Source organism: Streptomyces sp. NPDC001135, from assembly GCF_053598395.1.
Genome location: NZ_JBSFKD010000040.1, coordinates 1 through 54704, shown reverse-complemented (window position 1 = coordinate 54704; position 54704 = coordinate 1). Strand labels below are relative to the sequence as shown.

At 71.0% G+C, this 54704-nt stretch carries 55 protein-coding genes, 1 tRNA gene and 4 pseudogenes (1 of these 60 running past the window's edge); 30 read left to right on the top strand and 30 right to left on the bottom strand.

Going from position 1 to position 54704, the window contains the following annotated elements; translation table 11 throughout:
• From ACWC94_RS35660 to ACWC94_RS35650, 3 genes are all read left to right on the top strand, one after another.
• Positions 1-680: the 3' portion of an NADP-dependent oxidoreductase gene (locus tag ACWC94_RS35660; protein ID WP_450801425.1), read on the top strand. 313 nt of this gene lie to the left of the window's left edge; the window shows 680 of its 993 coding nt (coding positions 314-993); the start codon falls outside the window, past its left edge; the stop codon is at positions 678-680.
• A 162-nt stretch (positions 681-842) separates the two neighbouring features.
• Positions 843-1850, top strand: a complete 1008-nt coding sequence (locus tag ACWC94_RS35655) for a DUF6615 family protein (protein WP_450801424.1) — start codon at positions 843-845, stop codon at positions 1848-1850.
• A gap of 379 nt (positions 1851-2229) precedes the next feature.
• Complete coding sequence (locus tag ACWC94_RS35650; RefSeq protein WP_450801423.1) at positions 2230-3324, top strand: S1 family peptidase; 1095 nt, start codon at positions 2230-2232, stop codon at positions 3322-3324.
• Between the two features lie 121 nt (positions 3325-3445).
• On the opposite strand, the gene ACWC94_RS35645 is transcribed toward ACWC94_RS35650, so the two are convergent.
• The 3 genes from ACWC94_RS35645 to ACWC94_RS35635 form a co-directional block, all read right to left on the bottom strand.
• Entirely contained in the window at positions 3446-4540 is a 1095-nt protein-coding gene (locus tag ACWC94_RS35645; protein ID WP_450801422.1) for an MASE1 domain-containing protein, read from the bottom strand.
• 87 nt (positions 4541-4627) lie between these two features.
• The gene (locus ACWC94_RS35640; protein ID WP_450801421.1) at positions 4628-5968 is read right to left on the bottom strand and encodes a PP2C family protein-serine/threonine phosphatase; all 1341 of its coding nucleotides are present in this window, start codon (positions 5966-5968) and stop codon (positions 4628-4630) included.
• Between the two features lie 172 nt (positions 5969-6140).
• Complete coding sequence (locus tag ACWC94_RS35635; protein WP_450801420.1) at positions 6141-6395, bottom strand: hypothetical protein; 255 nt, start codon at positions 6393-6395, stop codon at positions 6141-6143.
• A 35-nt stretch (positions 6396-6430) separates the two neighbouring features.
• On the opposite strand from ACWC94_RS35635, the gene ACWC94_RS35630 reads away from it, so the two are divergent.
• Positions 6431-6802, top strand: a complete 372-nt coding sequence (locus ACWC94_RS35630) for a hypothetical protein (RefSeq protein ID WP_450801419.1) — start codon at positions 6431-6433, stop codon at positions 6800-6802.
• Here the strand turns inward: ACWC94_RS35630 and ACWC94_RS35625 are convergent.
• From ACWC94_RS35625 to ACWC94_RS35615, 3 genes are read right to left on the bottom strand one after another with little or no spacing between them, the layout of a single operon-like run.
• The gene (locus ACWC94_RS35625) at positions 6777-7664 is read right to left on the bottom strand and encodes a carbohydrate ABC transporter permease (protein ID WP_450801418.1); all 888 of its coding nucleotides are present in this window, start codon (positions 7662-7664) and stop codon (positions 6777-6779) included. The genes ACWC94_RS35630 and ACWC94_RS35625 overlap by 26 nt on opposite strands.
• Positions 7661-8641: a carbohydrate ABC transporter permease gene (locus tag ACWC94_RS35620; RefSeq protein ID WP_450801417.1), complete on the bottom strand. Its 981-nt coding sequence runs from the start codon at positions 8639-8641 to the stop codon at positions 7661-7663. Before ACWC94_RS35620 ends, ACWC94_RS35625 begins: the two co-directional genes overlap by 4 nt.
• A gap of 8 nt (positions 8642-8649) precedes the next feature.
• Positions 8650-9963: an ABC transporter substrate-binding protein gene (locus ACWC94_RS35615; RefSeq protein WP_450801416.1), complete on the bottom strand. Its 1314-nt coding sequence runs from the start codon at positions 9961-9963 to the stop codon at positions 8650-8652.
• Between the two features lie 418 nt (positions 9964-10381).
• Here ACWC94_RS35615 and ACWC94_RS35610 point away from each other — a divergent pair, with 418 nt between their 5' ends.
• The 5 genes from ACWC94_RS35610 (at position 10382) to ACWC94_RS35590 (ending at position 14642) form a co-directional block, all read left to right on the top strand.
• Complete coding sequence (locus tag ACWC94_RS35610) at positions 10382-11401, top strand: substrate-binding domain-containing protein (protein WP_450801415.1); 1020 nt, start codon at positions 10382-10384, stop codon at positions 11399-11401.
• Entirely contained in the window at positions 11401-12477 is a 1077-nt protein-coding gene (locus ACWC94_RS35605) for an ABC transporter permease (protein ID WP_450801414.1), read from the top strand. Before ACWC94_RS35610 ends, ACWC94_RS35605 begins: the two co-directional genes overlap by 1 nt.
• Positions 12478-12481: 4 nt before the next feature.
• Positions 12482-13387, top strand: a complete 906-nt coding sequence (locus ACWC94_RS35600; RefSeq protein WP_450801413.1) for an ATP-binding cassette domain-containing protein — start codon at positions 12482-12484, stop codon at positions 13385-13387.
• An 8-nt stretch (positions 13388-13395) separates the two neighbouring features.
• On the top strand, positions 13396-14298 hold the full coding sequence (locus tag ACWC94_RS35595; protein WP_450801456.1) for a sugar phosphate isomerase/epimerase family protein: 903 nt from the start codon (positions 13396-13398) through the stop codon (positions 14296-14298).
• 149 nt (positions 14299-14447) lie between these two features.
• Positions 14448-14642 carry a hypothetical protein gene (locus ACWC94_RS35590; RefSeq protein WP_450801412.1) on the top strand — a complete coding sequence of 65 codons (195 nt, stop codon included), beginning with the start codon at positions 14448-14450 and terminating at the stop codon, positions 14640-14642.
• Positions 14643-14689: 47 nt separating this feature from the next.
• Here ACWC94_RS35590 and ACWC94_RS35585 read toward each other — a convergent pair whose 3' ends face one another.
• The 3 genes from ACWC94_RS35585 to ACWC94_RS35575 are packed head-to-tail and all read right to left on the bottom strand — an operon-like array spanning position 14690 to position 17718.
• Positions 14690-15694: a Gfo/Idh/MocA family protein gene (locus tag ACWC94_RS35585; protein WP_450801411.1), complete on the bottom strand. Its 1005-nt coding sequence runs from the start codon at positions 15692-15694 to the stop codon at positions 14690-14692.
• A gap of 49 nt (positions 15695-15743) precedes the next feature.
• Positions 15744-16532: an SDR family oxidoreductase gene (locus ACWC94_RS35580; RefSeq protein WP_450801410.1), complete on the bottom strand. Its 789-nt coding sequence runs from the start codon at positions 16530-16532 to the stop codon at positions 15744-15746.
• 19 nt (positions 16533-16551) lie between these two features.
• Positions 16552-17718 (bottom strand): phytanoyl-CoA dioxygenase family protein, encoded by a 1167-nt coding sequence (locus ACWC94_RS35575; RefSeq protein ID WP_450801409.1) that lies wholly within the window; start codon positions 17716-17718, stop codon positions 16552-16554.
• A gap of 110 nt (positions 17719-17828) precedes the next feature.
• Between ACWC94_RS35575 and ACWC94_RS35570 the strand changes: the two genes are divergently transcribed.
• Both ACWC94_RS35570 and ACWC94_RS35565 read left to right on the top strand, forming a co-directional pair.
• On the top strand, positions 17829-18860 hold the full coding sequence (locus tag ACWC94_RS35570) for a LacI family DNA-binding transcriptional regulator (RefSeq protein WP_450801408.1): 1032 nt from the start codon (positions 17829-17831) through the stop codon (positions 18858-18860).
• A 9-nt stretch (positions 18861-18869) separates the two neighbouring features.
• Positions 18870-19514, top strand: a complete 645-nt coding sequence (locus ACWC94_RS35565; RefSeq protein ID WP_450801407.1) for a poly-gamma-glutamate hydrolase family protein — start codon at positions 18870-18872, stop codon at positions 19512-19514.
• A 30-nt stretch (positions 19515-19544) separates the two neighbouring features.
• Here ACWC94_RS35565 and ACWC94_RS35560 read toward each other — a convergent pair whose 3' ends face one another.
• Positions 19545-20705 carry a Gfo/Idh/MocA family protein gene (locus tag ACWC94_RS35560; protein ID WP_450801406.1) on the bottom strand — a complete coding sequence of 387 codons (1161 nt, stop codon included), beginning with the start codon at positions 20703-20705 and terminating at the stop codon, positions 19545-19547.
• 120 nt (positions 20706-20825) lie between these two features.
• Here ACWC94_RS35560 and ACWC94_RS35555 point away from each other — a divergent pair, with 120 nt between their 5' ends.
• Entirely contained in the window at positions 20826-21833 is a 1008-nt protein-coding gene (locus ACWC94_RS35555) for a LacI family DNA-binding transcriptional regulator (RefSeq protein ID WP_450801405.1), read from the top strand.
• On the opposite strand, the gene ACWC94_RS35550 is transcribed toward ACWC94_RS35555, so the two are convergent.
• Positions 21823-22167: a cupin domain-containing protein gene (locus ACWC94_RS35550; RefSeq protein ID WP_450801404.1), complete on the bottom strand. Its 345-nt coding sequence runs from the start codon at positions 22165-22167 to the stop codon at positions 21823-21825. The genes ACWC94_RS35555 and ACWC94_RS35550 overlap by 11 nt on opposite strands.
• Positions 22168-22297: 130 nt before the next feature.
• On the opposite strand from ACWC94_RS35550, the gene ACWC94_RS35545 reads away from it, so the two are divergent.
• The 3 genes and pseudogenes from ACWC94_RS35545 to ACWC94_RS35535 form a co-directional block, all read left to right on the top strand.
• Positions 22298-22813, top strand: coding sequence for a hypothetical protein (locus ACWC94_RS35545; protein ID WP_450801403.1), 516 nt, complete (start codon positions 22298-22300; stop codon positions 22811-22813).
• A gap of 211 nt (positions 22814-23024) precedes the next feature.
• A tRNA-Pro gene (locus ACWC94_RS35540) sits at positions 23025-23098 on the top strand.
• A gap of 93 nt (positions 23099-23191) precedes the next feature.
• Positions 23192-23329, top strand: a pseudogene (locus ACWC94_RS35535) (helix-turn-helix domain-containing protein); the annotation flags it as partial.
• A 79-nt stretch (positions 23330-23408) separates the two neighbouring features.
• On the opposite strand, the pseudogene ACWC94_RS35530 reads toward ACWC94_RS35535, so the two are convergent.
• From ACWC94_RS35530 to ACWC94_RS35520, 3 genes and pseudogenes are all read right to left on the bottom strand, one after another.
• Positions 23409-23585 (bottom strand): annotated as a pseudogene (locus tag ACWC94_RS35530) (HTH domain-containing protein); the annotation flags it as partial.
• Complete coding sequence (locus ACWC94_RS35525; RefSeq protein WP_450801402.1) at positions 23585-23749, bottom strand: hypothetical protein; 165 nt, start codon at positions 23747-23749, stop codon at positions 23585-23587. The pseudogene ACWC94_RS35530 and the gene ACWC94_RS35525, both read right to left, overlap by 1 nt.
• Positions 23750-23766: 17 nt before the next feature.
• Positions 23767-24456 (bottom strand): annotated as a pseudogene (locus tag ACWC94_RS35520) (aldo/keto reductase); the annotation flags it as partial.
• Positions 24457-24739: 283 nt separating this feature from the next.
• On the opposite strand from ACWC94_RS35520, the pseudogene ACWC94_RS35515 reads away from it, so the two are divergent.
• From ACWC94_RS35515 to ACWC94_RS35505, 3 genes and pseudogenes are all read left to right on the top strand, one after another.
• A pseudogene (locus tag ACWC94_RS35515) lies at positions 24740-24875 on the top strand (dihydrofolate reductase family protein); the annotation flags it as partial.
• Between the two features lie 577 nt (positions 24876-25452).
• Positions 25453-26991, top strand: a complete 1539-nt coding sequence (locus ACWC94_RS35510) for a serine/threonine-protein kinase (RefSeq protein ID WP_450801401.1) — start codon at positions 25453-25455, stop codon at positions 26989-26991.
• A 183-nt stretch (positions 26992-27174) separates the two neighbouring features.
• Positions 27175-28359 (top strand): ROK family transcriptional regulator, encoded by a 1185-nt coding sequence (locus tag ACWC94_RS35505; RefSeq protein ID WP_450801400.1) that lies wholly within the window; start codon positions 27175-27177, stop codon positions 28357-28359.
• 52 nt (positions 28360-28411) lie between these two features.
• On the opposite strand, the gene ACWC94_RS35500 is transcribed toward ACWC94_RS35505, so the two are convergent.
• The 3 genes from ACWC94_RS35500 to ACWC94_RS35490 are packed head-to-tail and all read right to left on the bottom strand — an operon-like array spanning position 28412 to position 30476.
• Positions 28412-28846 carry a septal ring lytic transglycosylase RlpA family protein gene (locus tag ACWC94_RS35500; protein ID WP_355154909.1) on the bottom strand — a complete coding sequence of 145 codons (435 nt, stop codon included), beginning with the start codon at positions 28844-28846 and terminating at the stop codon, positions 28412-28414.
• A 45-nt stretch (positions 28847-28891) separates the two neighbouring features.
• Complete coding sequence (locus tag ACWC94_RS35495) at positions 28892-29746, bottom strand: glycoside hydrolase family protein (protein ID WP_142219188.1); 855 nt, start codon at positions 29744-29746, stop codon at positions 28892-28894.
• A gap of 10 nt (positions 29747-29756) precedes the next feature.
• Positions 29757-30476 carry a chitinase gene (locus ACWC94_RS35490; RefSeq protein ID WP_450801399.1) on the bottom strand — a complete coding sequence of 240 codons (720 nt, stop codon included), beginning with the start codon at positions 30474-30476 and terminating at the stop codon, positions 29757-29759.
• Positions 30477-30696: 220 nt separating this feature from the next.
• Between ACWC94_RS35490 and ACWC94_RS35485 the strand changes: the two genes are divergently transcribed.
• Positions 30697-31149, top strand: coding sequence for a DUF6924 domain-containing protein (locus ACWC94_RS35485; RefSeq protein ID WP_450801398.1), 453 nt, complete (start codon positions 30697-30699; stop codon positions 31147-31149).
• A 117-nt stretch (positions 31150-31266) separates the two neighbouring features.
• Here the strand turns inward: ACWC94_RS35485 and ACWC94_RS35480 are convergent, their stop codons facing one another.
• Entirely contained in the window at positions 31267-31398 is a 132-nt protein-coding gene (locus ACWC94_RS35480) for a hypothetical protein (protein WP_450801397.1), read from the bottom strand.
• 138 nt (positions 31399-31536) lie between these two features.
• Between ACWC94_RS35480 and ACWC94_RS35475 the strand changes: the two genes are divergently transcribed.
• Positions 31537-31767, top strand: a complete 231-nt coding sequence (locus ACWC94_RS35475) for a CAP domain-containing protein (protein WP_450801396.1) — start codon at positions 31537-31539, stop codon at positions 31765-31767.
• A 122-nt stretch (positions 31768-31889) separates the two neighbouring features.
• Here ACWC94_RS35475 and ACWC94_RS35470 read toward each other — a convergent pair whose 3' ends face one another.
• From ACWC94_RS35470 to ACWC94_RS35460, 3 genes are all read right to left on the bottom strand, one after another.
• A complete protein-coding gene (locus tag ACWC94_RS35470; RefSeq protein ID WP_450801395.1) occupies positions 31890-32711 on the bottom strand; it encodes a thaumatin family protein in 822 nt (273 codons plus the stop codon).
• Positions 32712-32757: 46 nt separating this feature from the next.
• Positions 32758-33960: a beta-1,3-glucanase family protein gene (locus ACWC94_RS35465; RefSeq protein ID WP_450801394.1), complete on the bottom strand. Its 1203-nt coding sequence runs from the start codon at positions 33958-33960 to the stop codon at positions 32758-32760.
• 125 nt (positions 33961-34085) lie between these two features.
• Entirely contained in the window at positions 34086-35525 is a 1440-nt protein-coding gene (locus tag ACWC94_RS35460) for a sulfatase family protein (protein WP_450801393.1), read from the bottom strand.
• Between the two features lie 492 nt (positions 35526-36017).
• On the opposite strand from ACWC94_RS35460, the gene ACWC94_RS35455 reads away from it, so the two are divergent.
• The 4 genes from ACWC94_RS35455 (at position 36018) to ACWC94_RS35440 (ending at position 40309) form a co-directional block, all read left to right on the top strand.
• On the top strand, positions 36018-36656 hold the full coding sequence (locus ACWC94_RS35455; RefSeq protein ID WP_450801392.1) for a helix-turn-helix domain-containing protein: 639 nt from the start codon (positions 36018-36020) through the stop codon (positions 36654-36656).
• Positions 36657-36705: 49 nt separating this feature from the next.
• Positions 36706-37422, top strand: coding sequence for a response regulator transcription factor (locus tag ACWC94_RS35450; protein ID WP_450801391.1), 717 nt, complete (start codon positions 36706-36708; stop codon positions 37420-37422).
• Positions 37419-38918, top strand: a complete 1500-nt coding sequence (locus ACWC94_RS35445; RefSeq protein ID WP_450801390.1) for a sensor histidine kinase — start codon at positions 37419-37421, stop codon at positions 38916-38918. Before ACWC94_RS35450 ends, ACWC94_RS35445 begins: the two co-directional genes overlap by 4 nt.
• A gap of 200 nt (positions 38919-39118) precedes the next feature.
• Positions 39119-40309 (top strand): acyl-CoA dehydrogenase family protein, encoded by a 1191-nt coding sequence (locus ACWC94_RS35440; RefSeq protein WP_450801389.1) that lies wholly within the window; start codon positions 39119-39121, stop codon positions 40307-40309.
• A gap of 374 nt (positions 40310-40683) precedes the next feature.
• Here the strand turns inward: ACWC94_RS35440 and ACWC94_RS35435 are convergent, their stop codons facing one another.
• The 9 genes from ACWC94_RS35435 to ACWC94_RS35395 all read right to left on the bottom strand — a co-directional run bounded on the left by ACWC94_RS35435 (position 40684) and on the right by ACWC94_RS35395 (position 49150).
• Complete coding sequence (locus ACWC94_RS35435) at positions 40684-40821, bottom strand: hypothetical protein (protein ID WP_450801388.1); 138 nt, start codon at positions 40819-40821, stop codon at positions 40684-40686.
• A 138-nt stretch (positions 40822-40959) separates the two neighbouring features.
• On the bottom strand, positions 40960-41637 hold the full coding sequence (locus tag ACWC94_RS35430; RefSeq protein ID WP_450801387.1) for a hypothetical protein: 678 nt from the start codon (positions 41635-41637) through the stop codon (positions 40960-40962).
• A gap of 325 nt (positions 41638-41962) precedes the next feature.
• Positions 41963-43387: an amino acid permease gene (locus tag ACWC94_RS35425; RefSeq protein ID WP_450801386.1), complete on the bottom strand. Its 1425-nt coding sequence runs from the start codon at positions 43385-43387 to the stop codon at positions 41963-41965.
• A 184-nt stretch (positions 43388-43571) separates the two neighbouring features.
• Entirely contained in the window at positions 43572-44258 is a 687-nt protein-coding gene (locus ACWC94_RS35420) for a GntR family transcriptional regulator (protein ID WP_450801385.1), read from the bottom strand.
• A gap of 34 nt (positions 44259-44292) precedes the next feature.
• A complete protein-coding gene (locus tag ACWC94_RS35415; RefSeq protein ID WP_450801384.1) occupies positions 44293-45294 on the bottom strand; it encodes a proline racemase family protein in 1002 nt (333 codons plus the stop codon).
• Positions 45295-45315: 21 nt separating this feature from the next.
• On the bottom strand, positions 45316-46212 hold the full coding sequence (locus ACWC94_RS35410; RefSeq protein WP_450801383.1) for a dihydrodipicolinate synthase family protein: 897 nt from the start codon (positions 46210-46212) through the stop codon (positions 45316-45318).
• An 85-nt stretch (positions 46213-46297) separates the two neighbouring features.
• Complete coding sequence (locus tag ACWC94_RS35405; protein ID WP_450801382.1) at positions 46298-47689, bottom strand: FAD-dependent oxidoreductase; 1392 nt, start codon at positions 47687-47689, stop codon at positions 46298-46300.
• Positions 47682-47984, bottom strand: a complete 303-nt coding sequence (locus tag ACWC94_RS35400) for a (2Fe-2S)-binding protein (protein WP_450801381.1) — start codon at positions 47982-47984, stop codon at positions 47682-47684. Before ACWC94_RS35400 ends, ACWC94_RS35405 begins: the two co-directional genes overlap by 8 nt.
• Positions 47981-49150 (bottom strand): NAD(P)/FAD-dependent oxidoreductase, encoded by a 1170-nt coding sequence (locus tag ACWC94_RS35395; RefSeq protein ID WP_450801380.1) that lies wholly within the window; start codon positions 49148-49150, stop codon positions 47981-47983. Before ACWC94_RS35395 ends, ACWC94_RS35400 begins: the two co-directional genes overlap by 4 nt.
• 132 nt (positions 49151-49282) lie before the next feature.
• Between ACWC94_RS35395 and ACWC94_RS35390 the strand changes: the two genes are divergently transcribed.
• The 6 genes from ACWC94_RS35390 to ACWC94_RS35365 all read left to right on the top strand — a co-directional run bounded on the left by ACWC94_RS35390 (position 49283) and on the right by ACWC94_RS35365 (position 54571).
• Complete coding sequence (locus ACWC94_RS35390) at positions 49283-49405, top strand: putative leader peptide (protein WP_450801379.1); 123 nt, start codon at positions 49283-49285, stop codon at positions 49403-49405.
• 77 nt (positions 49406-49482) lie between these two features.
• Entirely contained in the window at positions 49483-50370 is an 888-nt protein-coding gene (locus ACWC94_RS35385) for a glutathione S-transferase C-terminal domain-containing protein (RefSeq protein ID WP_450801378.1), read from the top strand.
• A 358-nt stretch (positions 50371-50728) separates the two neighbouring features.
• The gene (locus ACWC94_RS35380) at positions 50729-51391 is read left to right on the top strand and encodes a putative leader peptide (RefSeq protein ID WP_450801377.1); all 663 of its coding nucleotides are present in this window, start codon (positions 50729-50731) and stop codon (positions 51389-51391) included.
• Between the two features lie 108 nt (positions 51392-51499).
• Positions 51500-52720: an LLM class flavin-dependent oxidoreductase gene (locus ACWC94_RS35375; RefSeq protein WP_450801376.1), complete on the top strand. Its 1221-nt coding sequence runs from the start codon at positions 51500-51502 to the stop codon at positions 52718-52720.
• A 26-nt stretch (positions 52721-52746) separates the two neighbouring features.
• On the top strand, positions 52747-54120 hold the full coding sequence (locus ACWC94_RS35370) for an NtaA/DmoA family FMN-dependent monooxygenase (RefSeq protein WP_450801375.1): 1374 nt from the start codon (positions 52747-52749) through the stop codon (positions 54118-54120).
• 250 nt (positions 54121-54370) lie between these two features.
• Positions 54371-54571 carry a DUF1918 domain-containing protein gene (locus ACWC94_RS35365; RefSeq protein WP_450801374.1) on the top strand — a complete coding sequence of 67 codons (201 nt, stop codon included), beginning with the start codon at positions 54371-54373 and terminating at the stop codon, positions 54569-54571.
• The last annotated feature ends 133 nt before the right edge of the window (positions 54572-54704 follow it).

The following is a 54704-nucleotide window of genomic DNA, read 5'->3' as shown; positions in this document are numbered from 1 at the left end:
ACGTGAATCTGGTCTCCCGTCCGGCGGGACTGGACTGGGAGGTGGCCGGGGCGCTGTACGTGGCCGGTACGACCGCCTACGCCACCGTGTTCGCGGTGGACCCCGGCCCGGACGACACGGTCGTCGTCTCCGGTGCGGCGGGCGGCGTCGGGTCGCTTGCCGTGCAGCTCGCGCGGCGGCGCGGCGCCACGGTGATCGGGCTGGCGAGCGAGCGGAACCACGCTTGGCTGAAGGACCGCGGTGTTCTCCCGGTCGAGTACGGGCCAGGTGTGGCCGAGCGGATCCGTCAGGCGTCCGGCGGCAGGGTCGACGCGTTCATCGACACCTTCGGCGACGGCTACGTGGCACTGGCAGTGGAGCTGGGGGTGCGGCCGGAGCGGATCAACACGATCCGCGACTGGCAGGCCGCGGCCGAGGTCGGCGCGCGGACCTACGGAGAAGGGGCGGCGGCATGTGCGGTCGTGCTCGGCGAGCTGGCCCGGCTTGCCGCGCGCGGGCAGCTGGAGGTGCCGATCGCCCGGACCTACCCGCTGGAACAGGTGCGAGACGCCTTCCGCGAGCTGGAACAGCAGCACACCCACGGCAAGATCGTGCTCCGGCCCCAGCCGCGGCTGCCCGAGGCGACCATCGAGCAGGCGTCCCCGAACATCGAAGCGGTGTCACTGCCGGCGGCCAGGTGACTTCCCATCAGGCGGCCGTCGGCGGGGAATCGCCGCTGACCCCCGACAGCCCGGAACACCCCCCCGCGACCTGGTCCCTGCCTTCGCCCCCCGCTCGCTTCACCCGTCCCGGTCTGGCGCCGCACCATTGTCAGAGCGATCTGATTGGCTGAAGGCGTGATCATGTCTCTCTCCTCCGCTGTCGGCGGCGCTCAGTCCGTCTGGCCCGGCCGCCGCCCGTCGTTGTGCAGCCTGTTGATGTGGATGGCCTCGGACACGTTCGACTGGCTCCACGACGGCTGGCGGCACCATGCGCCGCCGCCGGGGGAGGAGACACTGACCGACGTGCACATACGGCACCTGCGGCAGGCAATGGGCCACCGCGTCAAGGTCATCCAGTTCGACTGGACTCGAGAGAGCCGCAACGGGGCCGACTTTGAACTGTGGGTGCATAACCGGACGCACGGAATCGGCTTGCGCGTGCAGGCCAAGCGCGAGAACTCGACCGGGCAGTACGACTTCGCCCACTGGCTGGCAAGGCAGAACGCCGCACAGTGCGATCTGCTGATCGAACATGCGTCACGCACGCAGTGCGTGCCCGTCTATCTCCTCTACAACCACGACCACTGGGCAGTCGACCGGAACATCGCCAAGTGGTTGTGCAACCACGCCGCTTCGGACCGGTCCCACCATGGCTGCTCGTTGGTATCGGCCCATCTGGTGCAGGATCAGCTGTCCCGGCCGAGGATCTCGCACAAGGGGCTCAGGAACTCGTCCCTGCCGTGGAATCAGGTCCTGTGCGACCGGAGGGGTGCCGCCCCGGCCGCCGATCCGCAGGGATTCGGCACGCTGCACTCCCTTCGCGGTGCGGTGGGCGCGCTCGATCAGCTCGGGCGAGGGGCGATGACGTGTTCAGATCCCGTCGGCCCGGACGGGGCGGACGGCGCCCGGGGCGGTATGCCGGGACTCCCTGACGGCGATGTCTTCCCCCGAGGGGAACGGAACGCCGGCGCGGACACCGGTCCGGTGCTCCTGCCTCTGCCGGATCATGTGTTCGCGCTCATGGACAACCACACCGGACGGGCAGCGCGGTACCCGGCTGCCACCCGCTGTGTCGTCCTGTACGACGTCACGGACCCGCCGGAGCCGGAGAGCGACGGGTTCGGCCAGGGGTGCGTGCGGGTGCGTTGACGCCGCGCACACGCCGGTGCCCGGGGCCGTCGACAGGTGACCTCGGAGCTTGCGCCGCCGGCGTACGCGCCGCTGCCTCTCGTACGACGCTGAAATCGGCCTCCGTGTCCGTGCGGGCAGCGTCTTCCGCAGGCGCTGTCGGTCACCTCACCCGTCCTTGCCCGCCGGAGAAGGCGAGTGGGCGGGGTGTGCTCCTGGTCCCGGGAGGGCGGCGTGGCCGCCGGGCGGCTTGAAACCTTCCTTGTTGCGGCGGGGGAGGGTCGTCATACTCATCGACGCTTGGCATGGGCACGTCGTATCGGCGTTGTGGCGTCCCGTGCCCCGATCCCTCCGGCCCCGCCCGCACACCGGGCGGGGCAACCCCCACTGGAGGCTCCACATGAGACAACGTCGTACGGCCCTCGCCCCCTGCGCCGTCACCGGTCTGAGCGTGCTGGCCCTGACCGCGGGCGCGCTGGTGCTCCCCGGCGCCGGAGCGGCCACCGCGGCCACCCCCGCCGCTCCCTCCGCCACCCCCGCCGCTCCCTCCGCCGCCCGCGCCGAGGCCGCCGCCGCCCTCGCCGCCCGGCTCGGCGACCGGGCCGCCGGCTCCTACTACGACACCGCGGCCCACCGCTTCGTCGTCAACCTCACCGACCCGTCCGCCGCGGCCCGGGTACGCGGTGCCGGGGCGGTCCCCAGAACGGTGCGCTACTCCACCGCCCAGCTCCGCTCGGCCCTGGCCACCTTGACCCGCCGGGCCCGGATCGCGGGCACCGCCTGGGCTATCGACCCCCGCCAGGACAAGGTCGTCGTGACCGTCGACCCGACGGTCACCGGAGCCGGCCGCACCCGGCTCGACGCCGTGACGGGCGCGCTGGGCGACAAGGTCGCCGTACGCCGGGCGGCCTCCGCGTTCAAGCCGCTGATCGCGGGCGGCGACGCCATCTGGGGCAGCGGCGTCCGCTGCTCCCTGGGCTTCAACGTGACCGTGGACGGCTCCCCCTACTTCCTCACCGCCGGACACTGCGGCAACGCCTCCGCCGTCTGGTCCGACGCGCGGGGCGGCGCTGAGATCGGCCAGACCGTCGACTCCCGGTTCCCCGGCACCGACTACGCCCTGGTCCAGTACGACGACCCGGGCGGCGACGCACCGGGCGCCGTCGACCTCTACGACGGCGGCACCCAGGAGATCACCCACGCCGCCGACGCCTATGTGGGCGAACAGGTCCAGCGCAGCGGCAGCACCACCGGCGTCCACGGCGGAACGGTCACCGGCCTGGACGCGACCGTGAACTACGAGGAGGGCTCGGTCTTTGGACTCGTCGACACCGATGTGTGCGCCGAACCCGGTGACAGCGGCGGCGCCCTGTTCGACGGGGACGCGGCGATCGGACTGACCTCCGGCGGCAGCGGCGACTGCTCGTCCGGCGGCGAGACCTTCTTCCAGCCGGTGCCGGCCGCGCTGAGCGCGGAGAGCGCCACCATTCCCTGACCGACCGGGACCCACCCGGCCCGAAGCGGCCCCGCGCCACGATCCGGAGCCGCGGCGCCGGTGCGGGGCAACCCGCGGGCCGGGCGTCACACCGGGCATCCGACGACCGGCCTCCGCACGCTCACACGCTGCCGTCCCGGCCGGTTCCGTTGCCGGTCGCAGGCCGTCTCCTCGCGGATGGTGCGGACGAGGAGGCGGCCTTCGCCGATGTCCGCGGATCTCCGCGGCCGTCCTCCTTCTCGGCGTCGCCGTAGGGGAACATCGGGGTGAAGTGGCCGGTCGCCATCTTGGCCGCCATCGCGGCGAGCTGCCTGCAGGCGTGCGCGATCTCGCGCTGGGTCTGGTTCCGCTCGCCGATGACCGCGGAGAGCAGCAGGGCGGTCAGCGCGGCGGAACCGTTGAACGCCTGCAGGGTGATCATGACGGTGAGCAGGTGGTGACCGGCGAACGGGCCCGATCTCTCGGCGGCGGCGACGATCGCGAAGGTCGACACGGCCAGCGCGCAGGGTGCGGCCCCGGCCAGCCGGAAGCGGAAGGCCGCCCAGATCAGCAGGGGGAAGCCGAGGAACAGCAGCGGCGTGCGGCTGGTCTCGAGGAAACCGACGCCGATCGTGGCGGCGAGAAGCAGCAGTCCCTCCGCCCACCGGGACGGCGGCGCGTCCCTCGGCAGACGCGCCGAGCGAAGGACGAGCAGGACCGGTGTGACCACCAGGACGCCCATCGCGTCGCCGGTCCACCAGACCGACCACGTCGGCCAGAAGTCCGCTTTGCTCAGCGCACCGGCGAGGACCAGGGTGCCGCTGCCCGTCGTCGCGCTGACCAGCATCCCGGTGAACGCACCGAGGAAGATCAGCGCGAGCGTGTCCCGCAGCCGGTCCAGCTCGTTGCGGAACCCCGCGCTGCGCAGCAGTGCCCAGGAGCAGACGGGCGCGAGGGTGTTCCCCGTCACGATCGCGAGGACGGCCGGGAGCGACGGTCCCAGCGAGACGTTGACCAGGAACGCGCCCAGGGCGATCCCGGGCCACACCCGCGGCCCGCGCAGCAGCAGGCCGGCCACCGCGATGCCGCTCGGCGGCCACAGCGGGGTGACCTGGCCGCGCACCAGCTGCTGGAGAAGGCCCAGCTTGGCCGAACCGAAGTACAGCGCCGCGGTGGCACAGATCTCCACGGCGGCCACACCACTGCGCCGAAGCCGTTCACGCCCCGCGACAGACATCGGGCGACCTCCGTGTCGACATCGCCCCGCAGCCATCATCCGTCCGATCCGCCGGATCCTCCACGGCAGGCCCGCGCAGCCCCGGGATCAGGCGGGCGGGGTGCGCAGGGCGAGGATGGCCATGTCGTCGTGACCGTCGCTGGGGTGGTGATCGGCGAGGGCCTGCACGAACTCGGGCAGGGGCAGGCCGGCGTGTGCCACGGCGAGCCGGGCGAGTTCGCCCAGGCTCTGGTCGATGGGGTGGCCGGGATGTTCGATCAGCCCGTCGGTGAAGAAGACCACGGTGGCGTCCGGGGGCAGGAAGCGGGAGTGGTCCGGGCGGGGCTGCCCGGCGTCGACACCGAGCGGCAGCCCGGGCTCGGCCAGCAGGTAGGCCGCGCTGCGCTCAGGGGTGAGCAGGAGGGGCGGGACGTGGCCCGCGGTGCTCCAGTGGAGCCGCCACCCCGGTGCCTCCGGTTCGATACGGGCCAGCGCGGTGGTCGTGACGGGATTGTTCGTGATGGCCTCCAGCGCCCGGTCGAGCTGGGCGAGGATCGCACCGGGCGGATCGCTCTGGGCGAGCACCAGAGCGCGCAGCATGTTGCGGGTGGCGGCCATGGCGGCGGCGGCGTGCAGATCGTGGCCGACCACGTCGCCGATGACGACCGCCACCATGTGGTCGGGCAGCGGGATGACGTCGTACCAGTCCCCGCCGAGTTGACTGGGCTCGGCGGCGGGCCGGTAGATGGCGGCGGCCGTGAAAGGCCGTACATCGGGCAGCGTCGGCAGCAGAAGCCGCTGGAACTGCTCGGCTCCGACGCGCACCCGTTCGAAGAGGCGTACGTTTTCGATCGCGATGCCGGCGGCGCCGGCCAGGGCGACGACGACGTTCTCGTCGTGGACGTCGAAGGGCCGCCCGTCGCGCCGCTCGGAGAGATAGAGGTCGCCGTAGATCTTGCCGCGTACGCTGATGGCGACCCCGAGCAGGGTGCGCAGGCGCGGATGGCCGGGCGGGAACCCGGCGGAGGACGGATGGGCCGGGATGTCGTCGATCCGCAGGGGCTCGGGGTAGCGGATCAGATGGCCGAGGACACCCAGACCCCGGGGCAGACCGGTCGTGGCCAGAGCCTCGCGTTCCTGCTCGGACAGGCCGGCCGGGATGAACTGCTCCAGGCGCTCGCCGGACTCGTTGAGCACGCCCAGTGCTCCGTAACGGGCGCCGACCAGGTCCATCGCCGTGGTCACGATGCGGTGCAGCACCGCGGGCAGCTCCACCTCCCGGCTGATGGCCACCACCGCATCCAGCAGGCCCTGCAGCCGGTCCATGGAGGACATCAGGGCGCGCAGCTGCTCGTCGATCCGGGCCAGCTCGGACCGCAGACGCAGACGCAGATGCAGGTCGGGCAGGCGGTCCGCCCTGGCTCGTCGCCCTTCCTTGCCGGCCGCCATCACCAGCGCCTGGTGGCTCGGTGCACCGGGTGCGGCCGAACCGGCCTGCCCGTCAGCCCCTCACTCGAGCGGTACATTCCGACCTCCGGGTGTCTCGCCTCCGATTGTGGCATCGACGCCGCACGGCGACCGATCGACCGGAAGGCGACAGTGATCGAGCTGCCGGAAGCGTTCACGCGGGCCGCCGACGGTGCACGTGCCGGACGTGTTCGCGGTACGGCGCGGCCGGAGCGCCGCCCTGCTCCACGCCCCCGACGACGAACGGTTCGCGACGCTGCTGGAGCGCGCCCACCCCACGGCCCCGGCACGGGCCGCGGACGGCGGCGAACCCGTCGCGGTCGCCGGCCGTACCCACCGCCGCCTCGCCGTACCGGCCCCACCCGGCCTGCCCCGGCTGCGGAACCGGGCCGACGCCTGGGCGGAACAACTGCGCCCCGGCGAGGGGGCACCGCCGCGGCGACCGTGCGCGAGGCGGCCCGCGTCCAGCCGGACCTGCTTTCGTCCACGGCGGCCCGCACGCCCGCACCATCCCGCGCCGGCCGCGCACCATGGCTCGCGGCCGACCCGGAGGGGCACACGGGCGACTCGGCGTACGACGGCGGCACACTCCTGAAGACGTACGCGCCGGACCGGGCCACGGCCGGCGGTCTGCCGAAGGCCGGGGACCGCGCCCTCGGCGTCTTCGCCGAGACGGCCGGACCCGAGCGTGAACGCGTCCGTGGCCGGGCCCGACTGCACGCGGTCCAGGCGGCGTTCTCGGGCCGCCGCCAGGGATTCCGCCGGGCCCGTCACGGTGCGCAGCGGCGTCTCAGCCCTTGCTGGAGCCCAGGGTGAGGCCGCTGACGAACTGGCGCTGGAGTGCGAAGTAGACCACCAGGGTGGGGATCGCGGTCAGCAGGGATCCTGCGGCGACCAGGTTGGGGTCGGTGAAGTACTGACCGGAGAGGTTGTTCAGCGCCGAGGTGATCGGCATGTTCCGGCCGGTCGAGATCAGCACCAGCGCCCAGAAGAAGTCGTTGTAGATCCAGATCGACAGCAGGGTCGCCAGGGCCGCCATGGCCGGCTTGCACAGCGGCAGTGTGATCTGCCAGTACAGCCGCCACACCGAGGCACCGTCGACCAGCGCGGCCTCCGTCAGCTCGTGCGGCAGCGAGCGCATGTAGTTGCTCAGCACGAACGCGCAGAACCCCGACTGGAACGCCACATGGATGAGGACCAGACCGAGCGCGGAGTCGTACAGCTTGCCGCTCTGCGTGATGCCCGGCAGGTTCGTCAGCAGGTACAGCCGGTACAGCGGGGTGATGACGACCTGCTGCGGGAGCAGGTTGCCGGCCGTGAAGACCAGCAGGAGGGCCAGGTTCAGGCGGAAGTCGAAGCGGCTGACGTAGAACGCGACGCACGAGGACAGGAACAGGGTCAGCAGCACGGCCGGCACCGCGATGACCAGTGTGGTGCCGAAGTAGTGCAGCATGTCCGACTGCGCGAACGCGTTCGTGAAGTTGTCGAGGTTCAGCGTGTGCGGCCAGGACACATAACCCCGGGTGCTGGTCTCGCCGTACGGCCGCAGCGCCGAGAAGACCGCCCACAGCAGCGGCGCCAGCCACGCCAGTGCCGTACCGGCGAGGAAGACGTGCAGCAGGACGCGGGCGGGCCGGATCGGGGCGCGCCGCTTCAGCGGCACAGTGGTGCTGCTCATGCCCGCCGCTCCTTCCGGAAGGTGGCGATCAGGTAGGGGATGATCACCGCCAGGGAGATCACCAGCAGGACGACGGCGATGGCGGAGCCGTAGCCGATGCGGCTGGACTCACCGATGATGTTGTTGGTGACCAGGATCGACAGCAACTCCGTGCCCTGGGCACCCTTGTTGAAGACGAAGACCAGGTCGAAGGCGCGCAGCGCCTCGATGATGGTGACGACGAGGACGACCGTGTTGGTCGGGCGCAGGGTGGGGAAGATGACGCTCCTGAACGTCTGCCACTCGCCCGCGCCGTCCAGCGCCGAGGCCTCCCTGAGCGACGGGTCGACGCTCTTCAGGCCGGCCAGGTACAGGATCATCATGTAGCCGGTGTGCCGCCAGGACGCGGCGATGAGGACCGCCCACAGGTTGAGGTGCGGGTCGCCGATCCAGTCGATGTAGTGGCCGGGCTTGTTGGCCCCGAGGATGCTGTTGATCAGCCCGGTGTCCGGGTTGTACACCAGCTGCCAGACGAAGCCGATACAGGCCATCGAGATGACGACCGGCAGGAAGAACGCGGTCTGGTAGACCCGGCTGAAGCGGATCCTCTTGTCCAGCTGCACGGCCAGGAACAGTCCGAACGGCGTCGGGATCAGGATCAGTACGACGAACCAGATGACGTTGTGCTGGACGGCCGGCCAGAACTGCGGGTTGTCGCTGAAGAGTTGACGGAAGTTGTCCAGGCCCACCCACTTGATCGAGTCGAACCCGATGCCGTCCCAGGTGGTGAAGGCGAGGAAGATCGAGGCGATGGCGGTGACCCAGACCAGGGTCACGTGCAGGATCGTCGGCACGCCCGCCATCAGGGCGAGCGTGAAGCGGTCACGGCGGGTCAGCAGGCGCCGGTGACCCCGCGCGACCCGCTTCTTCCCGGGCGTGGGCCCCGCGGGCGGCACGGCGGCCGCCGGCGGGGTCTTCGTCGTCGCGTCGGTCGTCATCGGGCCGCTCACCGGGACGCGAAGATCTGCTTCTTCTGGCGCTCGACGGACGACAGCAGGCTGTCCACGCCCTTGGGGTTCTGCAGGAACTTCTGCAGACCCGGCTGCATCACGGTGGAGGTGAAGTCGGGCCGGGAGTCGCGGTCCATGAACTGGGTGAGGTTCTTGGCGCCGCCGATCATCTCGAACGCCTTCTTCTGCAGCGCCGAGTACGACGACGTGCTGGCCTTGTCGGAGGCGGCCACCACGCTCGGGTCGCCCTTGAGGTACAGCTCCTCGGCCGCCGGGGAGCCCAGGTACTCCAGCAGCTTCACGACACCCGCGTGGTTCTTCGGGGACCTGCTGACCATGAAGCCGTCGGTCGGTGCCTCGACCGTCTCCTGGCCGTACGCGGAGTTGATCTCCGGGAAGGGGAAGAAGTCCAGGTCGTCCAGGTCGGCCTTGTTGGTGAACTGCTGGGCCACGAAGGAGCCGAGGAGGTACATGCCGGCCTTCTTCGCGACCAGCGTCTGCGCGGCGTCCTGCCAGGTGCGGCCCATGAAACCGTCCTGGTGGTAGGGGAGGATCTCCGCCCAGTGGTCGAAGACGGCCTTCACCCTGGCGTCGGTCCAGGACGCCTTGCCCGCCATGAGCCGGACGTGGAAGTCGTAGCCGTTGAGCCGGAAGTTGATCTGGTCGAAGGTGCCCATCGCCGGCCAGGCGTCCTTGTCGCCGAAGGCGATCGGGACCAGTCCGTCCTTCTTCATCTGCTTGCACAGGGCGACGAGTTCGTCCCAGGTGGCGGGGACCTTGTAACCGTGCTGCGTGAAGACGCTCCTGCGGTAGAAGACCGCCCAGGGGTACGTCGTCAGCGGCACGAAGTAGTACTTGCCGTCCTGGCCCTTGCTGAGCTTCTTCATCGCGTCCGGGAAATTGTCCCCGATCCTCTGCCACACGTCGTCGACCGGCGAGGCCAGGCCCTTGGCCGCGAAGAACTGCATGCGGTACCCGGCGAACCAGTTGAACACGTCGTCCGGGGTGCCCTGCAGATAGGAGTTGATCTGCTCCTGGAAGGTGTTGTGGTCCTTCGTGTTCACGTCGACCGCGATGCCGGACTGCTTCTTGAAGGCCGCGTAGACGCTTTCGAACGCTGCCTTCGGCACGGCGTCCGAGGCGTTGGAGCCGAGCGTGACGGTCTTCGGGTCGGCGGCGGAACCGCTGCCCGAGCAGGCGGACAGCAGGGGTGTCCCGGCCCCGGCGAGCAGGGCGGCACCGCCTGCTGTGCGCAGGAGTGACCGACGGCTGGGACCCGGGGCGGAAAGACCGGAGGGGCAGAGGCGCATGGCGGCTCCTGAGGGAATACAGGGCTCGGTCAAGGGGATGAGTTGATCAACGAAAGGTCTTCGAAACCGCTCAGAAACCAACTCGACCGAACATCGTGGGCGTAATGACAGCCCCATGTCCGCTCATGAGTCAATAGGCCGGATCGCGCTGGGGTGTCTCTTGCCTGAAACGTGACCCGGTGCCGTTCGGTGCGGGGTGCGGTGTACTGGGCTCACGCCTCCCGGGTGCGGGTGCGGGTGCGGGTGCGGGTGCGGGTGCGGGTCCGGGGATGAGGGTGTGATTTGTACTTACATTCGGACCTGCTCGTGCAATGATGTCTTAACAAAGTATTGACAGCGGGCTCGCCAGGGACTTGGATCGCGTCCCAACGCAACAGCGTCCCTTCCCCCGTCGCACGCACAGTGAGGTGCAGGAAAGATGGACCGCTCTTCTCCCCTCCGCTCCCGGAGACTGGCCCCCGCCGTGGCGGTGGCCGCCGCGGCAGCCCTGACCCTCGCCGGCTGCGCAAGCGCCCATGGCGGCAAGAAGGCCGAGGAGGCGGCGCAGAACGCCTCGGCCGGCCGGGCCGACACCCCGCGCATGACCGTCGCACTGGTCACGCACCAGGCGCCCGGCGACACCTTCTGGGACACCGTCCGCAAGGGCGCCGAGGCGGCCGCCGCCAAGGACAACGTCAAGCTCGTCTACTCCGCCGACCCCAACGCCGGCAACCAGGCGAACCTGGTGCAGAACGCGATCGACCAGCACGTCGACGGCGTCGCGGTCACCCTGGCCAAGCCGGACGCGATGAAGAACGTCATCGGCAAGGCGGAGCAGGCCGGCATACCGGTGGTGGGCCTGAACTCCGGACTGGGCGACTGGAAGAAGCTCGGCATGCTGGAGTTCTTCGGGCAGGACGAGAGCGTGGCGGGCGAGGCGTTCGGCGACAAACTGAACACCACCGGTGCCAAGAAGATCGTCTGTGTGGTCCAGGAGCAGGGCAACGTCGGCCTCACCCAGCGCTGCGACGGCGTGCGGAAGACGTTCAAGGGCACCACTGAGACGCTGTACGTGAACGGCACCGACATGCCGTCCGTGAGGTCGACCATCACGGCCAAGCTGAAGCAGGACGACTCCATCGACACGGTCGTCACCCTCGGAGCCCCCTTCGCCCTGACCGCCGTGCAGGCGGTGGGCGACGCGGGCAGCAAGGCGAAGGTGGCCACCTTCGACCTGAACAAGGACCTGGTGAAGGCCGTCCAGAACGGCTCGATCGAGTTCGCCGTCGACCAGCAGCCCTATCTGCAGGGCTACCTCGCGGTCGACGCGCTGTGGCTCTACAAGAACAACGGCAACTACAGCGGCGGCGGAGTCCAGCCGGTCCTGACCGGCCCGGCCTTCGTCGACAAGTCCAATGTCGACAAGGTCGCCGAGTTCGCCGCGAAGGGGACCCGGTGATGAGCATGGCCCAGCAGGCTGAGCCGGCGGTGACCACGCCGTCGGGATCCGGTCCGAAGCAGACCGACGGCCGTACGGTCCGCCGCCCGCTGGCCCTGCGGCTGCTGGCCCGGCCCGAAGTGGGCGTCTTCCTCGGCGCCGCCGCCGTACTGGTCTTCTTCCTGATCGCCGCGCCCGCGGTCCGCCAGGGCAGCTCCATGGCCACGATCCTCTACCAGTCCTCGACGATCGGGATCATGGCCCTGCCGGTCGCCCTGCTGATGATCGGCGGCGAGTTCGACCTCTCCTCCGGCGTCGCGGTCATCTCCTCGGCGCTGACCGCCAGCATGCTCAGCTACCAGCTGACGCTGAACGTGTGGACCGGCGTGATCGTCGCCCTGGTCGTGTCCCTGGCCATCGGCGCGTTCAACGGCTGGATGGTGGTCAGAACCGGGCTGCCGAGCTTCCTCATCACACTCGGCACCTTCCTGATCCTGCAGGGTGTGAACCTGGCCGTGACGAAATGGGTCACCGGCAACGTCGCCACCGACGACATCAGCGACATGGACGGCTTCACCCAGGCGAAGAAGATCTTCGCCTCGTCCTTCGACGTGGGCGGGGTGCAGGTGAAGATCACGATCGTGTGGTGGCTGGTCTTCGCCGCCCTGGCCACCTGGGTGCTGCTGCGCACCAAGTACGGCAACTGGATCTTCGCGGTCGGCGGGAACAAGGACAGCGCACGGGCCGTCGGCGTGCCGGTGAACTTCACCAAGATCACGCTGTTCATGCTGGTCGGTCTCGGGGCCTGGTTCGTCGGCATGCACAACCTGTTCTCCTTCAACACCGTGCAGTCCGGCGAAGGCGTGAGCAACGAGCTGATCTACATCGCCGCGGCGGTGATCGGCGGCTGTCTGCTCACCGGCGGCTACGGCTCCGCGATCGGCCCGGTCTTCGGAGCGTTCATGTTCGGCATGGTCAACCAGGGCATCGTCTACGCCGGCTGGAACCCCGACTGGTTCAAGGCCTTCCTCGGCGTGATGCTGCTGGGCGCCGTCCTGATCAATCTGTGGGTCCAGCGCACGGCGACCCGGAGGTAAAGCGATGACCGACCACAAGACCCACGGTGCCGTTCTCCAGGACACGCCGCCCGCCGGGGACGGCCCCCTCGTCGAGCTGCGCGGGGCGGGCAAGTCCTACGGCAACGTCCGCGCCCTGCACGGCGTCGACCTCACCGTCCACCCGGGCAAGGTGACCTGCGTCCTCGGTGACAACGGCGCGGGCAAGTCCACCCTCATCAAGATCATCTCCGGGCTGCACCAGCACACCGAGGGCGACTTCCTCGTCGACGGCACCCCGGTGCGCTTCTCCAGCCCGCGCGAGGCCCTCGACAAGGGCATCGCCACCGTCTACCAGGACCTCGCCACCGTGCCGCTGATGCCCGTGTGGCGGAACTTCTTCCTCGGCTCCGAGATGACCAAGGGTCCCTGGCCCGTCCGCCGCCTGGACATCGCCCGCATGAAGGAGACCGCGGACCAGGAACTGCGGAACATGGGCATCGTCCTGGACGACCTGGAACAGCCCATCGGCACCCTCTCCGGCGGCCAGCGCCAGTGCGTCGCCATCGCCCGCGCCGTCTACTTCGGCGCCCGCGTCCTCATCCTGGACGAGCCGACGGCCGCCCTCGGCGTCAAGCAGTCCGGCGTGGTGCTGAAGTACATCGCCGCCGCCCGCGACCGCGGCCTCGGCGTCATCTTCATCACCCACAACCCCCACCACGCCTACATGGTCGGCGACCACTTCAGCGTCCTGCGCCTCGGCACCCTGGAACTCTCCGCCGGCCGCAGCGAAGTCAGCCTGGAAGAACTGACCAACCACATGGCCGGCGGCGCCGAACTCGCCGCCCTCAAACACGAACTCGCCCAGGTGCGCGGCGTCGACACCGAGGAACTCCCCGAAGAGAGCGACCTGACCGCACCCGTCGCGCCCGCCCCGGAAGGAACCCCCTGACCATGGCCATCCCCACCCCGCTGGACCGGATCCGGGTCGGCTCGGCCCCCGACTCCTGGGGCGTCTGGTTCCCCGACGACCCGCGGCAGGTGCCCTGGGAACGCTTCCTCGACGAGGTGTGCGAGGCCGGCTACGACTGGATCGAACTCGGCCCCTACGGCTACCTCCCCACCGACCCGGCGCGCCTGCGGGACGAGGTGGCCCGGCGGAACCTGAAGGTCTCGGCGGGCACCGTCTTCACCGGCCTGCACCGCGGCCCGTCCGTGTGGGAGGACACCTGGGCGCACGTCGGCCAGGTCGCCGCGCTCACCCGGGCGATGGGCGCGCGGCACCTGGTGGTCATCCCGTCCTTCTGGCGGGACGACAAGACCGCCGAGATCCTGGAGCCGCCGGAGCTGACCGCCGAGCAGTGGGCGCACCTCACCAAGGGCATGGAGCGGCTCGGTCACGAGGTCAAGGACACCTACGGCCTGGACATCGTGGTCCACCCGCACGCCGACACCCACATCGACACCGAGGAGCACGTCGAACGCTTCCTGGACTCCACCGACTCCGGGCTCGTCAACCTCTGTCTGGACACCGGGCACTACGCCTACTGCGGCGGGGACAGCGTCAAGCTCATCGAGACCTACGGCGAACGCATCGGCTACCTGCACCTCAAGCAGGTCGACCCGGACGTCCTCGCGGACGTCGTCGCGGGCGGGGTGCCGTTCGGGCCGGCGGTGCAGCGGGGCGTGATGTGCGAACCGCCCTCCGGTGTGCCCGAGCTGGCGCCCGTCCTGGAAGCGGCGCAGAAGCTGGGTGTGGAGCTGTTCGCGATCGTCGAGCAGGACATGTACCCGTGCGAGCCGGACAAGCCCCTCCCGATCGCGGTCCGCACCCGCCGGTTCCTGCGCTCCTGCGGGGCCTGAGCGGACTCCTCGGAGCCGGGTCCCCTCCGCGGGGGCCCGGTTCCTGCGTGAGGGCAACGGATTCGGCCATCGTCCGATCGGGAACCAACCGGGGGCACGCGGGCGTTCAGCAGGACGACGGGGGACGCCCGCGCAGACGGGAGGACGAGATGACACACCGCACGGAACCCCGCAGGACGCCCGGTGACACCACCGACGTGGCAGCTCTGCGCCACGAACGCTTCGGCTCGCTGCCCGAGCGGATACGCCCCGAGGACACGACCGAGACCCAGCCGGCCACCGTGCCGGACCCGGCACGGGACACCTACAACCCCGACGAGTGGCTGATCCGGTACTGCGGCTGAGACACGGATGCGGCGCCGGGCCCCGGCCCGGCGCCGCATCCGTCGGTTCACGCCTGCCGGACCTCCGCGAGCGTCACCGGCCGGTGCTCGCGCAGGGACAGGGTGCAGGCCTCGGCGATCCAGCCCGCCTCCAGGGCGTCCTCGACGGTGCAGGGGGAGGGGCGGGTGCCGGCCACGACCTCGGTGAACGCGCTGAGTTCGGCACGGTAGGCGTCCGCGAAGCGGTCCATGAAGAAGTCGTGCGGGGTGCCGGCCGGGAAGGTCACGCCGGGCTCGACCGAGCGCAGCGGGAGCTTGTCGTCGAGGCCGACCGCGATCGAGTCCGTGAAGCCGTGCAGTTCCATGCGGACGTCATAACCCCGGGGGTTGTGGCGGGAGTTGGAGACCACCGCGAGGGTGCCGTCGTCCAGGGTGAGGACCGCGCCGGTGGTGTCGGCGTCGCCCGCCGCCTTGATGTAGTCGGCGCCACGGTTGCCGCCGACCGCGTACACCTCGGTGACCTCACGGCCCGTCACCCAGCGGATGATGTCGAAGTCGTGCACGGAACAGTCCCGGAAGATACCCCCGGACGCGGCGATGTAGGCGGCGGGGGGCGGCGCCGGGTCCAGGGTCGTGGAGCGGACCGTGTGCAGCCTGCCCAGCTCGCCCGACCGGACGGCGGTCCGCGCGGCGGTGAAGCCGGCGTCGAAGCGCCGGTTGTACCCGATCTGGATCGGCACGCCGCTGTTCCGGACGGCGTTCAGCACCGCCACGCCCTCCGCCATGGTGCGGGCGACCGGCTTCTCGCAGAAGACCGGGACGCCGGCCTCGACCCCCGCCCGGATCAGCGCGGGGTGGGCGTCGGTGGCCGCCGCGACGACCAGGCCGTCCACCCCGGCCGCCAGCAGGGCCTCCGGGGAGTCCGCCACCTCGGCGCCGAACCGCTCGGCGGCGGCCTTGGCGGCGTCCGCGAACGGATCGGCGACGACGAGCGACTCGACGGCGGCCAGTGCGGAGAGGGTCTCGGCGTGGAACGCGCCGATGCGGCCGAGGCCGAGGATTCCGATGCGCATGAGGATGAGGCTCCTTGCAGTTCTTACGGGGACGAGCGGACAGAGAGGTTCAGTCGAGGCCGCCGAGAACGTTCTGGTCCCAGTCGATCACCGACCCGGTGACCACGCCGGACCGGTCGGACAGCAGGAACACCACGAAGTCGGCGATCTCGTCCGGTTGGCCCAGCTTGCCCATCGGCAGCTTCGCCGCGGCCTGCTCCCGCCAGCCGTCGCCGGCACCGTGGAAGGCGCGCTGGGTGGCGTCCTCGCCCTCGGTCGCGGTCCAGCCGATGTTCAGGCCGTTGATCCGGATCCGGTCCCAGCGGTGGGCGTGTGCCGCGTTGCGGGTCAGGCCCATCAGGCCGGCCTTGGCGGCGACGTAGGGCGCCAGGAACGGCTGGCCGCCGTGCGCCGACGAGGTGATGATGTTGACGATCGTGCCGGGCGCCTTGCGGGCCACCATGTCGGCCACCGCCGCCTGCATGGCGAAGAACGGCCCCTTGAGGTTGATCGCGATGTGCGCGTCGAACAGCTCCGGCGTCGTGTCCAGCAGGGTGCCCCGGGAGGTCAGCCCCGCCGAGTTCACCAGACAGTCGATCCGGCCGAAGCCGTCCACCACCTCGGCGACCGCCGCCCCGGCCTGATCGGCGTCCGCCAGATCGGCCCGTACGAACATCGCCTCGCCCCCGGCCCCCGCCAGCTCGGCCACCAGTGCCTCACCCGGCTGCGTACGGCGGCCGGTGACCGCCACGGCGGCGCCCTCCCGTACGGCCGCCCGCGCGATCGCGGCACCCACCCCCTGACTGCCGCCGTTGACCAGCACGATCTTTTCCCGAAGAAGTCCGTCGCGAAGACCCATGACCGGAACCCGACCCTCCTCAGCTCTCTCGCCGTTGCGTACCGGCACGTAGCTCCGCACGGAGCCGCTGCGGGGTCCATTCCTCGCGCACCGCCCGCCGCAGCACGTCCGCCTGCGCCGGCGGGGCCAGACCGTCGACCGGCGGGTCGCTGTCGAGGTTGGTCGGGAACGGGTAGCCGTCGGCGCTCGCCGCGATCAGGTTCTCCAGCCATGGCCGGCCGGCGCCCTCGGCCGCGCGCCGCAGCAGCACCGGGAACACCGCGCCTGCCACGGCCTCACGGTCCACCGTCTCCATCGCGCGCCCGAAGGCGGAGGACACCTGGAGCAGATTGGCCATGCGCCGCACATCCGCCGTGCGGTTGGTGCCGGCGGCGTGGAAGAGCGCCGGGTTGAAGAACGCCGCGTCACCCTTGGCGAGCGGGAGCTGTACGTGGTACGCCTCGAAGTACGCCCGGAACTCCGGCCGCCGCCACGCCAGATAGCCCGGCTCGTACAACTGCGAGTACGGCAGGTAGAGCGTCGGTCCCGACTCCACGGGCATGTCGCAGTGGGCGACCGCGCCCTGCAGCGTGAGCACGGGGGAGAGCCGGTGCACCTGGGCCGGGTAGGCGGCCGCGGCCGCGTCGCTCAGGAAGCCGAGGGGGTAGTCCCGGTGCGGACTCTGTCCGGCGCCGCCCGGGTTCACCACGTTGACCTGCGAGGTCATCTGGTAGCCGGGGCCCAGCCAGGCCGCGGAGACCAGCGCCAGGACGTCGTTCGCGTAGTAGTCGGCGAACGCCTCCGGGTCGTACAGGGCCGTCTTCTCCAGCGCGTTCCACACCCGGTCGTTGGCGCCCGGGCGGGCGAAGTGGTCGCCGGCCGTGGCCCCGCAGGCCCGCTGTTCGGCGATCAGCGCCTCGAACACCGCCGTAACCCGGTCGACGACGCCGGGGTCGGGGAACGCACCCCGGACGACCACGACCCCGGGCCCCTCGGACAGCGCGCGCACCAGCTCCGCCGCCAAGGCCCGCCGGTCCCCGGCCCCGCGCAGCCGCTCACCCTCGTACACCGGAACGTTGTCCGTCACCGCGGCGGCGTGCGGATGGTGCGCGAGATCCGTCGACCGGTCGACGAGGGCGCGGAAGGCCTCGAGGTCGCAGTCCTGCTCGGACAGCCAGACGCGGGTGGATGCGGCGGCGACGGACATCGGTGTCCCTCTTTCGGTCACAGGAGCGGCGCAGCCCTGTCATTCTTGTCAGTACAAAGCCCTCGAACAACCAGCAGGAAGCCATCAAAAACCCCTCAAGGAGCCGGACCATGGGCCATCCGTTCCCCCTCCGGGAGATCGCACGTCAGGCGGGCCTCAGCGAGGCCACCGTGGACCGGGTGCTGAACGGCAGGGGAGGGGTGCGCGAGAGCACCGCGCGGGAGGTGCGCCGGGCCATCGCCGACCTCGACCGGCAGCGCACCCAGGTGCGGCTGGTCGGCCGTACCTTCATGGTCGACATCGTGGTGCAGGCCCCCGAGCGGTTCAGTACCGCCGTACGCGCCGCCCTGGAGGCCGAACTGCCCTCCCTGCACCCGGCGGTGGTCCGCTCCCGCTTCCACTTCCGCGAGACCGGGCCGGTCGCCGAGCAGGTCGCGACGCTGGACCGGATCGCCCGGCGCGGCTCCCAGGGCGTGATCCTCAAGGCCCCGGACGTCCCCGAGGTCACCGCCGCCGTGGGCCGGCTCACCGCGGCCGGGATCCCGGTCGTCACCCTGGTCACCGACCTGCCCGCCAGCGGCCGGCTCGGCTACGTCGGCAGCGACAACCGGGCCGCCGGCGCCACCGCCGCCTATCTGACGGGCCAGTGGCTCGGCGACCGGCCCGGCAACGTCCTCACCAGCCTCAGCAGCGGCTTCTTCCGCAACGAGGAGGAGCGCGAGATGGGCTTCAGGAGCGTCATGCGGGCCCGGCACCCGCAGCGCGCCCTGGTGGAGATCGCCGAGGGCCAGGGCCTGGACGCCACCCAGTACGACCTGGTCCGCGCCGCACTGGAACGGGACCCGGAGATCCGGGCCGTGTACTCCATCGGCGGCGGCAACAACGCGACCCTGCGCGCCTTCGCCGACCTCGGCCGGGAGTGCGCGGTGTTCATCGCCCACGACCTCGACCGCGACAACACCCGGCTGCTGCGCGAGCACCGGCTGTCCGCCGTGCTCCACCACGACCTGCGGCACGATCTGCGCGAGGCCTGTCACGAGGTCATGCGCCACCACGGAGCCCTGCCGCCCGCCGGCCCGCTGCTCCCGTCGGCGATCCAGGTCGTCACGCCCTACAACATGCCCGCGCCGACGGACGGCTGAGGGGGAGCGATGACACGCACCGAAGAGGTGGAGATCGAGGGCGTCCCGATGGTCGCGACCCTCGTACCGGGCCGCGGCGGCATCGGGCTGCTCGCCCTGCACGGCAGCAACGAAGGGGGCACGGCCCAGCTCGCCGGGACGGTGGCCCGTCGCTGCGGCGCCACCAGCCTGGTCTTCACCCAGCCGGGGGTACGGCGTCCCGTGCACGTCCCGTCCCCGCGCATGGCGGCCGGCCGCAGTGCGCTGCTGCGCGAGTTCCTCGAGCGGGTCTGCCTCACGGTCTCCCTGCACGGCCATATGCGCCCCCACGCACCGCACTCCGTCTTCCTCGGCGGACGTCACCGGGACGCGGCCCACGTCCTGGCCGAGGCGCTCACCGCCCATGCCCCGCACTTCCCGGCCGTCACCGACCTGGCGGCGATCCCCTCCGGCCTGCGCGGCATCCACCCCGGGAACCCGGTCAACCTGACCCGTCTGGGGGGAGTCCAGGTGGAACTGCCCCTGCTGGCCCGCACCACCAACGGCACGGACATCCCGCCGGTTCCGGTGGTCGAGGCGCTGGTGGCGGGGGTGAACGAATTGGGCAGGGACGGCGTGCCCCCGAGGGGCGCGGGGAACTGCGCGATCAACCGTGACGGCGCGGCCGACGCATGACGGCACGTCGTGGCGCCCCGAGCCGCGAGCTCACCCCGACCCGACCTCCACCCATGCCCTTTCCTGAGCGGACAGCGCCATCGCGTCCAGCAAGGCCGCGCAGCGAACCGCGTCCGCGAGCGTGGCGCCGTACGGCGTGCCCTCGGCCACGGACCGCACGAACCGACACGCCTCGATCACCTTCAGATCGTCGTACCCCATCGCATTGCCCGCCCCCGGCTGGAACGCCGAGAACTCCCCGGCCCCCGGCCCGACGTACACCGTGCTCACCGGCTGGTCCTGGTACGTCTCCCCCCGGCTCACGGCCAGCTCGTTCATCCGGCGGAAGTCCCAGAACACCGCCCCCTCCGTGCCGTGCACCTCGAAGCCGTAGTTGTTCTGCTCGCCCACCGAGACCCGGCACGCCTCCAGGACCCCGCGCGCGCCGGAGGCGAAGCGGAGCAGGCAGTGGACATAGTCCTCGTTCTCGACCGGCCCGGGTGCGCCGCCCGAGGCGAGGGCGTGGCCGGCGGTGGCACCGGCCGGCCGGGCGCGCTCGGGGAGGAAGATCGCGGTGTCGGCGGTGAGTGAGGCGATGTCGCCGAGCAGGAAGCGGGCCAGGTCGGCGCCGTGCGAGGCCAGGTCGCCGAGCACCCCGCTGCCGCCGCGCGCCCGCTCGTACCGCCAGGTCAGGGCGCCGTCCGGATGGGCCGCGTAGTCGCTGAACAGCCGGATGCGGACGTGGGTGACCTTGCCGATCTCGCCGGAGGCGATGAGATCGCGGGCGGCCTCGACGGCGGGCGCGTTGCGGTAGTTGAAGCCGACCGCTCCCTGCACGCCGGCCCTGGTGACCGCGTCGGCCACCGCGCGGGCGTCGTCGGCACTCAGCCCGACCGGCTTCTCGATCCAGATGTGCTTGCCCGCCTCGGCCATCGCCACCCCGATCTCCCGGTGCAGGAAGTTGGGGGCGGTGATGCTGACGGCCCGCACCCGCGGGTCGGCGGCCACCTCGCGCCAGTCGCGGGTCGAGGTGGCGAACCCGAACCGCTCGGCGGCCTCCTCGGCCCGCCCCGGCACCTCCTCGGCGACCGTGATCAGCCGGGGCCGCAGCGGAAGCCGCGGATAGTGGTGCGGGAGACGGGCGTACGCCTGGGTGTGCACCCGGCCCATCCAGCCGAACCCGACGACGGCGACACCCAGCTCATCCACCATGACAGCCCCTTCACGGGTCGTTTGGACCGGTCCACATCGTTCTCGGGCCACCTTTGTGCGGACATGACCGGGGTGTCAACCCTTTGACAGGGCGGCACGCCGCATGGAACGGTCCATGCCATGAGACCGCCGACGATCCGTGACGTGGCCGAGCGGGCCGGAGTGTCCAAGTCGCTGGTCTCGCTGGTGCTGCGCGGCTCGGGACCGGTGAGCCCCGGGAAGCGGGAGGCCGTGCTGCGCGCGGTGCGCGAGCTGGGTTACCGGCCCAACGCGGCTGCCCGCAGCCTGAGCGAACAGCGCACCCGCACGGTCGGCGTCCTCCTGGACGACCTGCGCAACCCCTGGTTCGTCGACCTCCTCGACGGTCTCAACTCCCCGCTGCACGCCGCCGGTCTGCACATGCTGCTCGCCGACGCCCGGCTGAACCGGCGGATGGGGCACGACCTGGCCGAACCGTTCCTGGACCTCGGCGTGGACGGGCTGGTGATCGTCGGCACGGTCCCCGACGCGGGCGGTCTCGGCGCGCTCGCGCGGCGGATGCCGGTGGTCGCGGCGGGTGCCCGTGAGCCCCGGCCCGAGGGGGTGGACGTCGTCGCCGGGGACGACGAGCGCGGGGCCCGGCTCGCCACCGAGCACCTCCTCGGCCTCGGCCACCGCAGGATCGCCCATCTCGCGGGTCACGGCGCGGTCGGCGCACTGCGCAGGCAGGGCTTCGAGGCGGCGATGCGGGCCCACGGCGCCGAACCGGTCGTCGAGCCGGGCGACCTGACCGAGGAGGGCGGCTACCGGGGGACCGTGCGCCTGCTCAGCCGCCCGGAGCGGCCGACGGCGCTCTTCGCCGTCAACGACATGGCCTCGGTGGGGGCCCTGTCGGCGGCCGGGGAGCTGGGCCTCAGGGTGCCCCGCGACCTCTCCGTGGCCGGCTACGACAACACCAGCATCTCCCGGCTGCGGCACGTCTGGCTGACCACGGTCGACACCGCCCCGTACGAGATCGGGCGGCGTGCCGCCCGCTGCCTGCTCGACCGGTTCGAGCGGCCGGACGGCGAGGGACGCGTCCACCTCGCCGTACCGACGCTGGAGGTCCGGGGGACGACGGCGCCGCCTCCCGGCGCACTCAGAGGGTGATGGCGTACGCCTTGCGCAGCGTCTCGTGCACCGTCCACGTCGTACGGTCGCCCGCGCGCAGCACCGCCATGTCGCCCGCTCCCACCCGTAGCGTCGGCCCGTCCGCGACCTCGATCGTCGCCGAACCGCTGATCACCACGAACAGTTCGTCCGCCTCCGTGTCGGTGACCACGCCCGGTGTGATCTGCCAGATGCCGCGGATCTGCCGGCCGTCCGGCGACTCCCAGACCACCTTCCCGGTGACCTCCGGGTTCCCGGAGACGATCTGCTCCGGGTCGAGGGGCTCGGGTTCGAGCGCGGCGTCGGGGATGTGGAGCGCGAAGCTGTGCGTCATGCGGCGACCCTAACCAGTGCCCGGCGCGCCTCGCGCCCGACAGTGTGTGGGGCATCGGGGCTGGCGGGAGGACACTTCGTCGGTCCGCGCGGACTGGCGGGCCGGCGCGGCACGGGTGATCGTGGAAGACATGGCTGACTCCACGGCGGTCGGCACGGCACCTCCGCGGCAACACGGCACCCGCGAGGCGGTGCTGTTCGGCGGGGTGTACGGCGCCGTCCTCGCCAGCTCGATGGTGGCGGCGCTCACCCAGTACGGACACACGTCCGCCAAGGTCCGCGGCTACGACGCGGCCTGGGTGCTGGTGACCGCGATCGCCTCGGCCCTCGCCCACGGCTACGCCCACTACATCGCCGAGCGCCGCCCGCACAGCCGGTGGGACGCGCTGCGCGCCATGCGGGACGAGTGGCCGCTGGTCACGGCCGTACTGCCCACGGTCCTCCTGCTGGGGGGCGCGCGGCTGGGGTGGTTTCCCGCGAAGGGCATCGAGCACGCGGCGTTCGCCCTCAACACGGCGATCCTGTTCGTGCTCGGCATCCTCACCGCCCGCTGGTCGGCGCGGCGGTGGCCGATGGCCGTGGTCATCGGGCTGGGGGACGCGCTGCTCGGGGTGTTCGTGGTGGTGGCGAACGCGCTGATCAAGTAGGCGGCTCCTGCCGAGGGCGGGATCAGCGGCGGCGTCCCACCCGAGCAGACCGGCGCCGCGACCGGCATGAACGCCGGCATCCGCACCATCGGCGGCTCCATCGGCGCCCCGCTCACCGGCCCTCGCCACGACGGGGACGACACGGGCACCCGCACAGGTGCGGTAGGGTTGACCTGCGTGATCACACGGGACACCCCGGGTGGGAACGCGACGGGACGTGGCGCAGCTTGGTAGCGCACTTGACTGGGGGTCAAGGGGTCGCAGGTTCAAATCCTGTCGTCCCGACTCGTGAGAGTCGCAGGTCAGGGTCGGTTTCGGAGGATTCCGAAACCGACCCTTGATCTTTTTTGGGGACATCTTCACCGCACGGAGGCCTTCGTGTCCCACCGTAATGCCCGGCTGACCGTTCACGGCAGGCGGCTGCTCGTCGAACGTGTCCGCTCCGGCCGTCCCGTCGCCCACGTCGCAGCAGAGATGGGCACCTCCCGTCCCACAGCCCACAAGTGGATCCGGCGCTGACGTACAGCCGCAGGGCATGGTCGGAGTCGATGGTGAGCGGGTCGAGCGCGGTGTCCGCGGCCAGACGGTAGCCACCGGTTTTGCCAGGGGTGGCCTGAACGGGGATGCCGGCGGCGGTGAGGGCGGCCATGTCGCGGTAGACAGTGCGCTCGGTGACGCCGAACCTGGCCGCGATCTCCGGGGCGGGCACATTGGTACGGCTACGGGGCATGTGCACGATGCTCAGCTGGCGGGCGCGGGTGGCGTCGACCATCAGCGCACTGCTCCCAGGGGATGAATCTGGCCGGTGATATACGACCAGTGCGCGGCGGTAGCCAGCTCGATGCAGGCGCCGGCGACCTCGTCCAGTGCCAGGGGCCGGCCCCAGGGCAGCTGGGCGAAGTAGTCCTCGGGGTCGGTGACGCCCTTGAGGCTCATGACGTGCTGGGCAGGAGGCGAGTCGTCGCGGCCTCCTGGCCCTTGCGGTACCGCCCCGTCAGCAGACCGCCGCCGAGGGGCGACCAGACCAGGGTGCCCATGCCGAACTCCTGTGCCGCCGGGAGCACCTCGCGCTCGATGCCCCGGTTCAGGATCGAGTAGACCGGCTGCTCGGTGCGCGGCCTGGCCAGCCCGCGCCGCTCGGCGACCCAGTGCGCCCGGACGATGTCGGAGGCCGGCAGGGCCGACGTGCCGAAGGCGCGGATCTTTCCGGCCCGCTGCAGATCGGTGAGGGCCGCGAGGGTCTCCTCGTTGTCCGTGTCGGGGTCCGGGCGGTGGATCTGGTAGATGTCCACGTAGTCGGTGTCGAGGCGGCGCAGCGAGTCCTCCAGCGCGCGCACCAGCCAGCGCCGCGACGCGCCCTGGTGGTTCGGCTCGTCGCTCATCGGGTTCCGGGCCTTGGTCGCGAGCACGACGTCGGCCCGTCGTCCCTTCAGCGCCCGGCCGACGGTCTCCTCCGACTCGCCGTGCGACTCACTGACGTTCCAGGTTGCACAGTCCGCGACGCCCAGCTCGGACAGCACTGACCGAAGCCGCTCCAGGGCCGCAGCAGGGTCTGAGCCCTCCGCGATTTCAAGGTCCAGATGGCAGCGACCTATGCCGCTGACAGCTGGCCGGCGAGGCCCTGCTCTGGGGCATCGACACAACCGGACGGCTCACATCGGGTCGCCCTGCGCCCCGCATTCCGCGGCCGCGGGCTCAGCGTCGATGTCCTGCACACGCTGTGCGAGTACGGATTCGCCGTAAGAGTCGGGTTCACACGCGAGGGAACACTGCGGCTCTCCGCATGGGTGTACGGCGCATACGCAGACGAAGCCATCCTCGGCCTCCTCGCGAACGAATGGACGCCCCGGAGATGAACAGCAGGAGCCCGACCTCCCGAGAGAGACGCGAACAAAAAGCGCAAGGCTCAACTTTGACGAAGCCCTGAGGGCTTACCCGGTGCTGGTCGGCGGTGGCATCTCGTTCTTTCTTTCCCCGGCGCGAGCGCCGGGTGGATCTCGAACTCGTCGAGACCCGCACGTTCGGATCGAGAGTCGTCCACCTGCGCCACCGCGTGGTGCGCCGGCTGACTCGAGCCGAAGGCATGGAGCCGGGTCGCGGTGATGTTCGGGGCGGAGGTCGGCCCGGTGATCCTCGAATTAATCCGCGCGACAGGGCATTTAATCCTCCCCTTCGGACCTTGCTGCCGCTCTCCTCATGGTTCTAGCGTCTGGCAAAGGCTCACGGCACGGCAAACGAGTGCCGAGTGGGTCGAACCAGTGACCGCAATTCGGGATCGAGCGGCGGGACGCCGGCCGTGTCACACCATCCGCACGTAGCGCTTGGCCCGGACGACCCCAGCAAAGGAAGCTCCCATTCCAGCTAAGACAAGATCGGCATCCTGGGTGAGGACCAGGCCGTTGCGGAGCAACACCCGGGGGGCCGTGGACCGCGTCGGCGTCGTCTCCGGTCCGCGGCCCGCGAGTTCGGGGAGATACAGCGGGCGCCCCACCGGGCAGACCGGCGTCGCAACCGGCAGATCCCAGCATCAACCTCGGCGGACAAGCGCGCGGATTGCTCCGCGGGCGGCTGGAGCGCTCCGGCGGACACCGCTCCCAAAGGGAACGTGAGAGCGCGTGATATCCGGAGATGGTGACCAGGTGACCACGCGTTCGGAACGGCTGATCGCCGGACGGTATCTGCTTCACGACGTCCTCGGCAGAGGCGGCATGGGCACGGTCTGGCGCGCCCACGACCAACTGCTGGACCGGCCGGTCGCCGCCAAGGAACTGCACGTCCTCACCGACGGCGACGAGGACCACCGCGTACGGGTACGGCGTGCCATCCGCGAGGCCCGCGCGGTCGCCCGGGTGCCGCATCCCCATGTGGTGGGAGTCCACGACCTGGTCGAGTCCGAGGACCGGCTGTGGATCGTCATGGAACTCGTCGAAGGGTCCTCACTGGCGAATCGGACGGCCGAGACCGGACCGCTCACACCGCAGCAGACCGCCGCCGTCGGCCTGCAACTGATCGACGCGCTGGACGCCGTCCACGCGGTCGGGACTCTGCACCGGGACATCAAGCCCGCCAACGTGCTGCTGCGCCGTGACGGCAGCGCCGTCCTCACCGACTTCGGGATCGCGGCCCTGGACGACGGCGAGTTCCTGACGAGCACCGGTCAAGTGGTCGGCTCCGTCGAGTTCATGGCGCCGGAGCGCGTGAGGGAAACAGAGGTCGGACCGGCCTCCGACCTGTGGTCACTGGGCGCCACACTCGCCACGGTGTGCTGCGGTGAGTCCCCCTTCCGCAGGCCAGGAGCACCCGCGACGATGCACGCCGTGGCGTACGAGGAACCCAGCCTGTCGGAGCGGCTCGGGCCGCTGCGCCCGGTCGTCGAAGCGCTGCTGCGCAAGTCCCCGGCCGAGCGTCCTTCGACGGCAGCCGTGCGTTCCGCGCTGCGAGGCGTCGTGGCCGGCGAGCCGGACGTCGAGTTCCTGCCGCCGGCGACCGTACTCACGCTCCGGCCTGCGGTCCCGATGGCCGACGCGAACACGATGGCCGCCAACCCGAAATGGCGCGTCCCGGCCGCGGAGACCGTGCCGCCGAGGTGCCACACCACGCCGCTCGGACTCCCGCAGCCGCAGGCGCAGGCATCCCGCTCGGCGTGGCCGAACCGGCAGCGATGGGGGCTGGCCGGAACGGCCGTACTGGCGGCGGGCGTTGCGGGCGGTCTCTTCCTCACCGGAACGCTGCCGCTCAAGGATGATCCGAAAACTCCGAACACTCCGAAAACGGGGACGGCCCGTCAGGTCGTCGAGTCGACGGCCGGTTGGCAGCCGGTCACCGGCGTGTCCGTTCTGCAGGGCGACCGGATTACCGTCCAGTTCGTGTCCGGAGAATGGACGGCCAACTCCCGAAAGCTGCCCATGACCGGGCCGGCCGGTTACGACCCGAAAACCAACCAGCTGCCGGAGGGAACGAAGGCCTGCAAGGTCAAAGTCGGGGCTCCGTTCGGCTCCTTGCTGGCCCGACTCGTGGGTGAGCAGGACTTCCCGATGCACATCGTCGGGCGGAAGCTGACTTTCCGGGCGACCGGCGACGCCCGCCTGCAACTGGGCATGAACGACGCCTCCGGTGCCTGCTCCCAGGACAACAGCGGCACGCTGACCGTGCAGGTGCACGTCACGCCTCAACCCTGACCCGGGCGGCGTCAGCTCCCTCCGGCGCGCGGCAACCCCGCATACGCCCAGGTGTCCTCCCTCTGAGTGGCTCCACAGAATTCCCACAAAGACGCCCTCTAGCTTCTTGCGCCATGGGGGACGGACGACTGATCTCCGTCCCCCCACGCAACAGTTGTGCTCAAAGAGGGGGCGCCTTCCGCCATGCTGACTGAGACGACGACACGGGCCTCCAGCGCGCACGAGGCCCTGGTACTGAGCCTGCTGCGCGAGCACGGTCCGCTCACTCGGGGGGACTTACGGACCCTGAGCGGCCTGTCCCGCACCACGCTCTACGACGCCGTCGGGGCGCTGATGGACAACGGCAGCGTCCTCGCCTCGGTTCCGGAGGCGGCCCGGCGCAAGCGGGGCCGCCCGGCGGAGGTACTGACCGTGAACCCCGGGGCCGGCCGGCTGCTCGGCATCGAGTTCGCGCGACGGGCGGTGCGGGTGGCCGCGATGAACGCGGCGCACGAGATCGTCGGCACCACCGGCGAACCGCACGACCCCGACACCCCGTGGCAGACCCGCATCGACCTTGCGTGGCGACTGGCGGACAAGCTGACGCACGGGACGCTGCGACCGGGCGCCCTGAACGGCATCGGCGTCGGGGTGGTCGGACCGGTCGGCACGCCGGGGCAGGGCCCGCTGTGGGCGCCTCGGCACGACTTCGTGGCGGCACGCGTGCGCGAACGCTTCGGCGCACCGGCACTGATCGACAACAACACCCGGCTGGCCACCCTGGCCGAGACGATCTGGGGTGCCGCCGCGGGTGAACAGAACGTGCTGTACCTGCGGTTGTCGCACGGCGTCGGCGGCGGACTCGTGATGGCCGGCACACTGCACCGCGGCGCTCACGGCCGCTCCGGGATGTTCGGCCACATCACCGTGGACCCGGGCGGCGCGCCCTGCGAGTGCGGTGCGATCGGATGCCTGGACACAGTGGCGTCGATCGGGGCCGTACTCGACGCCTGCCGCACCGCGGGAACCGCGGCAGCGGACCTGCCGGAACTGGTGAGCGCGCTGGAGTCCGGCGACGCGGCCGCGCACGCGGTTCTGGCACGGGTGGGCACGCATGTCGGCAGGGTGCTGGCCGATGTGAGCCATGCCGTCGGACCCGACGTGATCGTCATCGGCGGCGAGCTGGTCGACGCCGGTCGAGCCCTGATGGCTCCGATCGAGCACATGCTCGACACGCATGTCGCGCGCTGCTCGTACGGGGTGCCCCGAGTGATTCCGGCCGGACTCGGCGATACCGGCACCGCCCTCGGCGCCCTCGCTCTGCTCCGGCGGCACCCGGATCACGAAGCACCCGGGCTGCGGGAGGCAACCCGGGCGCTCATACCGTGACACGGAGACGTCAGCCGCTCCGGCCGCCGGTCACCCCGTCTCTCTCAGAGGGTCACTTCAGCACCTTCTGCCGGACGACGATGTGACCGGCGTCGGGGTTGAGGCTCCCGCCGAGCCGCCTGAAGGCGCCGTCGGTCAGGTCCAGGCACTTGGGTTCCGCCTTCGTGTGCTTGAACGTGCCGCGGTCGTTGATGCGCACGACCAGGGACTTGCCGTTCGCCACGTTGGTGACCCGCACCCTCGTGCCGAAGGGCAGCTGGGGGTTGCGCGTGAGCGAAGTCGCCGCGGTGTTCTTGCTGTTGTCGAAGATGTCGCCGTTGGCGGTGGTGCTGCCGGCGGGTATCGGGCCGTAGTGCGTCGCCCAGCACGTCGGCCTCTGAGCCTGCGCGGAGGCGGTCGCGGCGGAACTCGCCGGAGCCAGGGCGACCATCGCGGTCAGTACGGCCGCACCGGCCGCGATGGAGGCGTGCAGGGTCCGCTTGCTCATGTTCTTTCCCTCGTTTCTCGTGATTTCGACTGATTGATCTTGTGTTCAGCCCGCGGAGCGATAGGCGACGCCCACTCGGTTGGCCGTCGCACCGTGGTAAAGGCCGGTGCCGTCGCCGTGGTCGGTGGAGAGGGTGAACCACGCGTAGCGCCGGACGTAGTCCAGGTGCTGGAGCATGGCCGTCGACTTCTTCACGAATGCGGCCTGTTGCGCCTTGGACGGATAGCGCGGGGTGCCGGACGAGAAGTCGATCAGGGCGTATTCGGTGAGCCAGATCGGCTTCTTGTAGCGCTTGTGCACGGCCTCGAGATAGCTGCGCAACTGCCCCGTCGCGCGCTGGGCGTCGAAGTCCGCGCCGTACCAGTGCAAGGGGATGAAGTCGACCTGGTAGTGGCGGGCGGCGGCGCCCTTCATGAACCGGTCCAGCCAGCCGCCGGCGACATCGCCGCCGGTGGCCACGGCGGGGGCGCCGAGCCGCAGACCGGTCGACTGGAGCCGGGGCCACAGATCGAGTGCCTGCTTCACGGTCATGTGGGCCTGATCCGACCTGTCGGGCTCGTTGAAGCCGAGCAGGTTCTTGCCCTGCTTCTTGGCCAGACCGAGCTCCTTGCTCGTCACCGAGCCCGCGTCATGGATCATGGGCACGAACTCGACACCGCGCGGCGGCTTGATTCCTCCCTTGCCCGACGACCAGGTGTAGAACCAGCCGGAGTTCGAGTCGGCGAGCGCCTTGGTGACGCCGTCGAACTTCCAGGCGCTGATGCCCTTCTTCTTCGCCGCGGAGGTGGCGGCAACGGAATGGCCGCCGGCCGCGAACGCAGTGGGCGCGGCGCTCTGGCTGCCGGCCACGAGCACGGCCGAGAGCAGGAACGGCAGGGCGAGGACACGTACCTTCCGCATGACGCCTCCCTCAGCAGCTGAGGTGCGCGCCGGCGCCGACGTGGAGCATCTTGGTGAACTTCTTGTACGTGGCGACCCGGTCCTTCATCTCGGCCGGGTTGCCGCCGTTGCACTCGATGGCGCCGTTGATGCTGCGGATGGTCTCGCCGAAGCCGCCGCTCTTGACCATCGCGTGGTGGGGCGTCATGGTGCCGGGGCCGGACTGGGTCATCCAGTACCAGAGCGCGAGCTTCCAGGTCACGACGGGGTTCGTCGCCGCGAGGTTCGGGTGGTTCAGCAGGTCGATGTGGACCGCGTCGCCGGCCGCCTTGTAGTTGTAGTTCCAGCTGATCTGGAGCGGGCCGCGGCCGTGGTACGCGGACTGGCCGGCCGGGCAGCCGTAGGGCTCTGGCTGGCAGTAGGTCGGCCAGTTGGCCTTGTTCTGCTCGTTGATGTAGATCAGCCCGCTGGTCTCGTGGCTGACGTTCGCGAGGAAGGCCGCGGCCTCACGCTTCTTGGTCTTGGCGTCGCCGGTGTGCGCGAAGGCCGGGAATGCCTTCATCGCCTTGACCAGGCCCTCGTAGGTGTAGAGCTTCTTGTGGTGCGGGAACATCTTGTTGTACTGAGCCTTGCTGACGACGAATCCACCGCTTTGCTCTGCGGCAGACGCCGTGTTGGTGCTCAGATTGACCGCGGACATCGCTATCAATGCGGCGGTGAGTACGGCGTGGACGGCACGTAGCCTTCGCATACGGGAAACTCCTTGGAGTAAAGGCGGGTTGCCCATCGGAACCCGGATACGAAGCTACCTGCCGCCGCCCGGAGAAAGGGCTCAGAAATTGCTTCGGGAACGGCAGTTGTTGCTCGGGGAGTTCGAGCGCGACAACCGCGTGCGGAACAGACGAGCATATGATCCGGAGTAGCTGTCGCCATCTCGCGATCGGGCGCCGGCGTTCTTCTGGAGGGGATTCATGCGACCGGTCATCAACCGTGCAGGACACGACTTCGAGACCGAAGCCCTGGTCATACGCACGGACTACTCGGACGACGAGGCGTGGCGAGCGGTCGTGGCGCTCCTCGATCAGTCCGACGGCGAGTTCGAAGTCCGCCACCATCTGGTGGACGACCGTGCCTATGCGGGAGCGAGCCCGGACGAAATGGCCCTCTCCGCCGTGGCCGCCGACCCGGGACTCGAAGTGGTGTTCCTGGCCGACGCCGCCACGATGACCGGCGACCACAGCCTCCTCGCGGTCTCCACCAGACCCGAGGAACTGGAAGAGGGCGACGAGGAACTCGGCTGCAAGTTCCGACTGTCGCCCACACTGGTCAACGATGTGCATGTGAACCTGGCCATCGGACACCTGGACTTCTGGGAGTTCGCGTACAACGCGGTGCGCGCCGAGGACAAGATCCTGCGCTGGTGACGGAGAGCAATAGCGGCCGGTCTTGAAGCAATTTGGGTGCGCTGTACCAGAACGTCGCCGGATTGCTTGAGTTAGCGCTCTCGATTCCTGCCTTGATTGGGGAGAACTCTTGTCTGTTCACCGGTACCTGGCGACGGCACTTGTGGGCGCGGTCGCGTCCGCCGCGCTGCTGACCGCGCCCGCCTCCGCCGCGCCCGTCTCCACGTCCGCGGCCCCCAGTGCCGCCGCGATGCAGAAGGCAGTGGTCAAGCCGACCAACGCCGAACGCAAGAAGGCCGGTTGCTCGGCACTCCAATTCAGGCCCGCCCTGCACGCGGCCGCGCAGCGCCACACGGCGGACATGGCGCAAGACACTACGTCGGGCGCACTGGCTCCAACGGCAGCACCATGGTGGACCGGGTCGAGGCAGCCGGCTACACCGGCTGGAGCTCACTAGCGGAGAACGTGGCGGCCGGTCAGGCCACCGCCGCCGGCGTGGTCAAGGCGTGGATGAAGTCGCCGGGCCACCGGGCGAACATCCTCAACTGCTCGCTCAAGCACATGGGCGTCGGCTGCGTGAAGGCGTCCGGCTCGGCAGGTGGCCCGTACTGGACGCAGGACTTCGGCGCGAAGTTCTGAACCCATGTCTCTGAACCGACGTGCCTGAGCCGACGCGTCCGAACCGCATATGAGCCGACCGCCCCGCGGGAGTATGCGCGGGGCGGCCGACTCGTGGAGCAGGGGGTCATGGGGTCATGGGATCACCAGAACGTCACGACGAAGCCCTTGCACTTGGCGCACTGCCGCATCGTCCTGTTGCCGGTCTCCTGGTCCTGCTTGGACCAGGCGTAGGCCTTGGGGCAGTGCTTCTTGATGGCATCGCTGTAGGCGGAGGTGGCATCCCGGCTCGGGTTCAGGCACAGCACGGTCTTCCCGGCGGAGTTGTGCTGCCGGTCGGCCTTCGGGCAGTAACGCAGCAGGTTCTTCCGGCAGCCCTGCTGCGAGCACGAGCCGTTCTTGGTGACCTTCTCGGCTCCCTTGGGCGCGATGGTGATGGGGAGTGAGAAGGCGTTGACGTAGCTGACGTCGTACCAGGGCGCCTTCGTGTCCTTCTTGTCGAAGTTGAACTCGGCGAGGCTGACCGGCTGTTCGCCCGTCTCGCAGCGCTGGGCGAATACTCCGCAGTCGCCGATGGCGCAGTGGAACGTGCTTCCCGACTTGCCCGAACATCCCTGGCGGGCGAAGAACTTGCCGCGCCAGTGGTGGGGGGCCTTGTCCTCCGGGATGGTCACGGTCGCCGACTGCCCGGGCTCGAGCACGGGCAGCGACTTCAGGTTCTTCGAATCTCCGTCGGACTCGTCCTTGTTGACGGTGCTGCCGATCCACAGCTTCTTTCCGGACCGGTTGACGAACGTCACCGGGTGGGCGCCGGCGGCCGCACTCGCCTCGGGTGCGGCGACGGTGGTAGCGGCGGGCACGGTGCGGGAATCGTCGGCCACGGCGGCATGCGCGGCTCCGGCGGACGCGACGGCCGGCATGAGACACAGCACGGCCGCGAGAAGCAACTCACGCAATCTCTTCACCTGGTACTCCCTCGGTGGTCACTTGCTGCACGCGAGAGCGGGTGTCTCAGAACGGGGTCAGCGTCAGGTGCATGTGCTGGGGGCTGGGGTCCTCGATGTAGGAGGCCCAGTCCGCGACGTCGTCGAAGGCGAAGCCGTAGGCCTTGCCGTTGCTGGTCGCGGCGTGGATGGCCTTGGCGTAGTGGTTGGTGACGGCGGTGTCGTAGAAGGTGGCCGCGCGGGTGGTGGGCTGCTTGCTGTGGCTCAGCAGCGTCGAGCGGTTGAACGCGGCGCCCAGGGCGGCGGCGACGGGGCCGGTGATCCCGTCGTTGGGGGCGGCGAGCGCCCCGTCGCAGAAGAGCACGTCACGGGTGGAGGGCTTGGCGAAGGAGACCTGCGCGGGGCCGCTGAAGGTGAGCTGCTGGTTCCTGATCCGGCCGGTGAATGTGCCCGCGTTCGTCCTGACGACGAGGTCCTTGTTCTGGTAGGTGTGCCAGACCTTGTCGATGTAGTCGTCGTAGTAGTGCTGGGGGAACCGGCCGGCGTCGAGGCCGTGGCTCGGGGCGATGACGCGCCGGTCGGCTATGACGAGGTGCTTGAAGTCCGGGTGGTTCCTCAGGGCGTTGAAGACCTTCGCTCGGCCGCCGGTGGGCAGCCGGCCGGTGTTGTGGTTCTTCGCTCCGTTCAGCCCGATCATCATCGGAACGCCGAACATGTCCACCATGGTGGTGTTGCAGTGCATGCCGGACGCGTCGTGGGTGAACTCCACGAAGTCGTGCAGCACGGAGAAGTTGGGGTCGGACTCCACCCACCCGGCCGGCTGCTGAAGACCGATCTTGCCGTCGGCGCCCCTGACGGCCTTGAACTTCAGCTTGTGGCCGAGGGCCACGTAGATGCGTCCGGACATCTGCGGCAGTCGCAGCTTGGTCGCGCCGTGGGCGGTCAGCGGGATGGAGTAGTCGGCGAAGCCGCCCGCGTGGTTGTCGGAGAGCTTGACGGGGGCCAGGGTGCCCCGCCGGGTGAGCCGTACCTGCCGGTCTCCCTTGCTGCCCACGACGTACAGGTGAACCTTGCCGTTGGCGAACGTGCCGCTGCTGTTGACGACCGTGAGCGGCAGCCCCTCTCGCGCGGCCTCGGCGGCCGGGTCGGCGCCGTCGGAGTCGGCGAAGGCGCGCGGGGCGGCGGAGACGATCGCGGATCCGGCTAGAGCACCCGCCATCGAGGCGAGCGCTCTGCGGCGGGTGGGGGGGTGGGCGTCGGACGAGAACATGCGGAAATTCCTCTCTCCAGTGCTGTGTGTGACGGAACACGCGTGGGGAAACGGGCGCGCGCGGACGCCCGCCCACGCAGTGCCCTGGCCGCGGCGGGCGGGCAGGGCACTGCGTGGGAGCCCTGCTACGGGTGTCCGGCGCTCCAGCAGCCGTCGCCGTGGCAGTTCTTCAGCCCGGTCAGCGCGTCGTGCAGCTTCGCCAGGCGGGCCTGGCTCAGTTGTCCGGCTATGTTGTGCAGCTCGTCGGGGTCGGTGCTCAGGTCGTAGTACTCCTTCGCGCCGCTGTCGTACTCGACGTAGGTGTAGGAGTTGGTGCGCATGGCGTGGTAGTTCGGCGGGCTGACGCTCTCGGTACCGTGGTTGTCCGGGTCGTCATGAGCCGGCTTGGCGTGGCGGTGCTCGATCAGGTTGGCCGTGCGCCAGCCCGCGTCCGAGCCGCCGTCCAGGAGGGGGAGCATGCTGTGCCCGTCCACCTTGGACGACACCGCGGCGCCGCCGATCTTCTCGAAGGTGGGCGCGAAGTCGATGTTCGACACCTGGGCGTGGCTCGTCCGTCCGGCCGCGACACCGGGTCCTGCGATCACCAGCGGCACGCGGACGTCGGTGTCGAAGGCCGTCTGCTTGCCCGCCTTGAGCCGGTACTCACCGAGGTGGAAGCCGTTGTCGGAGCTGAAGACGACGTAGGTGTTGTCGGCGACGTGGGCGCTGGTCAGGCTCTGGCGCAGCTTGCCGAGCATCTTGTCGACCGCCTGGAGCGACTGTGCGCGCTTGCGGAACTTCTTGTCGATCGCGGTCTTCTCGCTCTGGGTCAACGGCTTCTGCCGGGCCAGCCACGGCGGCGCGTTGGTCGGGAGCTTGTCGAAGGCGGGGCCCTGCGGCGCCTTCAGGCCGGGGAAGTCCTTCTTGTCCCGGCGGGCCGGCGTGGACGGACCGTGCGGTGTGAAGAGGGCGAGCTCTAGCATGAACGGCTTGTTCGCCGCCGCGGACTTCTTGATGAAGGACTGGCCCTTCTGGCTGAGGACGTCGGTCAGATAGTCCTTGTTCTTGTCGCCGTGGGGTTCCATCTTGTGGTTGTGGGCGAGCTTGTAGTTGTACTCCGGGTAGCCGTTGCCGACGACGTCCCACTGGCTCCACCCCTGCGGCACGTACGGCTGCTGGCCGTCGACCGTGGACTGGGGGTCGTAACCGTTGAGGTACTTGCCCATCATCGCGGTGCGGTAGCCCTTGGCCTTCAGGGCGGCGGCGAAGGTGTCCTTCTCCAGGCCGTTGTCGTGGAAGGCCTTGAAGCCGCCGTTGGACCCTGCCGTGTTGCTGAGGACGCCGGTGTTGTGCGGGTACTCACCGGTGAAGACGGACGAACGGGACGGGCAGCAGAGCGAGTTGCTGACCACGAAGTCGCTGAACGACGTGCCCTGTGACTGGAGCTTCTGCACCTCGGGCATGTACGGGAGCAGGTTTGTGGACATGTCGTCGGTGAGTACGAAGACGATGTTCGGTTTGGCCGCTGCCGTGGCCGCGGCCGGCTTCACGGTGGGGGCGGTGGCGTGGGCTGTCGCCGCGCTCATTCCGCTCTGAGCGGCGAACACCATCGCCGCCAAGCCGGCTGTAAGTGTCAGCAATTGACGAGTGCGAATCATGCTGGGAGCGTGGCAGCAGGAATCCGCCCCGGTCAATATCAGATTGCCTCCCGCCGAATTATTCCGTGCTCAGGCCAATTAATCCGGACCAGTCGCCTTGCGGCAGCCTCTGATTCCGCTGCACTCTCTACACGGCACCTGCATCGAGAGCCATGGAACCGGACGAGAGGAAACCGGGCGTTGGAGGTAACCAGCGGGGTGGGGAACACAGCATGGAACTCCCTGCACGTGTGGAAGCAAACGTTCAAGAAGGGCGTCCACACGTTCCATCTGCCGTCGTCTTCAGGAATCAAACTGAATGCCCATCTGAGTGGGCTTCTGGAAATTCGCGAAGGTCATGGTACACGGACAGGGAAAGAGGCGTTCCCACTTCCCGACGACGTGTGCATCATTCCCCCGGGGCTGAGCCGGACGCTGGTCGTGGCACCGACCGGTGACGAGCCCGTGACGATCGCCACCCTCACCCTCCCGGTCGACACGCTGCGCCGGTTCATCACCGAGGAGGACCTGCGGTCACGCGTCCCCTATCTGTGGGATCCGCACCCGGTGACGCGGTTCGACCCGCTCCTCGCGGCCATGGTGAAGGCGGTGGCGGCCGCGAGCGAGGTCGGCGCTGACGACCTGTACGCGCAGTCGGCGGCGCAGTTCATCGCCGCCCACCTGCTCGCGCCGCACTCGTCCGGTTCGGGCAGGACAGCCGGTCTGCTGAGCTCAGGGCAGCTGGAGACGATTCTGTCCTATATGCGGGCCAACCTCGAACAACCGGTCTCGGTCGGCGACCTGGCGTCCCTGGTCTCCTTCAGCCGTTTCCACTTCGTACGCTGCTTCAAGGCCACCACCGGATTCACCCCGTACCGCTATCTCACCGAACTCCGGATCGACCTGGCCCGCAAGTATCTCGAGACCGGCGACGACACCATCGCCCGCATAGGACGGCGCTGCGGATTCTCCGGTTCCGAGCACTTCTCGCGGAGCTTCCGCCGCATCATGGGATGCACGCCGTCGCAGTACCGGACGAGGCGCACCTGCAATGTCGGGCAGAGACTGCCCGTGCTTTGATCGGTCTCCTCCGGGCAAGCTCGTTCGACGCGGTGAAACCGAGGTGTGCATGGCAGGCAAGGCCGGGCAGGTCCTGGTGGTCGACGACGACGCGGCGATACGGCGGTCACTGGCACGGGGGCTGAGGCTGAGCGGATTCACGGTGACGGTCGCGGACGGCGGTCACACCGGTCTGGCGGAGGCCCGCGTCGGCCGCCCCGACATCGTCGTCCTGGACGTCAGCATGCCCGATCTCAGCGGCATCGACGTGTGCCGGGCCCTGCGCGACGACGGCGACGACGTACCCGTGCTGATGCTCTCCGCGCTGGACGAGACGGCCGACCGGGTGGCGGGCCTACAGGCGGGCGGGGACGACTACCTGGTCAAGCCGTTCGCACTCCAGGAGTTGGTCCTGCGGCTGCACGCCCTGCTGCGCCGCCGCCCGCCGGCCGCCACCGCCCCCCTCCGCGTCGGCGGCCTCGTCCTCGACCTAGCCGCCCACCAGGCCGTTCTGGACGACCGGCCACTGCAACTGACCCGGCGCGAGTTCGCGCTGCTGGAGATCCTGGCCCGCAACGCGGGCATCGTGCTCACCCGTGAGCAACTGCTGGACTGGGTCTGGGGATACGACTTCCAGGTCCGCAGTGACGCCGTCGACACCTTCGTCAGCTATCTGCGGCGCAAGCTGGAGGCAGGCGGCCGGCCCCGGATGGTGCACACCGTGCGCGGGGTCGGTTTCGTCCTGCGCGCGGACCGCCAGACCCCGCACATCGAGGGCACGCCGTGAAACTGTCCACCCGTATCGCGCTCGCGGTCGGCGTGAGCGTGCCCGTGCTGGTCCTCGCTTCCGGCTGGCTGCTGCTGCACCTGGTCAGCAGCGACCTGCGCACGCACCAGAACGACCAACTACGCGCCCGCGCGACGGTCGTCGCCCAGAACGCCAAGGCGTATCTGGACGTGGCCGGGACCGACCACCCGCTCCTGAAGCAGGTCCGCCGACGCCGGCTGATCAACTCCGCCCGGGATGTGGGCGTCCGGCTGAAGGGGCCGCAGGACACGATCTCGGCCGGCCCGCAGCCCGAGCCGAACCCCACGCTACCCCGCGACGCCCCGACGCCCGTCACCGTGACCTCCGGCGGCAAGGACTGGCTCGTCCTGTCACTGCGCGTCGGTGCCGCGGCGAAAGAGAGCAACACCCCGAATCTGTGGCTGCTGTCACCGGACACGGCCGAGGACGAACTGGCGCTGGTGCGCCAACGGGTACTGACCGGTGCGCTGGTGGCCGCCGCACTGGCCGGTGCCACCGCCTGGGCCATCGCCGCCCGGGCGGTTCTTCCGCTACGGCGGCTTCAGCGGCGTACCAGTGGACTGGACCCCAGGACCAGCACCGTACGCCTGGAGCACACGCCGACCCGGGTCACCGAGGTGGACGACCTGGCGTACACGGTGCAGACCGTGCTCGCCCGCTACGACGAGCAGGTCGCGCGCACCGGGGAGGCGCTGGCCACCGCCCGCGCGTTCGCCGCGACCGCCTCCCACGAGCTGCGCACCCCGCTGATGAGCATGCGCACCAACCTCGACATCCTCACCGACCACCCCGGCCTCGACCCCGAGGACCGGGCGGAGGTGCTCGGGGACCTCGGGCGCGAACACACCCGGCTGCTCGGGCTGCTGGTGATGCTGAAGGCGCTTGCACAGGGCGACCTGATCGAGGGGGACGCGTTCTCGCCACTGGACCTCGGGGAGCTGGTGGAGGCGTCGGTCTGCGACCTGCGGCGCACCCGCCCTGACGCCGAAGTGTCCGTACGCACCGCCGCGGGGGTGCGTGTCGACGGCTGGGAGCAGGGTCTGCGCTCGGCGGTGGACAACCTGCTGACCAACGCCTGGACCCACGGTCGCGCCGAAGACGGCGTCGCCCGCATCGAGGTGACCCTGCGCCCGCCGCTCGGTGGGCGTGAGGCGACCGCGGTGCTCGTGGTGGATGACCACGGCCGCGGCATCCCTCCCGAAAGCCGCGAGGAGATCTTCCAGCGTTTCCACCGCGGCCCCGACAGCCCCGGCTCCGGCCTGGGCCTCACCCTGGTCGCCCAGCAAGCCGCCCTCCACGGGGGCCACATCACCGTGTCGGACCGCCCTGACGGCCGGCCCGGCACACGCTTCGAGCTCCACCTGCCGGCCACGGGCGTCCAGGACATGGAGTACACCCTGCCGCTGCTGCACCGCGACTGGCTGACCCGAACCCCCGAACAGGCCCCGCCGGGCCTGTTCACCAAGCGCACCTAGGTTTACGTTCCGCTAGGGTCGATATCCGCTTTCCTCCCTGTCGAATTATTCCCCGCCAGTGCCAATTAATCCGGCGGCGGTCGCCTTGCGGCTGTCGCCGGTACGCCCGCATTCTGACCTGGCGTCCCTGTCTCCTTCCGAACTCTGCAGCGGCCTCGCATGCAATTAACTCTCAGCGATGCGGATGCAAAGGATCTGGCATGAGTACTGAATTGCGAGAAACTCCCGCGGTCGCCTGCGACGAGGAGTTGGTGGAGCGGGCCCGCACCGCGGCACGGACGTTGGCGGCGAACGCCGCCCGGACGGAGCATGATCTGCGTCCGGCCGCGGATTCCCTGGCGGTGGTACGGCGGGCCGGGCCGTTCGCGATGGGCGTCCCGCGCGATGCCGGTGGGGCCGGAGCCAGTCTGCGGACCCAGGTGCGGGTGATCACCGAACTGGGGCAGGGGTGTCCGTCGACGGCGTGGATCGCCGCACTGTCCGCGGCCTTGAAGACCGTGTGCTCGTCGGTGTTCCCCGAGGCCGCTCGCGAGGTTCTGTTCGCCGACCCCGACGCGATCATGTGCGGTTCCACCACACCGCTGAGGGCCCTGGGCGAGCGGACCGGTTACGGTTTCAGCGTCTCGGGGCGGTGGCAGGCCGTCGCCGGCTGCGAGGACTCGGCATGGGCGGTCCTCGCGGTACCCGTGCACGCGGAGGGCCAACCCGCCCTGTATTGCCCGGCGTTGATCTCGACCAGGGACCTCTCCGTCGAACGCGACCGGCCCGTCACCGGCATGGCCGGAACGGGCAGTCACACGCTCGTGGCCCAGGACGTGGCGATACCCCCGGCCTACGTGGTGTTCCCCACCGCCGAAGCGGACCGGGCCCCCGGCTTCCCCGCAGCTTCGACGGCACTGCTCGGCATCGCCGTCGTCATGCTCGCCCCGCTGCTCGGAGCCGCACGCGGCGCCCAGCACGCGATGGAGAAAGTGTCGGCGGGCGTCGACGCCCTCACGTCGGCCGTCCATCACCCACCGTCCCGGCCGTGCCTCACCACCGCCTGCCGGCTCCTCGACTCGGCGACAAGCCGCGTTCTGCGCGTAGCGGATGCCCTCGACGACCGGCTCCATCAGCTCCATGCCCCTGCGAACTCCGTGTTCCGCCCCGCGCAGGAACACGCACGCATGCGGGCGGAGATGGCGTCCGCCGCGCAGGAATGCCGGGAGGCCGTGGACTGGCTGCTGGACCCGCACAGCCTGGGCGGCTTCGCCCCGGGCGCCTCGCTGCGGCGCAGCTGGCGCGACCTGGCGGTCCTCATGCGCCACCCGCGGTTCGGCCCCCACACCGTCGCGGAGGACTACGGCCGGGTTCTGTTCGGTCCGGGGACAGCGGCCGTACCGATGCCCTGACGGGTTTCGGCCGCGTGGCTGACGGAGAAGCTGGGGCGCTGGGTGCCATAGCTGCCCCCGCTTCGCCACACTGGCCACCCGGCTTTCCTGGTCGCCAATAGGCGTGCGACTGGCGTGAGTAGCTGATTACGATGTGTGTATATGGCGGAGAGGCGGGAAGGAATGCGGCTAGGCCGGCTGTGCTCCCCGAAGGGGCGACCGGCCCCCGGCTGCCCTTGCTGACTTGACGCTTGATCAGATCATCTGCCGACCGGCCGTGTCCCCGCCCGGGTCGTCGGCAAGTCTGAGGGTGGCCGTGATCCGCTTGCCTACCGGTTCACGGTGAACAACGTTGGTTCGGCAGACGGCCATCACAGTCTCCAGCACCGGCCCGGTCAGGGCGGTCGGGTCATTGCGTTCAGGCGGACGACGACCATGGCGATGTCGTCGGTGGCGCCGCTGACGAGGTCCGGGCCGGCCAGGAGGGTGTCGGCGAGGTGTTCCGTGCCGAACCCGGTGCAGGTGGCGAGCATGTCGGAGGGTGTCGCCCGGGGTGTAGGTCTTGTTGGCCTGGGGGCGGGGGACGCGTTCGGAGAAACCGGCCCTTGATCGTGCGTCGACGATCCTTCGCAGGATGGGGACCCTCCGCATGCCGCCCGGCGGAGGAGTGGTTACGGCGTGTAGACCTGCTCCAGGCTGTGGATGGCGCCGTCGTCGCCGGTCGCGTACTTGAACACCAGGCCGGAGTCGGGGTGCGCCTTGATCCAGTCGATCAGCTCCTGCACGCCGATGTGCTGGTTCTTGCTGCTGGCGACGACGGGGTTGGTGACGGTGACGTACGCGGCCTGGTCGAGGGCCCAGCGGCTGTCCTCGCCGGTGACGACGAACGCCGTCCCGTCGGAGTCCTTGCGGGGGCATCCCCACGCCCCGTGCTGGACGACCAGGTTCACCTTCCCGGTGCCGGCGGGGAGTTCCTCGACCCGGTACACGGCGATCTCGTCGGGGTCGACATGGTCCGGGTCCGGCGCCTTGTCGGCGCAGCCGGTGGCCGGCGCCGTGGTCTTGACCGGGCCGGGGGTCTTGGAGGCCGGCTTCGCCGCAGGCGTTCGGGCACCGGCCGCACCCGGCGGCGTGGTCGCCGTGGCACCCGCGCCCCCCGACGCTCCGGTGCTCCCCGTGGCCCCGCCCTTGCCGCCGGACGTGCCGGGCGTCTGGCTCGCCGTGGCGGCGGCGCTCGGCGAGCCCTCGGCCCCAGCGGCGGAATCGTTCCCCTGACAACCGGTGAGCACCGCGGCCAGCGCTGCGGCGGCGAGCGCGATGGCGGCGGGTCTGAGGCGATGAGCATGCATGTCGGGACGTCCCCCCTGTTCACAGGCGGCCGTGTCGGCCGCGCACCGGACGGGACCGTAGCAATGCCTCAGCTCACGCCGCACCACCACAGCGCCCTGTGTCACGGACTCCGGACAATGCCGTCACGAGGCAAGGATCATGTGACGGGAACGAGCGAGTCCTCGTCCTCACGAGGAGCACGCACGTACACGGAGGGCATGCCGCCCGCGCCGGACCCGCACCGGGTGCGCGACCGGCAGAGCCCCGGATGGTACGGCGCTACGCGATCAGCCACGAGGACCTGCTCGGCGGTGTGCCGCCGTGTCACCTGCCGCCGCCGGTGATCTACCGGACGGTGGGCACCGCTTCGGCCGTTTCCGTGGGCCGGCGCCGCTGCCGGGCCGCCAGCACCGCGTGGACGATGACGCCCGCGAACAGGAACAGCGCGCCCTGGTACACCGCCGCGTAGCCGGCACCGGCCATCAGCCAGAGGGAGAAGGCCGCCGCGATGGCGGTGACCACCGAGTCCCGCACCAGGCGCGCGCGGTCCACCGGCCTGCCGGAGACCAGGTGGAAGATCTGCGCGGCCGCCGCCAGCAGGTACGGCACGGTAGCGGTGAACGTGGTGACGAGGACCAGGACGTCGAAGACCTTCGCCGAACCCGACAGGTAGTTGTACGCGGTCAGCAGGGAGGAGAGGACGACCGTGACGGCGACGCCGACCGTCGGCACGCCCCGCCGGCGGCGGGCGAAGGCGGCCGGGAACAGGCCGTCCTTGGCCGCGGCGTACGGGGTCTGGGCGCTCAGCAGCGTCCAGCCGTTCAGGCATCCGGTCATCGACACCAGTGCCGCCAGCGCCACCGCCGTACCGCCCCAGCTGCCGCCGAACATCGTGTTCACGGCGTCGGAGAAGGGGGCCGTAGAGGTCATCAGGCGGTCGTGCGGGACCGTGCCGAAGACGGACAGCGTGCCCAGCAGATAGACCAGCGCGGCGCCCGCGGTGCCGATGACGGTGGCGCGTCCCACGTTGCGACGGGCGTCGCGGACCTCGCCCGCGCTGACGGCGGCGGACTCCACGCCGAGGTAGGAGAAGAGCAGCAGGGCGGCGGAGGCGGAGACGGCACCGACGGCGCTGTGACCGCTGGCGTTGAACGGCCCGAGCCGGGAGGGGTCGAAGAAGAACAGGCCGCCGACCGCGACGAGCAGCAGCGGCACGAACTTCAGCACCGTCGAGACGAGCTGGACGGCCCCCACGTACCGGGTGCCGGCGAAGTTGGCGAGGGCGGGCAGCCACTGCAGGGCCAGGGCGGCCAGGCACGCGGTCCAGCGGTGGTCGCCCACCGGGATCAGCACGTCCAGGTAGCCGACGGCGGCGACGGCGAGCGCCGCGTTCGACACCCAGGTGGTGATCCAGTACGCCCAGGCGGCGAGGAAGCCCGCGAAGTCACCGAAGGCCTCGCGGGCGTAGACGTACGGGCCGCCGGTGCGGGGGTCGCGCGCGGCGAGCCGGCCGAAGACCAGGGCCAGCGCGATGGCGCCGACGGTCAGGACGGCGAAGGCGACCAGGCTGACCGTGCCGTAGGGGGCGATGGAGGCGGGGAGCAGGAAGATGCCGCCGCCGATGATGTTGCCCATGACCAGCGCGGTCGCGACCGGCAGGCCGAAGCGACGCGCGTGCTTGCTGCTGTCGCCAGGGGTGCCCGCTGCGGGAACCGTGCGGTTCTCCGAGGGGGCCGGAGCCGACGGCGGGACGGTTCCGGTGACGTGCATGGGGGGTGGACCTCTCATCGAACAGATGTCCCGGGATCGCCGGGACGCCTGCCATGGTCGGGGACCCCCCGGGCCGGTGCAAAATCGCCGTTCCTTGTCCTGCGACACCCGTTTGATCATGCAAAAAGTGAGGTCAGGTGGCCTGTGTGCCGTGAGATGTGCGGTGCCGCCCGGACGGCCGCCGTCAGTCCCCGGCCGCCCACAGGCTGCGCACATGCCCCAGGTGCCGGGTCATGATCGCGTGAACGGCCTTCTCGTCCCGCTCCAGCAGCGCGTCGAGCAGTTCCAGGTGCTCCTCGGCGGAGGCGAGCAGCCGGCCGGCCTCCACCAGGGCCGTCAGACCGTAGAGGCGGGAGCGACCGCGCAGGTCGGCCACCACCTCGACCAGGTGGGCGTTGCCGGCCAGGGCCAGCAGGCCGAGGTGGAAGCGGGTGTCGGCCTCGACATAGGCGATGAGGTCGCCCGCCACCGCCGCGGTGACGATCTCCCGGGCCGCCGGGCGCAGCGCCTCCAGCGAGACACGGTCGGCGGTGCGGGCGAGCTCGACCACAGTCGGGATCTCGACGAGGGCACGGATGTGCGTGTACTCGTCCAGCTGCTGGTCCGAGACCGCGGTGACCCGGAAGCCCTTGTTCGGGACGGTGTCGACCAGGCCCTCCTTGGCCAGGTCGAGCATCGCCTCCCGCACCGGCGTCGCCGAGACGCCGAAGCGGGTGGCGAGCGACGGCGCGGAGTAGACCTCGCCCGGCCGCAGCTCGCCCGCGATCAGCGCGGCGCGCAGCGCGTCGGCGACCCGCTCGCGGTAACTGCTGCGCCGGCCGCCCAGCTGGGGGAGCGCGGGCATCTGCGTGCCTCGCGTGTTCTGTGCCATGTCACGCATCACCGGACCGAGTCTAGAGGACGGTCTACAGGACGAAGCCCTCGGGGAAGGGGTCGGTGGGATCGAGGAGGTACTGCGCGGTGCCGGTGATCCACGCGCGGCCGGTGAAGCTGGGCAGGACCGCCGGGCGGCCCGCGACCCGGGTCGTGCCCAGCAGCCGGCCGGTGAAGCGGGTGCCGATGAACGACTCGTTCACGAACTCGGTGTGCAGCGGCAGTTCGCCGCGCGCGTGCAGTTGCGCCATGCGCGCGCTCGTGCCCGTGCCGCACGGGGAGCGGTCGAACCAGCCCGGGTGGATGGCCATCGCGTGGCGTGAGTGCCGTGCGGTGGCGCCGGGTGCGTAGAGATGGACGTGGTGGCAGCCGCGGATGGAGGGGTCCTCGGGGTGCACCGGTTCCGCCTCGGCGTTGATCGCCTCCATCAGCGTCAGACCGGCCGCGAGGATGTCGTCCTTGCGGGCGCGGTCGAAGGGCAGCCCGAAGGCGTCGAGGGGGAGGATCGCGTAGAAGTTGCCGCCGTAGGCGAGGTCGTAGGTGACGGTGCGCCCGTCGGGCAGGGTGATCTTGCGGTCCAGGGCGACGGCGAACGACGGCACGTTGGTCAGGGTCACGTTCCGCGCGGCGCCGTCCTCCACCGCCACCTCGGCGACCACCGGCCCCGCCGGGGTGTCGAGCCGGATGGTGGTCACCGGTTCCACGACCTCCACCATGCCGGTCTCGACCAGCACGGTGGCGACCCCGATGGTGCCGTGCCCGCACATCGGCAGACAGCCGGAGACCTCGATGTAGATGACGCCCCAGTCGCAGTCGGGGCGGGTCGGCGGCTGCAGGATCGCACCGCTCATCGCGGAGTGGCCGCGCGGCTCGTTCATCAGCAACCGCTTGACGGGGTCGCGGTGTTCACGGAAGTACAGCCGCCGCTCGTTCATCGTCGCGCCCGGGACGGTCCCGATCCCCCCGGTGATCACGCGGGTCGGCATGCCCTCGGTGTGCGAGTCGACGGCGTGCAGGACGAGTTTGCTGCGCATGGTCCGACTCCCTTTCCCGGCTTATGCGAGGCCCGCGGCGACGGCCTTCTCGGTGGCCGCCCGGACCGCAGCCTCCTGCTCGGGCGGCAGCGGCGCGCGCGGCGGGCGCACCGGGCCGCCGTACCGGCCGACGACGTCCATGGACAGCTTGATCGCCTGGACGAACTCGACCTTCGAGTCCCAGCGCAGCAGCGGGTGCAGCTGCCGGTACAGGGGCAGGGCGGCGCCGAGGTCCCCGGCCACCGCGGTACGGTACAGCTCCACCGAGGCGCGCGGGAGTGCGTTCGGGTACCCGGCCACCCAGCCCTGGGCGCCCGCCACCGCCAGCTCCAGCAGGACGTCGTCGGCGCCGATCAACAGGTCCAGTTCCGGGGCCAGTTCGGCGATGCGGTAGGCGCGGCGGACGTCACCTGAGAACTCCTTGACGCCGTGGATGTGGCCCTCGCCGTGCAGCCGGGCGAGGAGTTCGGGCACCAGGTCGACCTTGGTGTCGATCGGGTTGTTGTACGCCACCACCGGCAGGCCCGCCCGGGCGACCTCGGCGTAGTGGGCGAGGACGGAGCGCTCGTCGGCGCGGTAGGCGTTGGGCGGCAGCAGCATCACCGACGCGCAGCCGGCCTCGCCCGCCCGCTCGGCCCAGTGCCGGGCCTCGGCCGAGCCGTAGGCGGCGACGCCCGGCATTACCCGCTCGCCGCCGATCGCCGCCACGGCCGTCTCCACCACACGGGCGCGCTCCTCGCCGGTGAGCACCTGGTACTCGCCCAGCGAGCCGTTCGGTACGACGCCGTCGCAGCCGTTCGCGACCAGCCAGGCGCAGTGCTCGGCGTAGCGGTCGTAGTCGACCGAGAGGTCCTCGCGCAGGGGGAGGGCGGTGGCGACGAGGACGCCGCGCCAGGGGTGGTTCGGTGAGCGGGTCATGCGTGATCCCCAATCTGGTGACGTGTGACATAGTACTGAGCGGTGCGGTGCGTGGACGGAGCTGGTTCACAGGCGGTCCCGGTGATCAGCACTCCGGCAGCCCGGCCAGGACGCCGAGCGGCACCGGGCGGGCGAACGGCCGTCGTCCGGCGGTGAGCGGGCATCCGGTCAGGCCGGCCACCGCGGGCGCGCACACACGGCCCTGGCACCAGCCCATCCCGGCGCGCGAGAGCAGCTTCACGGTGCGCAGATCACCCGCGCCGAGCGGGCCGGCCGCCGTACGGACCTCGCCGGCGGTGACCTCCTCGCACCGGCACACCACCGTGTCGTCCGTGATCCGGTCCGCCCAGCCCGCCGCCGGCGCGTACACCGTCTCCAGTGCCGCGAAGAACGCCCGCTGCCGGGATCTGGCCCGGGCCGCCGCCGCCCAGGAGCGCGGGTCGGGGACGGTGCCGTACAGGCGGGCGGCGATCGAACGGCCGGCGATGTGGCCCTCGGCGAGGGCGAGGGCCGCCCCGCCGATACCGGTGCTCTCCCCGGCGGCCCAGACCCCGGGCACGTCGGTGCGCTGCTCGTCGTCGACCCGTACCGCCGTGCCGGTCAGGGTGCAGCCGAGGGTCTCGGCGAGATCGGTGTGCGGCAGCATGCCGTGGCCGACGGCGAGGGTGTCACACGGGACGCGGTGCGCGCTGCCCGGCCGGACGCGCCCGTCCCGCTCCAGTGCGGCGACCGTGACCGCCTCCAACCGGTCGGTGCCGTGGGCCTCCACCACGGTGTGCCGGGGCAGCACGCGCACCCGGTGCCGCAGCAACCGCCCGGCGTACCAGGCGCCTTCGGCGAGCTTGCCGGGCTCGGCGGCGAGGGCCGGAGTGCGGCGCAGTACGGCCCTCGGGTCGGCGGACTCGACCAGCGCGGCCACGCGCGCTCCCGCCGCGGCGAGGCCCGTGGCCACCGGCAGCAGCAGCGGTCCGGTGCCGGCGACCACGGCCGTGCGGCCGGGCAGCACCAGGCCGCCCTTGAGCACGGCCTGCGCGCCGCCCGCCGTGAGGACACCGGGAAGTGTCCAGCCGGGGAAGGGAAGGACCCGCTCGTAGCCACCGGTGGCGAGCAGTACGGCATCGGCGCGGACGGTGACGCCCTCCTCCTGCGCGGGGCCGCGCAACGCGTGCACCGTGAAGGAGCCCCCCGGCTCCCGCTGGACGCACCAGACGTGATGATCCGTCAGGTGCGTGAGGCGGCCGGCGGCCGTGTGCCGGCCGATGCCGTCCCGCAGCCGCTCCCAGGTGCGCCACTGGTGGTGCAGGGCCTCGGGGCGGCGGGCGCCGAGGGCCCGGGCGGGCTGCCGGTAGAACTGGCCGCCCGCCTGCTCGGCCGCGTCGACGAGCGTGACCCGTACGCCCCGTGCCGCCGCCGCCAGCGCCCCGGCGAGCCCCGCCGGACCCGCCCCGACGACGGCGAGATGCGCTCGCTCAGTCATGGTCCCGTCCCGTCCCCTCCTGTGTGCGGATCACATCGCCCGGGTGCACCGGCACCAGGCAGGCCCGCTGGTTCGCCCGGCCGTTGACGGTCACCAGGCAGTCGAAGCACACCCCGATCCCGCAGAAGACCCCGCGGGGCCGGCCGGTCCCGCGGGTGCCGCGCCAGGCCGTCACGCCCGCCGCCCACAGCGCCGCCGCGACCGTCTGCCCGGGCAGGGCGGCGAGGGGGCGGCCGTCGAAGGTGAGGGTGAAGGCCTCGCCCGGCCGGGCCCGGGCCAGCTCCAGGGGGTTCACGGGGTGTCGCCTCCATCGGTGTCGTATCCCTCGAACCGCTCCGGGCGGAACGGTGTGAGATCCAGTTCCGGTGTCCTGCCGGTGAGGGTCTGCGCGATCAACTGCCCGGTGGCGGTGGCCAGTCCGATCCCGGCGCCCTCGTGTCCGCACGCGTGGAAGAGGCCGGGCGCGCGGGGGTCGGGGCCGATCGCCGGCAGGTGGTCCGGCAGGTACGGCCGGAAGCCCGCGTACGTCCGCAGCGCGCGCACCCGGTCCAGGAACGGGAACAGCCCGATCGCCCCGGCCGCGAGCGCCCGCACCGCCGGAAGCGACAGCGAGCGGTCGAAACCGACCCGCTCCCGGCTGGCCCCGATCAGCACTGGTCCGGCTGCCGTGCCCTCTACCACCGGGGAGGTGCGCAGAGCGGCCGAGTCGCTCGCGACGTCCGCCACGTAGTCCGCGGCGTACACCTTGTGCCGGACCATCCGCGGCAGCGGCTCGGTGACCAGGACGAAGCCGCGCCGCGGGAGCACCGGCAACCGGACACCGGCGAGCGCCGCGACGTCACCGCCCCAGGTGCCGGCCGCGTTCACCACCGCCGGTGCGTGCAGGTCGCCCCGGTCGGTGCGCACACCGGCCACCGCGCCGTCGGCCGTGCGCAGCACCCCGGTCACGGTCCAGCCCGTGTGCGGGCGGGCGCCGGAGGCGCGGAGCAGATGGGCGGCGGCGAGAGCGGGCATGACCTGGGCGTCCTGCGGATAGTGCACCCCGCCCGCCAGGCCAGGGGCCAAGTGGGGTTCCACCGTGGCGAGTTGGTCCGCCGGGACCCGGTGGGCCACGACTCCGGCGGCCCGCTGGCCGTCGGCGAACGCGTGCAGCGCGGCGAGGGTCTGCGGGGTGGAGGCGACGACGAGGCCGCCCTTGGGTTCGTACTCGACCGCCGTACCCAGTTCGTCGCCCAGCCGGGCCCACAGCCGGGCCGACAGCAGGGCCAGGTCGAGTTCGGGGCCCGGTTCCTTGTCGGAGACGAGCAGGTTGCCCTCGCCGGCGCCGGTGGTGCCGCCGGCCACCGGGCCACGGTCCACCACACGCACGTCGAGGCCGGCGCGGGCGGCGTACAGGGCGCAGGCCGCGCCCACCATTCCGGCTCCTACGACTACGACGTCGCAGGTCAGTCGTTTCGGCACGGCAGTACTATGTCACATGTCGCTGTTTCTGAGGAGGGGTGCCGGCCCTTTCGGCGGTGGACGCCCCCTTGACGTCGCCTTGAGGCGGATCGACACTCCAGTCAGGGAATCCTAGTGAACTGGTAGGGAACCATGAGGCGCCTCGGAACGGGTACCGGCCGAACGGGCCGTACGCCGTCGCGCGCCCCCCTGCTCACCTCCCGCCGTCACATCGACCTGCAGCGCGTCTGCAGCGCGATCAGCCTCCCGTACTGAGCCGGGGCCCCTCGCGCCCACCGGCCGGCGCCGCCCGGCGGCGCGCACCTTCGCATGTCCACCATCCAGGGAGACGCATGTCCATCACTCCGCTCACCGCCGTCCCGTCCGTCCACCGCGCCGCTCCTGCCTTCCGGGGCCGGCTCGGCCGGGACGCGCGCAGCGGCCACTACGCCGTGCCGCACCGCTACCGGCTCCATCTGTCCACCGCCTGCCCCGCCGGGCTGCGCCTCGCCGTCGGACACGGCCTCCTCGGCCTGGACACCGGCTGTCCGGTCACCTTCCTGCCCGCCGTCCCGGACTGTCCCGGCGGCGGCCACTCCGCGCTGCGCCCGCTGTACGAGGCGAGCGCCCACCACTACACCGGACCGGCCCTCGCGCCCGTGCTCAGCGACGACTGGTCCGGCCGTATCGTCAGCACCCACGCCCCCGGCATCCTGCGCGACCTCGACCGTTTCCCGCACGAGGGGCGCGTCTCCCTGTACCCGTGCGACCTGGAGTCGGTGATAGAGGCCGTCGAGCGGATGTGTGCCGAAGGGATCGAGGAGGCCGCGCAGCGTGCCGGGCGGGCCGGGGCCGGACCGGCCGAGCGGGCCGCCGCCCTCGACGTGCTCCTCGACACCCTGGGCCGGCTGGAGAGCCGGCTGGCCGGCGAGGAGTACCTCGTCGACGGCCGGATCACCGCCGCCGACGTCGAACTGTGGGTGGCCCTGGTCCAGTTGGACACCGTCCACCGCTGCCATCTGGACGCCTCCGCCGTGCACCGCATCGCCGGCCACCGTGCCCTGTGGGCCTACGCGGGCCGCCTGGCCGCCCACCCGGCCTTCGGCCGCCACCTAGACCTCGACGGCATCTCCCGCCGCCACCACGGCCGTTGCCAGGGCCTGGAGGCCGCCGGAGCCGCTGTCCAGATCCTGGACTGGGCAGGTCGTGCCGCGGATACAGAGGACGCTTCCCGCAGGTGAGCACGTCAGGGTGACGTCCGGTGGGCGGACGGCCTGTCGGCGGCGAGGAGCCCGGCGTACGACCGTACGCGGCCCTGAGGGCGGCTCGCGGCCGTCCTGGCTGCGCGTCAACAGCGCACTGTGTACCGCGCCGGGCCGTGCCCGCTGCCGGGGCTGACGCCCGTTCCAGCGCGCGCCCTTCCCGGTCCGCGCCCTTTCCAGCCCCGCGTTCCTGAGCCACACCGCCCCAGGGTGTGCCGTCGCCCGCCCAGCCCCCGGTTCCCGCGCGCCGCCGTGCGCCGCCTCGCGCCGGGGTGCCGTCGCGGCCCGCACCCGCTCGCCCGCCGCCCGGGGAGTCCGACTCAAGCCGGAGTCCGCCATGCGCGAACCCCCAGGCGCCGCCGTCTCCCTCGCCGAGGTACCGGCCGTCGAATTCCCGACCGACGGGCCGCACTGGCCCCGCCCGACGACACGCTCCTCGACAACGCGGTGTGGCCGCCCTCGACGGCCCGCACCCGCACCGTACCGAACGGCTGGGCCGTGCCGCCGGCTCCCAGGACGGCAACCACGCCTTCCCGCGCTCGCCGACCCGGTGGATCCGGCCGCCCTGGAACGACCGGCGTGCCGGCCCCGGGACCACCGCACGGTTCGAGCCGGAGGAAATGCGTGCCGTCGCGCGGGGGATCCGGCAGCGCGGGCCCCCGCATCCGCACGCCGCCACGGACAGCGCACCGGCGATCCGGCCGTACCGGTCGATCGGGTACGCCCCGTGCCGCCGCTCCCGCATCGTGCGGGCCCGCACCGCGGGAACACGCGAACAGTTCCGCAGGGCGGGAACAACCGCGGCCGACCGCGCGTTGAGACTCACGACGAGATCCGCGAGGCGGTCGCTCACCAGGCCCGCCCCGCCCGACGGACGGAGGTGACGGCCGTGCCGCGTGCACTCCCGCTGCCCGTCCCGTGCCCCTACCGCTCCGTCCGGCTGACGTCCCGGCCGCACATAGATCTCCAGCGCGTGTCCGCCGCGCTCTGTCGCCACTGACATTCCCCCCGGCCGCAGGGCCGGGGTCTCCTCCTGCCGTGCTCGCCCTCGCCGACGCCTGCCCTCGCGAGCCGGTGTTCTCGTCCGGACATCAAGGAAGGCACCGACGTGTCCTCAGCCCCCTCCGCAACCCCCTCTTCCCGGCTGCACCTTGCCGTCGCCCTGGACGGCACCGGCTGGCACCCCGCCTCCTGGCGCGAGCCGGTCGCCCGCCCCCGGGAACTGTTCACCGCCGGCTACTGGACCGATCTGGTCGCCGAGGCCGAACGCGGCCTGCTCGACTTCGTCACCATCGAGGACGGCCTGAGCCTGCAGTCCTCGCACCCCCTCCACCCCGACGAGCGCACCGACCAGGTACGCGGCCGGCTCGACGCGGTCCTCATCGCCTCCCGCGTCGCCCCGCTCACCCGGCACATAGGCCTGGTGCCGACCGTGGTGGCCACACACACCGAGCCGTTCCACATCTCCAAGGCGATCGCCACCCTCGACTACGTCAGCGCCGGCCGCGCGGGCCTGCGCGTGCGGATCAGCGGCCGGTCCGACGAGGCCGCCCACTTCGGCCGCCGTACCATCGGCCGGATCGAGGCCTACGACAGCCCTGCGGCGCAGGACGTGGTCACCGACCTCTTCGACGAGGCCGCCGACCATGTGGAAGTGGTCCGCCGGCTCTGGGACAGCTGGGAGGACGACGCCGAGATCCGGGACGCGGCGACGGGCCGCTTCATCGACCGGGACAAGCTGCACTACATCGACTTCGAAGGCCGCTTCTTCAGTGTCAAGGGACCCTCCATCACTCCACGCCCGCCCCAGGGCCAGCCGCTGGTCACCGCCCTCGCCCACCGGACCGTCCCGTACCGGCTGGTGGCCCGCCAGGCCGACGTCGGCTATGTCACCCCGCACGACGCCGAGCAGGCCCGCGCGATCGTCACCGAGATCCGCGCCGAGCAGCAGGCGGCGGGCCGTGCCGCCGAACCCCTGCACATCTTCGGTGACCTGGTGGTCTTCCTCGACGACAGCCGGGCGGAGGCCGGGGCCCGGCGGGACCGGCTGGACGCGCTGGCGGGCGAGCCGTACACCGGCGACGCCCCGGTCTTCACCGGTACGGCGACCCAACTCGCCGACCTGCTGGAGGAGTGGGCGGAGAGCGGGCTGACGGGGTTCCGGCTGCGGCCCGCCGTCGCCGGCCACGACCTGCCCCGCGTCAGCCGCGACCTGGTGCCCGAACTCCAGCGCCGGGGACGCTTCCGGGACGCCTATGAGGCCTCCACCCTGCGCGGCCTGCTGGGCCTCGCCCGCCCCGCCAACCGCTACGCAGCAGCCATCGCCTGAGCAGCCGGAGAGGACGACCGCACCCCATGAGCAAGCCGCTGAAGCAGATCCACCTGGCCGCGCACTTCCCCGGAGTCAACAACACCACCGTGTGGAGCGACCCGGCCGCCGGCAGCCACATCGAGTTCAGTTCCTTCGTGCACTTCGCGCGGACCGCCGAACGCGCCAAGTTCGACTTCCTGTTCCTCGCCGAGGGGCTCAGGCTGCGTGAACAGGGCGGCAAGATATACGACCTGGACGTCGTCGGCCGCCCGGACACCTTCACCGTCCTCACCGCGCTGGCCGCCGTCACCGACCGGCTGGGCCTGACCGGCACCATCAACTCCACGTTCAACGAGCCGTACGAGGTGGCCCGCCAGTTCGCCAGCCTCGACCACCTCTCCGGCGGCCGGTCCGCGTGGAACGTGGTCACCTCCTGGGACGCCTTCACCGGCGAGAACTTCCGCCGCGGCGGCTTCCTGCCGCAGGAGGAGCGCTACTCCCGCGCCAAGGAGTTCCTCGCCACCGCCAACGAACTCTTCGACTCCTGGCGCGGCGACGAGATCCTCGCCGACCAGGCCACCGGGACCTTCCTGCGCGATGCCAAGGCGGGCTCGTTCGTCCACACGGGGAAACACTTCGACATCCACGGCCGGTTCAACGTCCCGCGTTCCCCGCAGGGCCGTCCGGTGATCTTCCAGGCGGGCGATTCCGAGGAGGGCCGTGAGTTCGCGGCCGCCGACGCCGACGCCATCTTCAGCCGGTACGCGACCTTGAAGGAGGGCCAGGCGTTCTACACGGACGTCAAGTCGCGGCTCGCCAGGTACGGCCGTCGCCCCGACCAGCTGCTGATCCTGCCCGCCGCGACCTTCGTCCTCGGCGACACCGACCAGGAGGCCGCCGAACTCGCCCGCGAGGTGCGCCGGCAGCAGGTCAGCGGCGCCACCGCCATCAAACACCTGGAGTTCGTCTGGAACCGGGACCTGTCGGCGTACGACCCGGAGGGGCCGCTGCCCGACGTCGACCCCGTGGTGAGCGAAGACCACATCTCCCGGGGCCGCGCCCAGGTGCGGATGTACCGGGACCCGATCGCCGTCGCCCGCGAGTGGCGTCAGCTCGCCGAGGCCAACAAGTGGTCCATCCGCGACCTGGTCATCAACACCGGCAACCGGCAGACCTTCGTCGGCGCCCCGGCCACCGTCGCGCACACCATCAACGACTTCGTGCAGGCCGACGCCTCCGACGGCTTCATCCTCGTCCCGCACATCACCCCCGCGGGCCTCGACGCGTTCGCCGACAAGGTCGTACCCCTGCTCCAGGAACGGGGCGTGTTCCGCACCGAGTACGAGGGGACGACCCTGCGCGACCACCTCGGCCTCGCCCACCCGGACGCGGGCTCCTCCGAACGGGCCGCGTCGTGAGGTTCCTCGCGATCACCCTGATCGTGCACCGGCCGGACCTCGTGGTGGTCGCCGAGGGCGCCATCGTGTACCCGGCGCCCCTACGAACCGCCGGCGAAGGAGTGGCAGCGCGGATGAGGTGACGCGTGACGTACGCCGGGCAGCGTCGCGCAACCCGCACGGCGCGCGGTACGCACGTAGTCACTCTGCGCCGCCGGACCGTGCCACAGTGGAACCCGACAGGTGACCATCCAGCAGAGAGGACGCCACCGTGCAGGCTTCCAAGGGCGACCGGCTTGTCGTACACGGGCGAGTCGTGGGTCAGCAGAGCCATGTCGTTGAGATCGTCGAAGTGCTCGGCCCGAACGGAACCCCGCCGTACCGCGTGCGTACCGAGAACGGGCACGAGACGATCATGTCGCCCGGGCCCGATTCGGTGGTCGACCACCGCAAGGCCGGCGGCACCGTCTGACCCGGCACACCACCACCTGCCCGAGGGCCCGCCGGCCGGCGGGCCCTTCCGCATCCCCCGCACGGTCGCGTGGCCCGAACACGGGATCTCCGTGGTCACCGCCGGCGCCGTCCTCAAGGCCATCGACCGGACC

Bases quoted from the DNA above. Each gene is read 5' to 3' on its own strand.
- ACWC94_RS35655 (WP_450801424.1), top strand. From the start codon at position 843: ATGTCTCTCTCCTCCGCTGTCGGCGGCGCTCAGTCCGTCTGGCCCGGC.
- ACWC94_RS35650 (WP_450801423.1), top strand. From the start codon at position 2,230: ATGAGACAACGTCGTACGGCCCTCGCCCCCTGCGCCGTCACCGGTCTG.
- ACWC94_RS35645 (WP_450801422.1), bottom strand. From the start codon at position 4,540: ATGTCTGTCGCGGGGCGTGAACGGCTTCGGCGCAGTGGTGTGGCCGCC.
- ACWC94_RS35640 (WP_450801421.1), bottom strand. From the start codon at position 5,968: ATGGCGGCCGGCAAGGAAGGGCGACGAGCCAGGGCGGACCGCCTGCCC.
- ACWC94_RS35625 (WP_450801418.1), bottom strand. From the start codon at position 7,664: ATGAGCAGCACCACTGTGCCGCTGAAGCGGCGCGCCCCGATCCGGCCC.
- ACWC94_RS35620 (WP_450801417.1), bottom strand. From the start codon at position 8,641: ATGACGACCGACGCGACGACGAAGACCCCGCCGGCGGCCGCCGTGCCG.
- ACWC94_RS35615 (WP_450801416.1), bottom strand. From the start codon at position 9,963: ATGCGCCTCTGCCCCTCCGGTCTTTCCGCCCCGGGTCCCAGCCGTCGG.
- ACWC94_RS35610 (WP_450801415.1), top strand. From the start codon at position 10,382: ATGGACCGCTCTTCTCCCCTCCGCTCCCGGAGACTGGCCCCCGCCGTG.
- ACWC94_RS35605 (WP_450801414.1), top strand. From the start codon at position 11,401: ATGAGCATGGCCCAGCAGGCTGAGCCGGCGGTGACCACGCCGTCGGGA.
- ACWC94_RS35600 (WP_450801413.1), top strand. From the start codon at position 12,482: ATGACCGACCACAAGACCCACGGTGCCGTTCTCCAGGACACGCCGCCC.
- ACWC94_RS35590 (WP_450801412.1), top strand. From the start codon at position 14,448: ATGACACACCGCACGGAACCCCGCAGGACGCCCGGTGACACCACCGAC.
- ACWC94_RS35585 (WP_450801411.1), bottom strand. From the start codon at position 15,694: ATGCGCATCGGAATCCTCGGCCTCGGCCGCATCGGCGCGTTCCACGCC.
- ACWC94_RS35580 (WP_450801410.1), bottom strand. From the start codon at position 16,532: ATGGGTCTTCGCGACGGACTTCTTCGGGAAAAGATCGTGCTGGTCAAC.
- ACWC94_RS35575 (WP_450801409.1), bottom strand. From the start codon at position 17,718: ATGTCCGTCGCCGCCGCATCCACCCGCGTCTGGCTGTCCGAGCAGGAC.
- ACWC94_RS35570 (WP_450801408.1), top strand. From the start codon at position 17,829: ATGGGCCATCCGTTCCCCCTCCGGGAGATCGCACGTCAGGCGGGCCTC.
- ACWC94_RS35565 (WP_450801407.1), top strand. From the start codon at position 18,870: ATGACACGCACCGAAGAGGTGGAGATCGAGGGCGTCCCGATGGTCGCG.
- ACWC94_RS35560 (WP_450801406.1), bottom strand. From the start codon at position 20,705: ATGGTGGATGAGCTGGGTGTCGCCGTCGTCGGGTTCGGCTGGATGGGC.
- ACWC94_RS35555 (WP_450801405.1), top strand. From the start codon at position 20,826: ATGAGACCGCCGACGATCCGTGACGTGGCCGAGCGGGCCGGAGTGTCC.
- ACWC94_RS35550 (WP_450801404.1), bottom strand. From the start codon at position 22,167: ATGACGCACAGCTTCGCGCTCCACATCCCCGACGCCGCGCTCGAACCC.
- ACWC94_RS35545 (WP_450801403.1), top strand. From the start codon at position 22,298: ATGGCTGACTCCACGGCGGTCGGCACGGCACCTCCGCGGCAACACGGC.
- ACWC94_RS35525 (WP_450801402.1), bottom strand. From the start codon at position 23,749: ATGAGCCTCAAGGGCGTCACCGACCCCGAGGACTACTTCGCCCAGCTG.
- ACWC94_RS35505 (WP_450801400.1), top strand. From the start codon at position 27,175: ATGCTGACTGAGACGACGACACGGGCCTCCAGCGCGCACGAGGCCCTG.
- ACWC94_RS35500 (WP_355154909.1), bottom strand. From the start codon at position 28,846: ATGAGCAAGCGGACCCTGCACGCCTCCATCGCGGCCGGTGCGGCCGTA.
- ACWC94_RS35495 (WP_142219188.1), bottom strand. From the start codon at position 29,746: ATGCGGAAGGTACGTGTCCTCGCCCTGCCGTTCCTGCTCTCGGCCGTG.
- ACWC94_RS35490 (WP_450801399.1), bottom strand. From the start codon at position 30,476: ATGCGAAGGCTACGTGCCGTCCACGCCGTACTCACCGCCGCATTGATA.
- ACWC94_RS35485 (WP_450801398.1), top strand. From the start codon at position 30,697: ATGCGACCGGTCATCAACCGTGCAGGACACGACTTCGAGACCGAAGCC.
- ACWC94_RS35475 (WP_450801396.1), top strand. From the start codon at position 31,537: ATGGTGGACCGGGTCGAGGCAGCCGGCTACACCGGCTGGAGCTCACTA.
- ACWC94_RS35465 (WP_450801394.1), bottom strand. From the start codon at position 33,960: ATGTTCTCGTCCGACGCCCACCCCCCCACCCGCCGCAGAGCGCTCGCC.
- ACWC94_RS35460 (WP_450801393.1), bottom strand. From the start codon at position 35,525: ATGAGCGCGGCGACAGCCCACGCCACCGCCCCCACCGTGAAGCCGGCC.
- ACWC94_RS35450 (WP_450801391.1), top strand. From the start codon at position 36,706: ATGGCAGGCAAGGCCGGGCAGGTCCTGGTGGTCGACGACGACGCGGCG.
- ACWC94_RS35440 (WP_450801389.1), top strand. From the start codon at position 39,119: ATGAGTACTGAATTGCGAGAAACTCCCGCGGTCGCCTGCGACGAGGAG.
- ACWC94_RS35435 (WP_450801388.1), bottom strand. From the start codon at position 40,821: ATGCTCGCCACCTGCACCGGGTTCGGCACGGAACACCTCGCCGACACC.
- ACWC94_RS35430 (WP_450801387.1), bottom strand. From the start codon at position 41,637: ATGCATGCTCATCGCCTCAGACCCGCCGCCATCGCGCTCGCCGCCGCA.
- ACWC94_RS35425 (WP_450801386.1), bottom strand. From the start codon at position 43,387: ATGCACGTCACCGGAACCGTCCCGCCGTCGGCTCCGGCCCCCTCGGAG.
- ACWC94_RS35420 (WP_450801385.1), bottom strand. From the start codon at position 44,258: ATGGCACAGAACACGCGAGGCACGCAGATGCCCGCGCTCCCCCAGCTG.
- ACWC94_RS35415 (WP_450801384.1), bottom strand. From the start codon at position 45,294: ATGCGCAGCAAACTCGTCCTGCACGCCGTCGACTCGCACACCGAGGGC.
- ACWC94_RS35410 (WP_450801383.1), bottom strand. From the start codon at position 46,212: ATGACCCGCTCACCGAACCACCCCTGGCGCGGCGTCCTCGTCGCCACC.
- ACWC94_RS35405 (WP_450801382.1), bottom strand. From the start codon at position 47,689: ATGACTGAGCGAGCGCATCTCGCCGTCGTCGGGGCGGGTCCGGCGGGG.
- ACWC94_RS35390 (WP_450801379.1), top strand. From the start codon at position 49,283: ATGAGGCGCCTCGGAACGGGTACCGGCCGAACGGGCCGTACGCCGTCG.
- ACWC94_RS35385 (WP_450801378.1), top strand. From the start codon at position 49,483: ATGTCCATCACTCCGCTCACCGCCGTCCCGTCCGTCCACCGCGCCGCT.
- ACWC94_RS35380 (WP_450801377.1), top strand. From the start codon at position 50,729: ATGCGCGAACCCCCAGGCGCCGCCGTCTCCCTCGCCGAGGTACCGGCC.
- ACWC94_RS35370 (WP_450801375.1), top strand. From the start codon at position 52,747: ATGAGCAAGCCGCTGAAGCAGATCCACCTGGCCGCGCACTTCCCCGGA.